This window comes from Arthrobacter pasteuri, assembly GCF_054510955.1.
On the sequence record NZ_JBTNDO010000001.1, the window covers coordinates 2,036,332 to 2,094,002 of the forward strand.

Below are 57,671 nucleotides of genomic sequence, written 5' to 3' on the forward strand. Positions count from 1 at the left end.
GCGGCAGCCTGGCGCTGGGCGTCCTCGAGCGATGCGTGCTCGCGGGCGGAGCGAGCAGCCTTGATCGAATCGACCTGCTTCTCGCCACCCTTGCTCCACATCAGGGCGAAACCGCGGGGCAGAAGGTAGTTACGTGCGTAACCGTTCTTCACCTCGACGACGTCGCCTGCGGCACCGAGTCCGGTGACTTCCTGGGTCAGAATGAGCTTCGACATAGTGTGTCCCTTTCCCTAGCCGCGGCCAGCGCCGGAGTACGGCAGGAGTGCAACTTCGCGGGCGTTCTTGATTGCCTGGGCGATCTTGCGCTGCTCCTGCACGGTCACACCGGTGACGCGACGGGCACGGATCTTTCCGCGATCGGAAATGAACTTACGCAGCAGGGCTACGTCCTTGTAGTCGATGACGGTGACGTCAGCGGCCTTCAAGGGGTTGGACTTTGGTTTGGGCTTACGGAGTTCAGCCTTAGCCATCGTGGTGCTCCTTTTTCTGTTGGAGCCCGCAGAACGATTCTGCGGGATGGGAAGTACCAGTTCCTTGCGGAACTGCGGCAGGGGTTCCGGGAACGGAACCCGCTACCTAGAAGGGAGGCTCGGAGTCGGCGCCGTTGCCCCAGCCCTGCGAGTTGCCACCCGAGGGAGCACCCCAGGGGTCTTCCGCAGGCTGCTGGGCCGGCTGTCCGCCGCCCCAGCCCGAACCGGAGTTCGAACCGCTGCCACCGGAGTTGCCACCCGAGTTGCCGCCGAAGCCGCCGCCGTTCCCGCCGCCTGAGCGCTGGGTACGCGTGACCTTTGCCGATGCATAGCGCAGGGATGGACCGATCTCGTCCACCTCGAGCTCCATGACGGTGCGCTTCTCGCCCTCTTTGGTGTCGTACGAACGTGACTTGAGTCGGCCCTGGGCAACCACGCGGGTTCCCTTGGTCAGAGTCTCGGCAACGTTCTCCGCGGCCTCACGCCACACCGACGCGCGGAGGAACAGCGTTTCGCCGTCCTTCCAGTCATTGGTTTGACGATCGAAGGTGCGAGGAGTGGACGCGATCGTGAAGTTGGCAACCGCCGATCCCGACGGCGTGAACCGCAATTCGGGGTCGTTGGTGAGGTTGCCGATCACCGTGATGACTGTTTCGCCTGCCATGGTGCCTCCTTGAGTTCCTACCCGCCGGAGCGGGGTGGATGGATGAGGGATCTACCGAAATTATTCGGCGGAAACCTTCTGCTCCTCGGGGCGGATGATCTTGGTGCGCATGATCGTCTCGTTGAGGCTCAGCTGGCGGTCGAGCTCGGAAGCCACGGCCGGGGTCGCGGTGAAGTTGACGACGGCGTAGATGCCCTCGGTCTTCTTCTGGATCTCGTACGCAAGGCGCCGGCGTCCCCAGATATCCACCTTGTCCACGGTGCCGCCGCCATTGCGGACGACATTCAGGAACTTCTCGAGTGTTGGGTCGATGGAGCGTTCCTCGACGTCGGGGTCGATGATTACCATCAATTCATATGCACGCATGTGTGAACCCACCTCCTCTGGGCTGAACGGTCGCGGTCTTTCCGCAACAGGAGGTTCTTTAGCGTTGGTCCGGCCGCCGTCCGCGGTATTTACCGCCGACCGGCTCTGGCACAGACGTATCAATGTTACCGGACGATTGACCGTCAGCGAACTCGTATGGACGAGGCCGGTGGACGAAGCCGGTTCGCCTACTGCCCGCCGCGGAAGAAGGCGGTCGTGGCCGTAGCGAGATGCCCGGGGTCCTCGACGCCGCACAGTTCACGCGCCGAATGCATCGACAGCAGTGGTGTCCCGACGTCGACCGTACGGATGCCGAGGCGCGTGGCCGTCAGCGGACCGATGGTGGAACCGCACGGCATCCCGTTGTTGGAGACGAACTCCTGGTAGGGCACGCCGCTGCTGCGGCACAGCGCAGCCCAGAAGGCGGCACCCGGCGCATCGGTGGTGTAGCGCTGGTTGGCATTGATCTTGAGCAGCGGTCCGCCGTTGAGCACCGGCAGGTTCACCGGGTCGTGCCGCTCCGCGTAATTGGGGTGGACGGCATGGCCGGCATCGGCCGATATGCAGAACGACGACGCCAGGGCGCGCATGCGCTCCTCCGTCCCGGCCCCGAGGCCGAGCGAGATGCGCAGCAGCATGTCCTCGAGGAAGGGTCCGCTGGCGCCGGAGCGGGATCCGCTGCCCACCTCCTCGTGGTCGAAGGCCGCGAGGACCGCGATCGGCCCGTCCACAGGACCCCGGGCAGCGCCGATCAGCGCCGTGAGTCCGGCATGCACGGACGAGAGGTTGTCGAGCCGCCCGGACGCGAAGAACTCGTCCTGTGCGCCGAAGACGCGCGGTTCCTGGGTGTCGGCGACGACGACGTCGAACCCGCCGATCTCCCGCGGATCAACACCGGCACGCGCGGCGAGCAGTCCGAGGAGGTCCGCCTCCGCCGGGTTGCCGCGGCCCCAGACCGGATTCATGTGGCGCTGCTTGTCCAGCGCCAGGCCGTCGTTCACTGCGCGGTCCAGGTGGATGGCGAGCTGCGGGAAACGCAGCAGCGGTCCGGTGGACACCAGGTGCTCGCTGCCGTCGTGCAGCGTCAGGCGACCCGCGAGCGCGAGTTCCCGGTCGAGCCAGGAATTCAGCAGCGGGCCGCCGTAGACCTCGACGCCGGCCTGCAGCCAGCCGTACTTGCCCGTGGTGGGCTTGGGCTTGAGCTTGAACGACGGCGAATCGGTGTGGGCGCCGAGGATGTGGAACGCCGTGATGGGGCCGGCACTCTCGGGGACGGACCACGCAATCAGGGCGCCGTCACGGATGACGTAGAAGCGACCCGCGCCGCCCTCCCAGGCGTCCTGCTCCGCAAGTTCGCGAAATCCTGCGGCGGCAAGCCGCCGCGCGGCCTCCGCCACGGCATGGAAGCTCGACGGGGATGCTGCCACGTAGGCGCCGAGGTCCTGGATGTGCGCTGGAGTGCTCATCCCCCGATTCAATCAGACCCTGGCCACGGCGCCCCGTCGGATCGCTGTACCGGCTGAGGGGGGCGGCTGCCCCCCTTGCTCCTGATTTCAACAGCTTGTGCGGGAACAGGTAGTTAACGGGTAGGAAAACGAGTACCCGGTGAAAAGTAGGGGTAAGGAGTACTGTGTCTCCGCGCAACTAATCTCCGTACATTTCTGGACGTAACCCCCACGTTCCCTCAGGTCTCCAGGAGTAGCTGTGCGCGATATCAACGCGAAATCCGTCCTTGTTCGTCGCGTTGCCAGCGCTGTAATCCTGCCGGGAGTCCTGACCAGCATGCTGGTCCTCGCCCCGCAGGCGTCGGCCGAGACCGCCCCGGTGTCGGGCATCTGCAACGGGGTGGTCAACCAGTTGGCACACCGCGGCACGGTGCAGGAGAACCTCCTGAAAGCCGCCGCCCGCAAGAACGCGGAGATCATCACCAAGCTGCAGACCGAACGTGCGGTCCTGCAGTCGACCGCCGACAGCCTTAAGGCCCAGATCGAGACCGCGACGGATGCGATTGAGGCTCTGGACGCGGCGAATGCCGAGCTCGAGTCCCAGCTGCAGGCCGCCGAGGACACTCTCGCAGCCCTCGTAGCCGAGCAGACGAGAACAGCCAAGGCGGTCGCCGCGGCTGAGAAGGCCCTGACTGATCTCGAGGCGGAAAAGGCGGCCGTGTCGGCCGAACTGGAACCCCTTCAGGCCAAGAAGGCTGCCTTGGAGAGCGACTCCGCCGCCCTGCAGGCCCAGGCCACAGCCGTGGACGCCGAGCTGGTAGCCAAGAAGCAAGCACTGGCCACTGCCGCCCAGGAACTCGCTGAACTCCAGTTCATCGCCGCGCAGGCAGCCGGCGACCTGGCTGACCAGAACACCGCAATCACCACAGCCGAGGGCGAACTCATCATCCTGACTACCACTGCACAGGATGCTGCTGCAGCAGTGACCGCTGCAGCACGGAAGGTCACCGACGCCGAGGCAACGCTCGCGAACCTCGTCGCTGCCGGTACGACTGCCCAGGCGGACCTTGATGCGCAGAATGCTGCGATCGTCGAAGCGAAGAACGAACTGGCGACGCGCCAGACTGACGCCAAGACGGCCGCCGACGCGGTGGCCGCCAAGAACACCGAGATTGCCACAGCGAAGGACCAGCTTGCAGCGCTGCAGGCGAACGCAACCAAGGCAGCCAACACAGTCACCGCGAAGACCGCGGAGATCGCGACAGCGCAGAACCAGCTCGTCGCGCTCCAGGACGATGCTAAGAAGGCAGCCGACGCAGTCGCAGCGAACACGGCAAACCAGGATGCCGTCACCGCCGAAATCGCCACGCTGCAGAACAAGATCACCGCGGCGAATGCAGCGGTGACGGCGAAGCAGGCTGAACTGGCAAAGGCTCAGGGCGAGCTCACCACGCTCCAAAACAAAAAGGCAACGCTGGAGAGCGAGATCGCGTCCTTGAGCAGGCGGATCGAGACCGGCAACGGCGACGGCAACGGCAAGAAGGACCTCGAGGCACAGCGTGCCGCGAAGCAGAAGGAACTCGACGCGGTGAATGTCCAAATCACCGACAAAAACACGTCGATCTCAGGACTGCAGGGCGACCTCTCGACCCTGCAGAAGCAGGTCGACTCCCTCAACTCCCAGCTGCTGGCGAAGCAGAAAGAGAGCAGCGCCCTCCAGCTGCAAGCGGCCCCGCTGCAGGACGCACTGACCGCTGGCAACGTGGCCGTTACCACGAAGGAGACGGAGATCAGGACTCTCCAGGGCCAGCTTCCCGCCCTGAAGACGGCACTGACCGATGCCGACGCCGCGGTGGCCGCGAAGCAGACCGAACTCACCACCCTGCAGGGCCAGCTCCAGGGGCTCAAGGACACTGCGACGGCGGCTGCTGCCGCACTAACCGCACAGGAAAAGGTGGTTGCCGACCTCGAGGCCAAGCTTATGGGCCTGACCGACGGAGTCGACGCTGCCCAGAACGCCATTGCGGCACAGCGGACGGTGCTCGACGGCCTGCGCGGGGACCTGACCGAAGCCCAGGGCGCCCTTGCTGATGCATCGGCAGCCGTTGACGCCAAGAACGCCGAGCTCACCGGGCTGAAGGAGCGGCTACCCCTGCTGCAGGCCGCGGCCGACAGCACCGCCGCGGCGGTCACCACCAAGCAGGGCGACATCACGACGCTCAATGCCGACATCGACAAGCTCGTGACGACGCTTACCGGGCTCAACGCCCAGATTGCCACCAAGGAGGCCGAGATCTTGTCCCTCCAGGGCCGGGTGGCTCCGCTGCTTGACCAGCTGAACAGCCTCAACGGGGAGATCACCGCGGCGGAAGCCGCGCTCAAGACCCTGCAGGGCCAGCTCACCACCCTTGACACGCAGCTCACCGCGGCAAAGTCGACGCTCAGTGGCCTTGAAGCGCAGAAGAAGCTGAACAAGGACGCTATCGCAGCCCAGAAGCAGATTGTGATTGGGCTGCAGACCAAACTCGGTGCCGTCCAGAACCAGATCAAGGCCATCGACGGACAAATCGCCCTGGGCGGCTGCGTGGCCTGATCACCTGTTCCGACCGTAGAAAGAAACCCGGGGCCCGGGCGGACACCTCGCACAGGTGTCCGCCCGGGCCCCGGTCCGTTCGCAGGTTCTGAAGAATCAGTGCGCCGGCCCCGGCACCACGATCCCGTTCTCGTAGGCATACACCACGGCCTGCACGCGGTCGCGCAGGTCCAGCTTCGTGAGGATCCGCCGGACGTGCGTCTTGATGGTCGCCTCCGAGAGGAAGAACCGGGCGGCGAGTTCGGCATTGGAGAGACCCTCAGCGATGGCTTCGAGGACTTCGCGCTCCCTCGGGGTCAGCCCTGCCAGCCGACGGTCCGGGACCGTCGTCGCCGCGTGGGCTGATGGCAGGGACCGGACGTAGGTCTCCAGCAGCCGCTGCGTGACACGCGGGGCGACGACGGCATCTCCGCTAGCGACGACCCGCACCGCGTGCACCAGGTCCTCGGGCGCCACGTCCTTCAGCAGGAATGCCGAGGCGCCCGCCTGAAGCCCCGCGAACGCGTATTCATCGAGGTCGAAGGTGGTCAGGATGATGATGCGCGCAGGCGAACCCGACGCTGTGATCCGGCGTGTGGCCTCGATGCCGTCGCCCTGCGGCATCCGCACGTCCATCAGTACGACGTCGGGTGACAGCTCCGCGGCGAGGCGGACTGCCTCACTGCCCGTCGACGCCTCCCCGGCGATCACCAGATCCGGCTCGCCCTCGAGGATGAGCCGGAAGCCCATCCGCAGCAGTGGCTGGTCGTCAGCGAGCAGGACTTTGATGGGCGTGCCCGGCGTGCCCGGCATGCCCGGCGTGCCCGAGATGCTGTGCATGGTCATCTTTGTCTTTCCCCCGTTGGTTGCCCGCTCCGCCGTGGGCGTCGGGCACTGTCAGTTGCACGTCGACGATCCAGCCGCCCGAGGGACGGCTGCCGCATTCGACCGAGCCCGCGTAGATGGCGGCGCGCTCCCGCATGCCCGCGATGCCCTGCCCCGATCCGAGCGATACCACCGGTTCCATGGCGCCCCGGCCGTCGTCGGCGACGCGCAGGCACACGGAGTCACCCGTCCTGACGATCGAGATGTCGACCAGCGTAACCCCCTTGCCGTACCGCAGGACGTTCGTCAGTGACTCCTGCATGATCCGGTACACCGTGAGCTGGAAAGCGGGATCGTCGGGCAGCCGAGGCCCACTGGTGGTCACCCGCAACGGCAGGCCCGCGGCGCGGAAGCCGTCGAGGAGCTGCGCGAGCGAACTCGACGCCGGCAGGGGGTCGAGCGAGTCCGTGCCGGCCTCCGCGCGAAGCACCCCGAGGACGCGCCGCATGTCGGCGATGGCAGTCCGTCCAGCGCCGGACAGCTCCCGGAGCACCGCGACGGCGCGGTCCGGGTCCCGCTTCATCACGACGGCGGCGCCGTCCGAGAGGGCGACCATCACCGTGAGCGAGTGTGCGACGACGTCGTGCATCTCGCGCGCGATCCGGTTCCGCTCCCCCGCCGACGCCAGCTCGGCGTTCCGCGCCGCCCACTCGCGCAACTCGCTCTCGTGTTCGCGGTCGCGCCGCACCGTGACCCCGACGCCCACCGCCACGGCGAGGAACATGACGACGAAGCCGCTGAGGAGCCAGACCACCCCGGGGGCTTCGGCGAACATCGCGGGCGGGATGAGGAAGAGCGCTCCGACGGACAGCACCGTGGCTGCGGCGGCTGCGACCAGGGTCTTCTTCAGCGGGTAGGTCGCTGCAACCGTGTACAGGGCGATCGTAGTCCCGACCCCGACGCTGCCCGCGCCCTCCGTGAGGAAACTGGCCGGTGGATCCAGGAGCGCGAGAAAGGCCAGAACCAGCAGTGGCCGGTCCCGGCGGAACGCGAGTGCTCCGGCAGCCAGGGCCACTGCGGGCAGGGCCAGCCAGCTGCCGCTTCCGATGATCATCAACAGCGCGTTGGGAAAGGTCGCGATGAGGAACGCGAGGATGACGACGGCGTCCATGGCCCGCGGATACCTACGGAAGAACCGCCGGATGGGACCCAGCCGGCGTGCGTTGAGTTCACTGAAGGAGACCGCGGCCGTCCGTTCCGCGGTCTCCTTCACCAGGGGTTCGTCGCTCATCGCCGGTGATGGTTGTAAGGGTGTCCTAGACATCCCGCTTCTTCGCGGCGACCAGTGCCAGAACGAGGAGCACGAGTGCCCACGCTCCCATCACGAGGCCGCCTTCCCACTGGGTCAGGGCGTCGTCGGCGGTCGTGATCGCGACCATCTGGTTTCCGGCATCCGCGGGCAGGAAGCGGGCGGCCTTGGGGATCCAGTCGGCCAGGCCCGAGATCAGCTGGACGATGATCGGCAGCACGAAGAAGACGCCGACTGCGGTGACCACGCCACCGGCAGTGTTGCGCAGCAGGATCCCGATGGCCATGGAGATCACGGCGACGAGCGCGAGGAAGGTGCCGGTGTTGATGATGCTGGCCAGGACGCCGTCGTCGGTGAGCGCGAAGCCGAGGTCCTCACCCGCGAGGATGGGCTGGGCGACGAGGTAGGAGACCAGGGCGCTGCCGAATCCGACGAGGAAGGCGACGACGGCGATGATGACCGCCTTCGCCAGGAGGGCCGGGATGCGCTTGGGCACGGCGATCATGGTGGAGCGGATCATGCCGGTGGTCCACTCGCTGGCGATCAGGACCACCGCGAGCGACGCGATCAGCAGCTGCCCGAAGGCCAGGCCCGACGACGGCACCGTGAGCACCTGGCCTGCCACACTGTCCGGACCATCCGGCGGTGGCTGGAAGCCCGACGGGGCGTTCGCATCACCGACGGACTGTGCCATGATCGTCAGCGACCACGCGAAGAGCGCCGCGAGACCCACCATCACGACGACGGTGCAGGCGATCAGAATGACGGTCGAGGGGACCGTGGCGACCTTGATCCACTCGGACTTCAGGACCCGGCCGAAGGTGACGCCGGGTCCCGCGCCCCGATCCTGCCGTGGCCGTTGCCGGGCGGGCGCCGACGGGGCCGATGCAGGTGTTGACGTCGGTGTTGATGATGACGGTGCCATGGTCAGCGTCCTTCCACTGGTGCAGCGCCCTGGTTGCCGCCGGGCAGGCTGTGCGACTGGTACTCGACTTCGGTCTGGGTCAGTTCCATGTAGGCGTCCTCGAGGGACACCTGGAGCGGCGTCAGCTCGTACACGAGGACGCGCTCACGCAGGGCTACTTCGGCGATCCGGCGCGGTTCCACGCCGGTGATCTCGATGAGTTCCGGTTCAAGGATCTGAGAGGTGACGCCGTTCCCGGCGAGGCTCCCGAGGAGGTCGTGGGGCCGGTCTGCACGCACGCGGACCCGCGCCCTGCCCTGACCGTCGATGATGGACTGGATCGGGGCGTCCGCGATGATGCGTCCGCGTCCGATGACGATGAGGTGGTCGGCCGTCAGCGCCATCTCCGACATCAGGTGCGAGGACAGGAAGACGGTGCGGCCCTCGGCGGCGAGCCCCTTGGCGAGATGACGCACCCACTGGACGCCCTCGGGGTCCAGCCCGTTGACGGGCTCGTCCAGGATGACCGTGTGGGGGTCCCCGAGGAGGGCTGCGGCGATGCCGAGCCGCTGACCCATGCCGAGCGAGAAACCGCCCACACGCTTCCTCGCCACGGGTCCGAGGCCCGTCAGTTCGATGACGTCCCTGACCCTGCTGTTGGGGATGCCATGGGTCGCCGCCATCGCACGGAGGTGGTTGTAGGCGGAGCGCTTGGGGTGGACCGCTTTCGCATCCAGGAGTGCGCCCACCTCGCGCAGCGGCGCCCGATGCTGGGCGTAGGGCCGGCCATTGACGGTCACGTGCCCCGATGTCGGATTGTCGAGGCCCATGATCATGCGCATGGTGGTGGACTTGCCTGCGCCGTTCGGACCTAGGAAGCCCGTGACCTTGCCGGGCTGCACGGTGAATGAGACGGCGTCGACGGCGGCTTTCGCACCGTACCTCTTCGAGAGGGCCTGGGCCTCGATCATGGTGCGTCCTTCAGCTGTCTATGGCATGGGGCCCGCAGCTGCGGGCCCGCCACCAACACTAGGCCCGGGGCCGGTGAAGGTCACCGGCCCCAGGGATGATCACCGGCCGGGGCCAGTACGTCTTTCGGACGACGCCGCCCTAGCGGGTGCTGATCGATGCGAACTTCCGGATGCACAGCGGCACGAAGACCACCAGCATCAGGATGGCCCCGATCAGCACCGTCGGAACCGCGTTCTGCATGGGCCAGGCGTCCGGGAGTGGTTCCGAGCCCACATTGCCGAACAGTTCGCGGGCCGCCTGGACGAGCGCGGACACCGGATTCCAGTTCGCGAAGGTCTCGAGCGCGCTGGGCAGGGTCTGCGACTGCACGAAGGCGTTGGAGATGAACGTGAGCGGGAACAGGATCATGAAGGACGCGTTGTTGATCACCTCGGGAGACTTCACCGACATGCCCAGCAGTGCCATGACCCAGCTGAACGCGTAGGAGAACAGCAGCAGGAGCCCGAAGCCGGCGAAGAAACTGCCCATCGATGCGTTGACGCGCCAGCCCACCACGAAGCCGGTTGCCATCATGATGACCACCGACAGCGCATTGAGCACCAGGTCGCTGTTGGTGCGGCCGATCAACACGGCCCAGGAACTCATGGGCAGGGTGCGGAAGCGGTCGATGATGCCGTCCTTCAGGTCCTGTGCCATCGCGGAGCCCGAGAACGTGGACCCGAAGATGACCGTCTGCGCGAAGATGCCGGCCATGAGGTACTGGGTGTAGTCGGTTCCCGCCACCTGGATGGAGCCACCGTAGATCTGGCTGAACAGCAGCACGAACATGATGGGCTGCAGCACGGCGAAGACCAGCATGTCGGGCGAGCGCTTCAGCTTGGTCAGGTTCCGCTTGGTGACCGTCCACCCGTCGGAGAACCACATGGCAAGCTCCGACGGCGGTGCCGAGCGGGCATCGTCCGCGGGCAGGGACCGCTGGTTCTCCGGCTGCCTGCCTTCCGGTGCCAGGATGCTCATGCTGCTACCTCCTTGGTGGCTGCTTCTTCGGTCTGCTCGGCGTGGCGGCCCGTGAGCGTGAGGAAGACGTCGTCGAGGCTCGGACGCCGCATGCCGGCGTCGTGCAGTGCGATGCTGCGCTCGCCGAGCTCCGACAGGATGTACTGGAGTGCGCGCGGCCCGTTCGTGACAGCTACCTCCACGGTGCGCCCGTCGCCGCCGATCCCCGGCTCGCCGTCGCCGTGCCGCCCGAGGATCTCACGGGCTGCAGGGGCGTCGGCGGCGTCGACGAGGGACACCACCACACGGTGTCCGCCGATCTGCGCCTTCAGCTGGTCCGCTGTTCCCTCGGCGATCGTCCTGCCGCCGTCGATCACCGCGATGTCGTCGGAGAGCTGGTCCGCTTCCTCGAGGTACTGCGTCGTCAGGAGCAGCGTGGTGCCGGCGTGGACCAGGTCCTTGATGATGCCCCACAGGGCGAGGCGGCTCCGGGGGTCGAGGCCCGTGGTCGGCTCGTCCAGGAACAGGATCTTCGGATTGATCACCAGCGCCCCGGCGAGGTCGATGCGGCGCCGCATACCGCCGGAGAACCCCTTGACGGGGCGGTTGCCCGCCTCCGTCAGTTCGAACTGGTCGATGAGCTCCTGTGCCCGGCGCTTCGATTCCCGGGCGCCCAGGTGGTAGAGCCTCCCCACCATCTCGAGGTTCTCGAGGCCGGTGAGACCTTCATCGACCGCCGCGTACTGCCCGGAGACGCCGATGATGCGCCGGGCTGCCTTGGGGTTCCTCAGGACATCGATGCCGTCGATGTGCGCGGTACCCGCCGTCGGCTGGATGAGGGTGGTCAGGATCTTCACCACGGTGGTCTTGCCTGCACCATTCGGGCCCAGCAGGGCCTTGACTGTTCCCTGGGGAACGGAGAGATTCATGCCGTCGAGGGCCTGGACGGGCCCGCTCTTCGACGAATAGGTCTTCTTCAGACCTTCTGCCTCGATGATCGCCATGCAGAAAGGGTAGGACCGTCGGTCCGGGTCTCCTAGGCGCTTCGGTCAGAACCTGTCCGCAATGGTTCGGGGGTTTCCTTCGTCCGCTCGCGGGCGGCCGGAGCGACCAGGAAGGAGGCGAGGACGGCGACTCCGACGGCGAGCAGCGCTGTCCGGATACCCACGACGTCGCCGAGGAAACCGATGAGGGGCGGACCCGCGAGGAAGGCGGTGTACCCGATGGTGGAGACGACCGAGACGCGGGCGGCGGCACGATCGGGCTCGTCCGCGGCGGCGGACATCCCCATGGGGAATCCGAGGGCTGCGCCCGCTCCCCAGAGGATCGCGCCGACGGCGGCGAGCGGCACATTGGGCGCCACGACGAAGACCACGAGCCCCACGAGCGAGGACCCGAGGCTGGCCTGCAGGACACGGACACGACCGAACCTGTCGATGAGGCTGCCGCCCACGAAGCGCAGCGCCGTCATCGCGGCGACGAAGACCGCGAACATGACGGCCCCGGTACTCTCTGTGGTGCCCAGACCGTCGACACTGGCCTTCGCCACCCAGTCGTTCGCCGCCCCCTCGGTCAGGGCTGCGCCGAGCACCACGAGGCCGATCAGCAGTGTGCGGGGCTCACCCCATGCGCCGATGCCCTTGGTGCGGGTTCCGCCCGCCTGTGCCCCGACCAGGTGCTCCTCCCCCCGTGGGAGGAAGTAGCGAGGTATCCACAGCGAAACGACGAGGCTGAGCACTGCGACGGCGACCAGATGGACCGGCAGGCCCACGTCCATCGCCGACAGTCCCGCCCCGACGAGCGCACCCACAAAGGCCCCTCCGCTGAACGCGGCGTGGAAGCGCGGCATGATCGTCCGCCCCACCCGGTGTTCGACGTGGGCTCCCTCGATGTTCTGCGCCACATCCCACAGTGCGATCCCGCACCCGAAGAGGAACAGTCCGACGGCGACCACGGGTACCGAACCGTTCAGCAGGCCCAGCGCGACGGCGCTTGCCGCGATTGCCGCGGCAGTCCCGCCCAACCGGACCGTATTGGCGGTGCCGACGCGGGCGGCGACGATGCCGGCGAGGGGAAGGGACAGCATCGAGCCGATGGCGCCCACGAGCAGGAGGGTTCCCATCTGACCCGAGCCCAACCCCAGGGTGGCTGCCGCTGCGGGGATACGGGCCGCCCAGCTGGCGAAGACGAGGCCGTTGAGCGCGAAGATGGCATAGGCGGCGAACATGGCGGCTCGGACGGCGGGTTTCACTCTGCAACCGTAGGCGGAGGTCGCCGTGCGCCACAAACGGGCGCGGCGGGGCAGGGAGCTCCGCCGAACCCTGCCGGAGTGTCAGGTCCGCGCGCGGAACCGGACATGGACGGCAGCGAGCAGCGCGCGCTCGCAGGAGAGCTCCTCCTCGTCCGAACCGGGGACGAGCACCTGCAGCGGCTGCAGCGCTCCACCCCCGCCCAGCCGCACGGTCCCCGACAGCACGACCACGGCGGTGGGGCCGCCGGTCCCACCGACCCGCAATGTGCCGCTGGACCGCTGCACCTCGACGGCTCCCTCGCACACCGCACGCCGGGTCATCAGGTTGAGGTTCCGGGTGGGTCCCTCCAGTACCTCGACGCGGACGGCGGCCTCGCCCGGGAACACTGCGAGCGCGCCCAGCCCCAGGTCGCGGCTCTCCCCGTCGATGGCCATCCTCAGCAGTCCTCCGGACCCCATCACGAAGGTACGGTCCACTCCCGGCAGGGAGGAGAAAGGCCCGTCCTGCACGATCTCGGCAATGCTGAGGCGCCAGTCGAAGTCGGTGTAACCGGCGCCCGGGGGCACCTTGAGAACCTCGTAGGTCACGCCGCCACCGTTCGCCCACGGGCTGCCCTCGAGCAGGAGAGGGTCGATGATCCGGGCGTGCGGGCCGATCGGATGCTGCGGGGTGCCGTCCATCGACCCAGCATTCCACGGGCTGATGGGCACTCTTAACGCCCAGTACACACGGCTGTAACACGGTGCTGACTACTATCAGTCAACAGCGTTTCACCGCAGGCGACACTATCCCAGGCACCACGAATCGAACAGGACAGTTCCGATGACAAGTCTTGCGAACCCCGAGCCGGCAACCGTCCCCGCCACCGTCTCCGACACCGACCTCGGGGCCGGGCCGATCTCCCTGGCAGACATCGCGAGGGCGCACAACGTGCGGTTCCTGCTGGCCACCTTCGTCGACATGACGGGCAAGCCGTGCGCCAAACTCGTTCCCGTCGAGGCAGCCGGCGAGCTGGAGGCCGGGGCGATGGGATTCGCCGGCTACGCCGCGGGCCTCATCGGCCAACGACCGCAGGATTCCGACCTCATCGCCGTACCGGACCTCGCCTCGTTCACCCCGGTCCCCTTCATCAAGGAGGGCCTGGCGATCATCCACTGCGACCCCCACGTCGACGGCAAGCCCTGGCCCTATGCACCGCGTGTCATCCTCAAGAACATCCTGGCCCGTCTCGCCGACCAGGGGATGCAGGCGAAGATCGGCGCCGAGGTCGAGTACTTCCTCGTCACCAGGAATGCGGACGGCACCCTCAGCACCGCCGACGCCCTCGACGACTCGCCCCGTCCCTGCTACGACGCCCGCGGCGTCACCCGCATGTACGAGCACCTCACGTCGATCTCCACGGCCATGAACAGCCTGGGGTGGGGCAACTACGCCAATGATCACGAGGATGCAGCCGGGCAGTTCGAGCAGAATTTCACCTACGCCGATGCACTGACGACGGCGGACCGCGTGATCTCCCTGCGGTACATCCTGAACATCCTGGCCGAGCAGCGGGGCATGACCGCCACATTCATGCCCAAACCCTTCACGGACCGCACCGGCACCGGCCTGCACTTCCATCTCTCGCTGTGGTCGGGTGCCGAGTCACTGTTCCCGGGTGAGGACGGCGAGCGGGGACTCGGGCTGTCGGAGCTCGCCTACTCCTTCATCGGCGGGGTCCTGGAGCACGCGCCGGCCCTGCAGGCGTTCCTCGCACCGACCGTCAACTCCTACAAGCGCACCGGGGCCACCACCAGTTCCTCCGGTGCCACGTGGTCCCCCCGGAAGGCTTCCTTCGGCGGGAACGACCGGACGCACATGATCCGGGTCCCGGACGACAAGCGGATCGAGCTGCGCTCCGGGGACGGCTCCGCCAATCCGTACCTCGCCATCGCCACCGCCCTCGCGGCAGGCTTGGACGGCGTGCAGAGATCCCTCGACCCTGGCCACCCGTCCGGCCCGGGTGAGTCCCGGCCGGACGCCCACTCTCTTCCCGCCACCCTGCTGCACGCCGTCGAGGCACTCCGCAGGGATCCCGTGATCCTCGCCAGCCTGAGTGGTGACGCGGGAATCGGCGCCTACTACGCCGACGCCAAGGAGGAGGAATTCCTCCAGTGGCACAACCAGGTGAGTGACTGGGAGATCCGCACCTACCTGACCTCGATCTGACCCCACCCGGCTCTACCTACTCCCGTAAAGGACTCCCATGTGCGGAATCGCCGCGCTGCAGTTGCGTAACCCCCTCCTGCATCCCCAGCTGGGCAGCCTGCTGTCCTCGATGCTCTGTCAGATCGTGGACCGGGGACCGGACTCCGCCGGCCTGGCGGTCTACAACTCGCCGGACCTGGTGGAAGAGGGCGCCTCCACCCTCAGCCTGCTGGGCAAGGACCAGGGCCTCAGCCCTGCCGCGATCACCGATGGCATCAGCGACCTGCTCCCCGCCGACGCGGGGACCACGGTCCGGGTGGTGGGTGACACCACCCTGGTGAGCGCCGCCGTCGACACCGACCTGCTGGTGAAGGCTGTGGGTGAAACCCTGCCCGGCGCCACCATCATCGGGCGGGGACAACACGTAGCAGTGATGAAGAGCGTGGGGCATCCCATCGAGATTGCCGCAGATCACGGCCTGGCAGCGATGGCGGGCAGCCAGGGACTGTCGCACACCCGGATGGCCACGGAGTCCGCGGTCACCGCGGGTGGCTCGCACCCCTTCTCCGTCGCCGACGACCTCTGCCTGGTCCACAACGGCTCCTTCTCCAACCACGCGACCGTCCGCCGCAACCTCACGCGTGACGGGGTGGTCTTCGACTCCGAGAACGACACCGAAGTAGGCGCCCGCTACGTCGCGTCCCGGCTGCAGCAGGGCGACACCCTGGAGGAAGCCCTCGTCAACCTGGGCGGGGTCCTCGACGGCTTCTACACCCTCGTCGTCACCACGGCGGACAGCATGGCCGTGGTCCGGGACCCGATCGCCTGCAAGCCGGCGATCATCGCCGAGACCGACGACTACGTCGCCATGGCCTCCGAATACCGGGCGCTCGCGTCCCTGCCCGGCATCGATCACGCCCGCATCTTCGAACCGGAACCCGGAAAGGTCTACACATGGTCACTCTGACGATTCCCGAGGCCGACCTGCCCCCAGCCGCTGCAGGCATCGCAGTGGACCTGGACAACAGCCCGGTCCGCGAGCTGAACCAGGCCCTGCACGACGCCGTCGACGGCCAGTCGTGGACCGTCACCAGCCCCGGCGGGAAGCACAGTATCGCCGTCGGGATCGATGCGGATGTCGATGTCACCATCGAGGGCCACGCCGGTTACTACGCGGCGGGGATGCACCAGAAGGGCAGGGTGACGATCACGGGCAATGCCGGCGTCGGTCTCGCGGAGAACATCATGTCCGGCAGCGTCCATGTGAAGGGCGACGCCTCGCAGTCGGCGGCGGCCACGGGACACGGCGGCCTGGTCGTCATCGACGGCAATGCCGGGGCCCGCTGCGGGATCTCCATGAAGGGCGTGGACATCGTGGTGGGTGGGGACATCGGCCACATGTCCGCCTTCATGGCCCAGGCAGGCCGCCTGGTGGTCTGCGGCGATGCCGGCGACGCCCTCGGGGACTCCATCTACGAGGCACGGATCTACGTTCAAGGTTCTGTCGCTTCCCTCGGGGCCGACTGCATCGAGAAACCCATGCGGGCGGAGCACCTCGAAGAACTCGCGGAGCTGCTCGCGGCGGCCGGCCGGCCCGAGGACCCCGCCGGTTTCCGCCGCTACGGATCCGCCCGGAACCTGTACCACTTCCACGTCGACAACTCGACGTCGTACTAGCAAGGACGAACCCATGACCCTCACCCCGATCCAGCAGGACGTTCCCGCACAGGCTCCCGCCCAGGGGCTCCCTGCCCAGGACATCGCCGCGTTGGGCCTGCGCGAATCCGCCACCTTCGACCGCGCGACCATCGCCGACATCCAGCGTGCCGCCGCGACCGGGGTCTACGACATCCGAGGCTGGGGAGCGAAGCGCAAGGTCCCGCACTTCGACGACCTGCTCTTCCTCGGTGCGTCCATGTCGCGCTACCCCCTCGAGGGCTACCGCGAGAAGTGCGACACCGACGTCGTCCTCGGCGACCGTCACGCCAGCAGGCCGTTGCATCTGCAGATCCCGGTGACCATCGCCGGGATGAGCTTCGGGGCGCTGTCCGCCAACGCCAAGGAGGCGCTGGGCCGCGGCGCCTCCGAGGTGGGCACCTCGACCACAACGGGCGACGGCGGCATGACACCCGAGGAGCGCGGCCAGTCGAGGCACCTCGTGTACCAGTACCTCCCGTCCCGCTATGGCATGAACCCGGACGACCTGCGCAAGGCCGACGCCATCGAGATCGTGCTGGGCCAGGGCGCCAAGCCCGGCGGCGGCGGCATGCTGCTGGGCCAGAAGATCACCGAGCGCGTGGCCGGGATGCGGACGCTGCCCGTGGGCATCGACCAGCGCTCCGCCAGCCGCCACCCGGACTGGACCGGCCCGGACGACCTCGAGATCAAGATCGGCGAGCTGCGCGAGATCACCGACTGGAAGACCCCCATCTACGTCAAGATCGGTGCCTCCCGCCCGTACTACGACACCGCGCTCGCCGTGAAGTCGGGCGCCGACGTCGTGGTGGTCGACGGCATGCAGGGAGGGACCGCGGCGACGCAGCAGGTCTTCATCGAGAACGTGGGCATCCCGACCCTCGCCGCCATCCCCCAGGCGGTCCAGGCCCTCCAGGAACTCGGCGTCCACCGGAAGGTCCAGCTCATCGTCTCGGGCGGCATCCGCACGGGCGCGGACGTCGCCAAGGCGATGGCCCTGGGCGCCGACGCCGTCGCGATCGGCACCGCGGCACTCATCGCCCTGGGGGACAACGACCCCCGCTACGCCGCCGAGTACTCCGCGCTCGGGTCCGCCGCCGGCTTCTACGACGATTTCCAGGACGGCCGCGACCCTGCCGGCATCACCACCCAGGACCAGGACCTCGCTTCGCGACTCGACCCGGTCGCCGCGGGCCGCCGTCTGGCCAACTACCTCCGTGTCCTCACCATGGAGGCCCAGATTATCGCCCGGGCCTGCGGGAAGTCGCACCTGCACAATCTCGAACCGGAGGACCTGGTGGCCCTCACGATCGAGGCCTCGGCCATGGCTCGCGTTCCCCTGGCAGGGACCAGCTGGATTCCCGGTGCAGGCTAGGGTTCCTCCATGACCGAATCTTCCGACTTCGTCGTGGTCGGCGCGGGGCTGGCCGGTGCCGCAACCGCCTGGCAGCTCGCTGCGCGCGGCCACTCGGTGGCCATTCTGGAACGCGACGTTCCGGCAACCTCCAGTGGCAGCTCGCACGGCTCGGCGCGCATCTTCCGCTACGCCTACCCGGACGCCTTCTACACACGGGCCGTCGTGGAGTCGAAGACCCTGTGGGACGAGCTCGAGCGGAGCAGCGGGAAGCAGCTCATCACTCCGACCGGCGCCGTGGACTACGGCGCAGGGCGGCATCCCGAGCTGCTGGCAGGGATCCTCGCCGGGGCCGGCGTCGACCACGACATCCTCGGCGCGGACGAGGCGAGGTTCCGCTGGCCCTCCATCGCCTTCGACACCCCTGTGCTGTGGCACCCCGGAGCGGGGGTGATCGACGCCGAGACCTCGGTCCGGGCCATGGTGGATCTGGCCGTCGGGCTCGGCGCGGACCTGCGGACCGGCTGGACCGTGACCGGCGTGGAACGGGAGGGCGATTCCTACCGTGTCCTGTCCGACATCGGCACCTCGGTCGTCGCCGCGAACGTCGTCGTCGCTGCCGGCGGCTGGCTCCCGGACCTGCTGGGACGCCTCCCGCTGCCGGAAGGGTTCCTCGCGGGCGTCCCGGAGATCACCGTGCGGCAGGAACAGGCCTTCCATTTCCGGTACCGCGACGACGGCCCCTGGCCCACGTTCATCCACAAGGCCTCGGACATGCAGGTGTACGGGTTGCCCGGCGGGCGCGACGCGGACTTCTCCGGCCAGAAGGTCGCCGAATTCAACGGGGGCAAGGTCCTCCCGTCGGCAGCACGACAGGACGGCGTCATCGATCCTGCGAACCGGCGCCGGGTGGTCGACTACGTGCGGCGGTACCTGCCGGGCCTCGACCCCGAGCCCTACGCGGAGACGACCTGCCTCTTCACGAACACCCCCGACGAGGAGTTCTTCCTCGACCGGGCGGACGGACTGACGGTCATCTCCCCCTGCTCCGGCCACGGCGCGAAATTCGCACCCCTGATCGGCCGCTGGGCGGCCGACCTCGCAACCGGCTCGGCGGATCTCCCCCCGCGGTTCCGGCAGGCCACCAACCGGTTCAGCGCACGCTGAGCCCGGATCAGCGTGTCGATTCCTCCCGTCTCGATTCCTCCCATCCCGTTCCCGCCAGGAAGGTTCAGCCAGTGCACCCGTCGACCGACGACCCGGCCTCGACCACGGCGGCCAGCACGGCATCCGGTCCAGGGCCCGCTGGCGGCCGGCGCCCAGGGCTCCCCCGTGCACGCGCCTATGATGGCGGGATGATGAGGCGGGCCGGTGGGACGGGGGATGGAACGGCAGGCGTCAGGGTGGACGACACGGCAGACGACTCCGGCGACGGCGGAACCGGGAAGCTGGAGAGGGTCATCGCCGGCCAGGTCCGCCGGTACAGGCTGGCCCAGGGGATCTCCGCCTCGGAACTCGCCCTGCGTACCGGGATGTCGAAGGCCATGGTGTCGAAGATCGAGACGGCCAGCACGTCCTGTTCCCTGACGACGCTGCAGCGGCTGGCGGACGGCCTGGAGATCCCTGTCACGGCGCTGTTCCGCGGTGCCGACACGGACCGCGACGCTGCCTTCACGAAGAACGGGCAGGGCAGCGTGACCGTGCGCAGCGGAACGCAGCACGGCCACGAGTACCGCGTGCTGGGGGCGCTCAAGGGGCGCAGCGACGCCCTCGAACCGACGCTCGTGACCCTGACGGATGCGTCGGACATCTTTCCGCTGTTCCAGCACCCGGGCACGGAGTTCATCTACATGCTCTCGGGGCGGATGACGTACGGCCACGGAGCCTATGAATACACGATGGAGGCCGGCGACGCGCTCCTCCTGGACGGAGAGGGTCCCCACGGTCCCCTGGAACTGCTGGACCTGCCCATCACGTTCCTGGCCGTCGCAGCCCGATAACGACCGATAACGACCGATCGTCAGGGAGCCATCGTCAAAGACCGATCGTCGCCGGGCTACTGCCCCGGGACCGCCTGGTCCAGTTCCACCTCGATGCGCTCCCCGGTCACGGTCACGGTCGCACCGAGGGACAGCCGCTGGGTGTCCTCCTCGCGCGTCCAGCGCGGGAGCTTTCCGGCGTCGAACTCGGCGTTGCGCTCGTACGAGAAGGTGGCCCGGGCGTCGTCGGACCAGAGCCGGTACACCCCGGGCCGGTAGGACTGCTCGAGTGTGAAGCTGGGTTCTTCGACCAGTGTCCAGCGGGGACTGTGGACATCCTCGGGATCCCCGAACATGAAGGACCTGTTCGGGCAGCCGCTCGGAGCAGCCTCCGTGGAGGCGATGCACTGGTCCAGGGCCGCGGTGACCTCGGCGACGGCGTCGGCCATGACCGCAGGGGTCGCAGCCGGCTGCACCAGCACTCCGCGTGATGCCACTCCGTCCGCCGTGACCGTGACCGCCTGCTGGGTCCCGTAGGACAGGTACCGGGAAGGCGCCGGCGGCGGGACGACGTACTCCCCGGGAAGCGCCGGGAGGACCACGGAGCGCAGGCCCGGGTACGGACCGGCCCCTCCCGGAGGCAGTGCCACGTCGGCTCCGTTGACGGTGATGGTGTGCAGGTCCTCGGGGATCACCATGCTGATGTCCGTGACGGGTTCGGGCCCGTCCAGGCGCCACTCGCTGAAGAACACGCTGGCGGATCCCGTGCGGGTCAGGGTGAACTCGAGGGTGCTGGTACTTCTGTCCTGCGTCAGGTGAGCGGCCACCGTGGCGGTGTCGTCGTTGACCGAGACGTCGCGGAGCTCGTAACCCGTGATGCGGTGATCGGCCGCGCCGTACACGGCATTCGCGAGCAGGGCGTCCTGCCCGTCGGGAGTTCTTCCGAGAATGCTCCAGGACGCCTCGGCATCACCTGCAACGAGGGCGTCGAGGTAGGCCTCGACTGGCCTGCCGGGTCCGAAGACCGTCTGGTCGAGCAGCTTGATGGTCACCATGGCGGCAATCAGTACCACCGCGACGACGACGCCTCCCCAGATCGCCCTTCCCCTCGTGCGTGTACCCTTTCCAGTCCCCATGATTCCCCCGTGCACTGACCTGCGCTTTCCCCTCTTCACCTTACAAGGGGGCCGCGAGCCGGAATGGATGCCACAGAGTTATCCACGAATGTGGATAACTCTGTGGAGGACCTGTGGACGAAGGCCGTTCAACGGGCGCGGACGACCCGGCTCTCGTCCCACACGGGTTCCTTCGTCTCGTACACCTTGCCGTCGGAGCCGAAGACGAGGAAGCGGTCGAAGCTCCGAGCGAACCAGCGGTCGTGCGTCACGGCCATCACCGTGCCCTCGAAGGCATCAATGGCCCGTTCGAGCGCCTCCGCCGAGTGCAGGTCGAGGTTGTCCGTCGGCTCGTCGAGCAGCAGCAGCGTCGCGCCGGACAGCTCGAGCAGGAGGATCTGCAGGCGGGCCTGCTGCCCGCCCGACAGGGAGTCGTAGGGCTGCTCGGCCTGCGCCGCCAGTCCGTAGCGGTCCAGCACGGCGGACGCGGCCTCGCGGCCCAGGCCGGAGCGGTGCTCGTCGCCCCGGTGGAGGATGTCGACGAGCGTGCGCCCGAGGAGGTCGGGACGCGAGTGCGTCTGCGCGAAGAACCCCGGCCGGATGCGCGCGCCCAGCTTCACGGAGCCCTCGTGGGGAACCGGCGCTATGTCGACGTCGGACACCGGCAGGTGCTCCTTGTCCGGGTCCGACCCGCCACCGGCCAGCAGCCGCAGGAAGTGCGACTTGCCGGAGCCGTTGGACCCCAGCACTCCCACACGGTCGCCGAACCAGATCTCGGTGCTGAAAGGCTTCATGAGGCCCGTCAGTTCGAGCTTCTGTGCCACGACGGCGCGCTTGGCGGTCCGTCCGCCCTGCAGTCGCATGGACACGTTCTGCTCCAGCGGGATCGCTTCCGGCGGCCCCGCCTCCAGGAACTTCGCGAGGCGGGTCTGCGCGGCGTGGTACCGGTTGGCCATGTCCGAGCGGAATGCCGCCTTGTTCTTGTACATGTTGACGAGTTCCTTGAGCTTGACGTGCTCCTCGTCCCAGCGCTTGCGCAGCTCCTCGAACCGGGCGTTCCGGTCCTCGCGCGCCTTCAGGTAGGTCTCGAAGCCCCCGCCGTGGGTCCACGACGAGGCCCCCAGCGCGCCCGGTTCGAGTGTCACGATGCGCGTCGCGGCGTTGGCGAGCAACTCGCGGTCGTGGCTGACGAACAGCACGGATTTTTTCGACTCGCGCAGCTTCGCCTCGAGCCAGCGCTTGCCGGGGACGTCGAGGTAGTTGTCCGGCTCGTCGAGGAGCAGGAACTCGTCAGGACCGGAGAACAGCGCTTCGAGCACCAGCCGCTTCTGCTCGCCGCCCGAGAGCGACGACGCCGCCCGGTACTGCGCCCGGTCGAACGGGACGCCGAGGGCAGCCATCGTGACCTCGTCCCACGTGGTTTCCAGCTCGTAGCCGCCGGCATCGCCCCAGTCCGCGATCGCCTGCGCGTACCGCATCTGCGTCGGCTCGTCGTCGGCCTCCATCATGGCGAGTTCGGCGTCGTCGATCGTCTTGGCCGCGGCAGCCAGCACCGGTGGCGCGGCCGAGACGAGCAGGTCGCGGACAGTGGAGTCGTCGCGCACCTGGCCGACGAACTGCCGCATGATCCCCATGGTCCCCGAGCGGCTCACCGCCCCCTCGTCGGGTGCGAGGTCCCCGGCGATGATGCGCAGCAGGGTGGTCTTCCCTGTGCCGTTGGGTCCGATCAGCGCCGTCTTGTGGCCGTCGCCGACCTTGAAGGCAACGCCGTTGAGCAGCTGCCTGCCGTCGGAGAGGAAGTAATCGATGCCGGATACGTCGAGATGAGCCACGTCTCCAGTGTTTCATCCACGGACAAACCCGCCGACGGACCGGTGGGACCGGCCGCCGTCAGTCCTGCTGGTCGCCCGGCATCATGCGGTACCCCACGCCGCGCACCGTCCGGATGAAACGGGGGTTGCTGATGTCCTCCCCGAGCTTCTTGCGGAGGTTGCGGATGTGCACCTCGACGAGATGGTGGTCCTGGCTCCAGCCGTCCCCCCATACCCGGTTCAGCAGTGCCTCGCGCGTCCACACCCGTTGGGCTCCCGTCAGAAGTGTCTCCAGCAGGTCGAACTCGATGCGGGTCAGTGCGAGCTCCTCGCCGGCGAGCGTGACGACGCGACCCTCGATGTCCATGACCAGGCCGTTGTGGCGCAGCAGCGCGTTGCCGCCGGGTTCCGGCGGTTGGACAGCACCGGTGCCGGCACCGGTGCGGGGACGGCGGAACATCGCCGACACGCGCGCCGAGAGCTCCCTGGGGCTGAAGGGCTTGCCGATGAAGTCGTCGGCTCCGATCTCGAGGCCGATCAGGCGGTCGATCTCGTCCTGCCGTGCCGTCACCATCACGATGTACGCGTCGCTGACAGCGCGGCACTGCCGGCACACCTCGACGCCGTCGAGATCCGGCAGGTTGAGGTCGAGGGTGACCAGGTCGGGCCGGTGTTCCTTCAACGCCGCCAGGCCCTCGAGCCCCGACGAGGCCTCGACGATCGTGAAGCCGCTCATGCGCAGCGTGGTGGCGAGCAGTTCGCGTATATCCGGATCGTCCTCGACGATCAGCGCGGTGCGCTGGGACGGAGGAATGGACATGCAACAAGGGTTTCATACATCGGCGTCCGTTGACGCCCCGAGCACGGGCTTGTCTTGAACCGATCTTGAGAAACGGACGGATCGCCCCCGTAGACTGCCCGGATGCTACCGACCATCCTCAGCACCGTGCAGGTCGACGGCCTGACCGTCCGCGTGCTCACGACGCCGGGACCCGACACCTCCGCCCGGAGCCCGTACGTTCTCGTCCATGGACTGGGCATGACGCATCGCTACCTCGACCGCCTCCGTGCCGAACTCGCCGCGGATGCCGTCGTGCACTCGATCGACCTGCCCGGGTACGGGCCGGACCCGCACCCCCGGAGGGAGCTCGGCGTCGAGGACCACGCCGCACTCATCGGTGAGGCACTCACCGCACTGGGCATCTCCTCCTGCACACTCGTGGGCCATTCCATGGGCGTGCAATTCGTCACAGCGGTCGCCCTGCAGTTCCCGGCCCTCGCCGAACGGATCGTCCTCATCGGACCCGTCGTGGACAGGCACCGCCGGACCGTCCTGCAGCAGGCGGCCTCCCTCGGACACGACACGTTCCGCGAAAGCCCATCGGCGAATCTCACGGTCTGCACCGACTATCTCCGCACGGGCATGCGCTGGTACCTGCGCCAGTTGCTGCCCATGATGAAGTACCCGCTGGAGCGCGCCGTCGAGCGGGTCCAGTGCCCCGTCCTGGTGGTACGGGGCGCCCGGGATCCGGTGGCACGGCACCGCTGGTGCAGGGAGCTGGCGGAGCGGGCGCGGTCCGGTTCCTTCCTCGAGGTCGAGGGTCAGCCGCACGTCGTGCAGCACTCGGCGGCCCGCGCCGTCGCGGACGGGATCATCGCGTTCCGCGGGGCCCCCGTTCCCGCCGGCGTGCCCTCCTTGCCCGAAGCTTCGGCTTGGGCGACGGGAAAACTTGAAGATCGAAGCGCATAGTAGACATATTGCGGTTGGTCCCGTCCCCCCCTGTAGTTGCGACCGACCGCAAAGACACAGCACCCGGCCGGCGCTGCCAGCAGCACCGGCCGGGTGTTCCAGAACCCCTGAAGGAACATCGCATGCCTGACTTGGAAGAGTGGTCGACCAGCCGCCTGCTCACCACCGCCGCCCGTCTCGTGGACCACGCGTGGAACGAGAGGCTGCTCGACATCGGGATCACCCATGCCGGCTACACCACCCTCGGCGTCCTCTCCCGCCAGGGCACCATGACGGGAGCCAAGCTGGCCCTCGCGGTCCATGTGCAGGCGCAGACGATCGGCAAGACCATCGAGAAGCTCGAGCGGCAGGGGTTCATCTCCCGTATCCGTGACAGCGTCGACCGCCGCAGCCAACGCATCACGATCACCCCGGCCGGTGTCGAAGCGCTCGCTAAGGCGGAGGACATCGAGCGCACGCTGATGGTGGGAGAAGGCCTCGAATCCTTCGAGCTGCGCAGCCTGCTCCGCGGCATCGTCGGGGAACTCGCCCCCCAGCGCCAGAGGCCCGCGGCCGCCATCGTCTGAGCCCCCGGGTTCGCATGATCCTCCTGAGCGGCCCTCCTCCGGGCGGCCGTTCTCCGCTGTGCCGGCGCCGAGGAGCATTCCCTGCCGCGATTGCTAGACAATCTAACTACGCGTCGTAAGATGACCGGGTGAACGCCGAAAAACAGAATGCTGCAGCGGTGGCCGAACTGCAGGACCTCATGCTCACCAACGAGAACGTCGACCAGTTCCTGGAGGACTTGGCAGGCCTCTCCGCACGGGTCCTCGGTGGATCCGTGGAGGTGCAGTGCGGCGTCACGTACCGCCACCGGAGCCTCGCGACCACTGTCGCGTGCAGCAGCGACGAGGCGAGGGCCCTGGACGAACTCCAGTACGGCTTCGGCGACGGGCCGTGCCTCCATGCGATCAGCACGGGCTCCACCGTGATCGTCGACGACGTCCGCACGGACGGCCGGTGGCCCGAGTACTTCGAGGCCGTGGCTGGTCACGAGTACTTCGCCATGATGGGTATCCCCCTCGTGATCGGACCCGAGGGCGGCGCTGCGCTGAACTTCTACGCCGCGAGCCCCAGCACCTTCACCAGCAGCGCGCAGGCCCTCGCGGAAGGCTTCGCTGCGCAGGCGGCCAAGGCGCTGCAGATGGTCCTCCGCGTGTCGCAGCATGCCAACACCTCGTCGAACCTCCTGGCCGCGATGGAGTCGAGGACCACCATCGACATCGCGATCGGGATCATCATGGGCCAGAACCGCTGCACGCAGGCCGAGGCGTACAGGATGCTGAGCCGGGCCTCGAACGCCCAGAACGTGAAGGTCCGCGAGATCGCGCAGCGCATCGTCAGCGGGATCAACACCGCACCGGCCGAGACCCACTTCTCGAACTAGGAGGACACACCCCGCGTGTCGTTCCCGCGCATTGCGGTCAGGATCTGATGGCCCCGGCCAGGTCCGATGCGGCCAGCTCCGCGAGGTCGTTGAAGCTGTAGAGGTGCAGTCCCTGGTATCCGGCGCCGTGCAGCGCATCCACCAGCGGCGACGGATCGTAGGAGGCCGACGAGAGCAACTGCCTCACCACGGATCCGGTGTCTGCACCGCCGGCAGAACGCTTCAGGAATCCGAGGGACTGGCCCACGCCGATGCGGCCGGCGAGGCGGAGCAGCCGGGAGATCCTCACGGGGCCCGGGATCCCCGCCCAGACGGGCAGGGTGATGCCGTCGAGCCGCAGCCTCGAGGGGAAGGCCCGGAGGACGTCCGGGGAGAAGCAGAGCTGGGTGACGCACCAGGAAGCCAGGTCCTGCTTCGCCGCCAGCGTCCTCGCCAACTCCTCCTCCGCGGTCCCCGGGTGCCCCTCCGGGTACACGGCGATGCCCATGCGGAGCACTCCCCCGGACAGGTCCGCGATGTCCTCCATGAGTGCGCCACTCCACCCGTAGGGTCCCGCCGCGTCCGCTGCGTCGCCGCCGACCACGAACACGTCGGTGATACCCGCATCGGTGCACTGCGCGACGAACCCGGCCAGTTCCGCCCGGCCGGTCACCGACCGCGCTGCCAGGTGCGGAACGGCCGTGTACCCGGCGCGGGCCAGGTCCACCGCCACGCCCACGGCCTGGCGCGGACCGTGGTGCGGGAGGCAGGTGACGGTCACGACGGCGGGAGCGGGCACGTGCGCCCGGAGCCGCTCGACCAGGCCCTCCCCCGGGATGACTTCTATTCGGACCGGCAGGTCAGCCATGCGCTGTCAGCACTCCACCACGTTCAGCGCGAGCCCGCCGCGCGCGGTCTCCTTGTACTTGTCCATCATGTCCGCGCCGGTGTCCCGCATGGTCTTGATGGCGACGTCGAGCGAGACGTGGTGCTGGCCGTCACCGCGCACGGCCATACGTGCCGCGGTGATGGCCTTCATCGCGCCGACGGCGTTCCGCTCGATGCAGGGGATCTGGACGAGGCCACCCACGGGGTCGCAGGTCAGCCCGAGGTTGTGTTCGATCCCGATCTCCGCGGCGTTCTCGACCTGCTCCGGGGTCCCGCCCAGGACCTCGGCCAGCGCCCCGGCGGCCATGGCGCAGGCGGAGCCCACCTCACCCTGGCAACCCACCTCGGCCCCGGAGATCGACGCGTTCTTCTTGAAGAGCGAGCCGATCGCCGTGGCGGCGAGCAGGAACCGGACGACGCCGTCGTCGTCGGCCCCCCGGACGAAGTCCACGTAGTACTTCAGGACCGCGGGAATGATGCCCGCAGCCCCATTGGTCGGCGCCGTCACCACGCGCCCGCCCGCAGCATTCTCCTCGTTGACGGCCAGGGCGAAGAGGGTGACCCACTCCATGGTGCCGAGGCGATCGTCCGGGTCGTCGGCCTTCTCCAGCAGCTGCCGCTGCCGTTCCGCCCGGCGCCGGACCTTCAGTCCGCCGGGCAGGATCCCACCCGTCGTCGTGCCGCGCCGGATGGTGTCCTGCATGACGCCCCAGATCTCCAGCAGCCCCGCGCGCACCTCGTCCTCGGTGCGCCAGGCCAGTTCGTTGGCCAGGACGACGTCGGAGAAGGACGACCCGGTGGTCCGGCAAATGTCCAGCAACTGGTCGGCAGTGCCGAAGGGGTGGGACACCGGAACGGGCTTGAGCGCCACCGTCTCCGAGCCGATCTGGTCCTCGTCGAGCACGAAGCCACCACCGACCGAGAAGTATTCCCTCGTCCGAATAACTTCTCCCACGGCGGAATATGCCGAGAAGCGCATGCCATTGGTGTGGTAGTCGAGGCGCTGGCGGCGGTGCAGGACGACGTCCGTCTCGGGCTGGAACGGAATCGGGTGCCCACCCGCGAGGTTCAGCGACCCGACCTCGCCGATGCGGGTGATGCGGGCGTCCGCGGACGTCGGATCCACCAGGTGCGGCTGCTCTCCCTCGAGTCCGAGCAGCACGGCCTTGACCGTGCCGTGCCCGTGGCCGGTGGACCCGAGCGATCCGAAGAGGTCCACCTGCACGCGCTGCACGTCGGCCAGCAGGTTCCCGGTGCGCAGCACTTCGGTGAAGAGGTAGGCCGCCGTCATCGGTCCGCCCGTGTGGGAGCTCGAGGGCCCGATGCCGATCTTGAACAGGTCGAAGGCGCTGATCGTCACTGGGATGCCCCGGCGGGCTTCGCGCGCTTGTAGAACGGCGTGGTGATCACGGTGAACGGTTCGGGTCGCCCGCGGCGGTCCACCTGGACCTCGGTGCCGACGGCGGCGTACGCCGACTCGACGTAGGCGAGCGCCACCGGGTAGCCCAGGGTGGGGCTCGGCAGTCCCGACGTCACGGTACCGACGGTCCTGCCGTCGGCGACGACGTCGTACCCGGCGCGTGCCGACCGCCGTCCGACGGCCCGGAGGCCGACCAGGCGCCGCACCGGCTCGACGGCCTTCAGCGGCTCGAGCACGGAGCGTCCTACGAAGTCCTCGGCCTTCCTGGTGCTGACCACAGGCCCGAGGCCGGCCTCGAAGGGGTTGGTGTCGATGCCGAGCTCATGCCCGTACAAAGGCATCCCGGCCTCGAGCCGCAGCGAGTCGCGCGCCGCGAGACCACAGGGCAGCAGGCCGTGCGGGCCCCCGGCCTGCAGCGTGGCATCCCAGAGGCGCACTGCCAGATTGCTGCCGATGAAGATCTCGAAGCCGTCCTCACCGGTGTAGCCCGTCCGGGCGAGCAGCACGGGAAGACCGGCGAGCTCCAACTCCACTGCGGCGTAGTACTTCAGCTCGCGGATGATGCCGGCGTCCTCCGCGCGCGCGAGGCCGAGGAGGACGGCTTCAGCCGTCGGTCCCTGCACGGCGATGAGGGCGGTGGTCTCCGACTGGTCCTCCACCGCGACGTCAAAGCCCTTGGCACGGAGACGCAGTTCCTCTGCGACGACGGGCGCGTTGGAGGCGTTGGGCACTACGAGGAAGGAGTCCTCGGCGAGGCGGTACGTGATGAGATCGTCGATCACGCCGCCCTCGGCGGTGCAGATGAGTGAGTACTTGGCCTTGCCCACGGCAAGGACCGCGAGGTTGCTGACCAGGGCGTAGTTCAGGAACTGCGCTGCCTGCGGACCGCTCACGAGGACCTCGCCCATGTGGGACAGGTCGAAGAGGCCCGCGGCCTTCCGGACCGTGTGGTGTTCCTCCAGCTCGCTGCGGTACTTCAGGGGCATCTGCCAGCCGCCGAAGTCCGTGAAGGACGCGCCGTGCGCCTGGTGCTGGGTGTACAGGGCGGTGTGCTTGCTCTGCTCGCTCATGGACAGCGGGTTCCTAGTCTTCGAAGGCTTCGATGGGCGGGCAGGAGCAGATCAGGTTGCGGTCGCCGTGGGCGCCGTCGATCCTGCGCACCGGCGGGAAGTACTTGTCGTGCCGCAGCGAGCGGAGCGGATAGGCCGCGAGCTCGCGGGGATAGGCCTGCGTCCACTCGTCCTTGACGAGAACCTGCGCGGTGTGGGGGGCCTGGCGCAGAGGGCTCTCCTCGATGCTGAACTCACCGGCCGCCACGCGGTCGATCTCGCCCTTGATCGCGATCATCGCCGAGATGAAGCGGTCCAGTTCGGCGAGATCCTCGGACTCCGTGGGCTCGACCATCAGCGTGCCCGCCACGGGGAAGGACAGCGTGGGGGCGTGGAAGCCGTAGTCGATGAGGCGCTTGGCGACGTCCTCTGCGGTGACGCCGGTGGCGGCCGTCAGCGGGCGGAGGTCCAGGATGCACTCGTGCGCCACGAGACCCTGCACGCCCGTGTAGAGCACGGGGAAGTGCTCCGTCAGGCGTGCGGCGACGTAATTGGCGGCGAGCAGCGCATGCGCCGTCGCGCTGGTGAGCCCTTCCGAGCCCATGAGCGCGATGTAGGCCCAGGAGATCGGCAGGACACCCGCCGAACCGTACATGGACCCCGAGACGGGGGTGCCGCCCGCGGCATCCGGTCCGCCGTCGGTCGCGATGTCCCGGTTGGCGTCGCCGGGCAGGAACGGGGCGAGGTGCGCGGCCACGGCCACGGGACCGACGCCGGGTCCGCCGCCGCCGTGCGGGATGCAGAAGGTCTTGTGCAGGTTCAGGTGGGATACGTCGCCGCCGAACTCACCGGGCTGCGCGAGGCCCACGAGGGCGTTGAGGTTGGCGCCGTCGATGTAGACCTGGCCGCCGGCGCCGTGCACTTTCTCGCAGACCCAGCGGACGTCCTCCTCGAACACGCCGTGCGTCGAGGGGTAGGTGATCATGATGGCGGAGAGGTTCTCCGCGTGCTGCTCGATCTTGGCGAGCAGGTCGTCGTGGTCGATGTTGCCGTTCGCGGCGGTACCGACCACCACGACCTTCATCCCGGCGAGGACCGCGGAGGCGGCGTTCGTGCCGTGCGCGGAGGACGGGATGAGGCAGACGGTGCGGTTCTCGTCACCCCGTGAGCGGTGGTAGCCACGGATGGCGAGCAGGCCCGCCAGTTCGCCCTGCGAACCGGCGTTGGGCTGCAGGGATACACGGTCGTAGCCGGTGATCTCGGCGAGGCGCTCCTCGAGGTCCGTGATCAGCTCACGCCAGCCCTCGGTCTGGTGCTCGGGAGCGAAGGGGTGGATCGAGGCGAACTCCGGCCAGGAGATCGATTCCATCTCGACGGTCGCGTTGAGCTTCATGGTGCAGGAGCCCAGCGGGATCATGGTCCGATCCAGGGCCAGGTCCTTGTCCGAGAGCCTGCGCAGGTAACGGAGCATCGCTGTCTCCGAGCGGTGCAGCGAGAAGACCGGGTGCGTCAGGAAATCGGAGGTCCGGTGCAGGTCCGCGGGGATCCTGTCCCGGACGGCCGCCGATCCTTCGGTCGTGCCGCCGAAGACCGCCGCGACGGCGGCGATGTGCTCGGGAGTCGTCGTCTCGTCGCAGGAGATGCCGAGGTGGTCGGCGTCGACACGTCGGAGGTTGTAGCCCTGCGCCTCGGCCTTGTCGGCGTACTCGGCGGCCTTGCCGGGCACGCGGACCAGGAGGGTGTCGAAGAACGCGTCGTGCACGACGGCGGCGTCGGACCCTTCGAGGGCAGTGGCCAGGTCGACCGAGCGCTGGTGGGTGGTGCGCGCGATCGCCGTCAGCCCCTCGGGGCCGTGGTACACGGCGTACATGGAAGCGACGATCGCCAGCAGCGCCTGCGCGGTGCAGATGTTGCTCGTGGCCTTCTCGCGCCGGATGTGCTGCTCGCGGGTCTGAAGGGCCAGGCGGTAGGCGGGGGCGCCGTCGGCATCCTTCGAGACGCCCACGAGGCGGCCCGGCAGCATGCGCTCGAGGCCCTTGCGCACCGCCATGTACGCAGCGTGGGGGCCACCGAAGAAGAGGGGCACGCCGAAACGCTGGGCGGAACCGACGGCGATGTCCGCGCCCTGCTCGCCCGGAGCCGTGATGAGCGTCAGGGACAGGAGATCGGCGGCGACCGTGACGAGTGCACCGCGCTCCTTGGCCGCGCTGATGACGGCTGCGTGGTTGCGCAGCGCGCCCGACGCGCCGGGCTGCTGCAGGACGACACCGTTGATGTCGCCGTCGGGCAGGCCGGCCGAGAGATCGGCGATCTCGACGTCGAACCCGAGCGCCTCCGCCCGGCCGCGCACGACGGCGACGGTCTGCGGGAGGGCGTCGGCGTCGATGACCGTCCGGCCCTTGTTCTTGCCGGAGCGGCGCATGAGGAGGACGGCCTCGGCGACGGCGGAGGCTTCGTCGAGCAGCGAGGCGTTCGCGATGTCGAGGGCCGTGAGGTCCTGCACCATCGTCTGGAAGTTCAGGAGGGCCTCGAGCCGGCCCTGGGAGATCTCCGGCTGGTAGGGCGTGTAGGCCGTGTACCAGGCGGGCGACTCCAGCACGTTGCGGCGGATCACCGGGGGCGTGACGGTGTCGAAGTAGCCCTGGCCGATCATCTGGACGGCGGTCCGGTTGCGGCCCGCGATGCGCCGGAGCTGCGCCAGTACCTCGGTCTCGCTGAGGGCCGCCGGCAGGTTCAGCGCCCGGTCGAGGCGGATGCTGGCGGGAACCGCCATGTCCACGAGCTTCTCCAGGCTCGGGTAGCCGAGGACCTCGAGCATGCGGGCGGCGTCGGGGCTGCGCGGGCCGATGTGGCGGTCGGCGAAGGTGGTTGCGGCGCCGGATGCGGCACCCTGTGCGGTGCCGGGTCGGGAGTCGAGCGAGGCGGTCATGGGGAACTCCGTACGTCAGAAGGAAGCGCGGTGGCGCATGCCTGGTCGGGTTCCTCCCCGCTCTGTGTGGGACCTGAGAGTTTCCGCAGGGCTCCGCGCCTGCTTGCACCGTCGGTGAGCGCCGGGCGTGCCCGATGCTGCTTTCCAGAGTTGCCTATCCGCAGCGGTACTGGGCCTGAGAGATTCCTGGGGAGGATTTGCTCCTACGGCGCCTGCCGGTTTTGTGTCGACGGCAGGACTCTCCCGCTGCAGATCAGTGGCATATTCAGTTGGGATGTGCGGCCTGTGAGCCGCCACACAGCTTACCGCGCCGGGCGGATCGGAGGCAAAGACCGGACGAGGTGAGGGGCCCGCCTGCACAGTGCTCCGGGGCGGCGGAAACCGCGGCTGCCCGGCAGGGTTAACGTTGGCTGACCGGTCCTGCCCCGCCCCCGTCCTGGAGTACTCATGCCGATCCGCCGTCTCCGCCTGGTCGTCGTCGCCCTCGTCGTGGCCATGGCGGCGTCCGTTCCAGGGGCACCCGTGAGCCCGGGCATCGTCTACGTCGCCCTCGGAGACTCCTACGCGTCCGGCACCGGGACGCGCGCCTATCTCGCTGACGGCACGGAATGCCAGCGATCCGTGTACGCCTACCCGTCCCTCATCGCCAGCGCGCGAGGTTACACGCTTGTTCTGCGCGCCTGTTCCGGGGCATCGGTGGCCGACGTCGCCGCGACCCAGCTCGATGCCCTGTCGCCCACGACGTCGTACGTCTCGCTGAGCGCCGGCGGGAACGATGCGTCGTTCGTCGCCGTCCTGAACGAGTGCGCGAAGCCGGCCTGGATGAGCAACTGCAACGCCGCCGTCGACCGCGCTCAGGCCGTCGTCGCCCTGCAGCTGCCCGGCAGCTTAGCCTCCCTGTACGACGAGATCCGCGCCCGCGCCCCGCGGGCTTCCGTGACGATCGCGGGCTACCCGCGGCTCTTCAACGGCGAGGACTGCAACGCGGCCACCTGGTTCTCGCCTGCGGAACAGGCGCGCCTGAACGCCACCGCGGATCTGCTCAACAGAGCGACGGCGGCAGCGGCGGCGGACGCCGGATTCGCCTTTCGCGACCCCACGGCGACCTTCGCCGGTCACGCCGTGTGCGACGACGTGGAGTGGGTCAACGGACTCTCGAGTCCCTTGTCGGACTCCTACCATCCCAACCGGGCGGGCCACAGCTCCGGGTACGTGCCGCTGCTCGGCGCAGCACTGGCCGGGGTGCCCGTCGGCATCACGGAGCAGACGCTGCAGTCGGCCGAGCTCTCGGCCCCGCAACTCACCCGGCAGCAGGAAGCGAACGCGGCGCGGGACGCCGCGATCACGCCGGAAGAGTTCGTGCTTCCGGACCTCGGAAGCCCTGCGGCGCGGGCCGCCGCCGCTCGTGCCGGCGTCGACCTCGCGGACCCCGCCAGCATCGATCGCGCCGACCGCGCGGCGGAGGTCCGGCAACAGGATGGCCGCCAGAGGTGAGGGGTGCCGGCACCGAATGCCAACTAGATAGCTTTGCATGGAATAACCCCGACTGTGGACCGGTTCTCCTAGCAGGCCCGACGCGGGCCGGAACACCAAGCACGGGAGCGACACCATGGCACGCGAACTGGAACTCGGACTCGACACCTTCGGTGATGTCACGCGCGGGCAGGACGGCAACCCCGTCCCCTACCCGCAGGTCATCCGCAATGTGATCGCCGAGGCCGTCCTCGCCGACGAGGTCGGCGTCGACTTCATCGGGGTCGGTGAGCACCACCGGGACGATTTCGCCGTCTCAGCACCCGAGACCGTCCTCGCCGCCATCGCGGGGCAGACGAAGCGCATCCGCCTCGGCTCGGCCGTGACGGTCCTCAGTTCGGACGACCCGGTGCGCGTGTACCAGCGGTTCGCCACGCTCGACGCCGCCTCCAACGGCCGCGCCGAGGTCATCCTGGGCCGTGGATCCTTCACGGAATCCTTCCCGCTCTTCGGCTACGACCTCTCCGACTACGAGCGCCTCTTCGAGGAGAAGCTCGACCTCTTCTCGGAGCTGATCAAGGAGGGCCCGGTCACCTGGTCCGGCACCACCCGCCCCGGCCTGGACAACCACGAGGTGTACCCCAAGACCGAGGGCGGCCGCCTGAAGACCTGGATCGGCGTCGGCGGCAGCCCCGAATCCGTGGTGCGGGCCGCCCGCTACGGCATGCCCCTCATGCTCGCGATCATCGGCGGCGACCCTGCGCGCTTCGCCCCCTACGTGGACCTGTACCACCGGGCGCTGACGCAGCTGGGCCGGCCCACGCTGCCCATCGGCGTCCACTCTCCCGGCTACATCGCCGACTCGGACGAGCAGGCCCGCGAGGAACTGTGGCCGGACAACCGGATCATGCGCGACCGTATCGGCCGCGAGCGCGGCTGGGGCCCGACGACGCGCGCGGAGTTCGACCAGGAGGCGGACTTCGGCTCCCTGTACGTCGGATCCCCGGAGACGGTCGCACGGAAGATCGCGGCGACGGCGCAGACCCTCGGGATCGACCGCTTCGACATGAAGTACAGCGCCGGCCCCCTGCCGCACGAGAAGCTCATGCACAGCATCGAGCTCTACGGCACAAAGGTCATCCCGATGGTCCGGGAGATGCTCGCCTAGGGTCTTCCCATGACTACTTCATCACCTCTTCTCGAGCAGGGCTCTGCGCTCCAGCGGGTCGCCACCGGCGCCGTCTGGGCGGAAGGACCGGTGTGGCTGCCTCAGCGCCGCTGCGTCCGCTTCAGCGACATCCACACCAACCGGATCCTGGAATTCAGTGAGGAAACGGATGACCTGACGGTCTTCGACGACGATGCGGAGTTCACCAACGGACGCACCCTCGACCTCGACGGGAACGTCGTCGAGTGCTCCCACGGCCGCCGCGCCCTCCAGCGCGACACCGCCGTACGGCCGGGCGAGGGCCCGGTGCCGCACACGCTGGTCGACCGGTTCGGCGATGTACGGCTGAACTCACCGAACGACGTCGTCGTGAAGTCCGACGGCACCATCTGGTTCAGCGACCCGTCCTACGGGATCATGCGACCCGAAGAGGGGCACACCGGCGAGGAGGAATACGGGGACCGGTACGTGTTCCGTTTCGACCCGAGCAACGGCTCGATCGTGCCCGCCGTGACAGATGTCGAAGTCCCCAACGGGCTCGCGTTCTCCCCGGATGAAAGCATTCTCTACGTCACGGACTCATCAGCCTCCCCACCGCGCGGCGAGGTGGACCCGGACCGGCCGGGGGGGCACGCGATCCACGCCTACGACGTCCATGGAGGCCGGCACGCGAAGAACGGCAGGGTCTTCACCGAGGTCTCGCCCGGGTTGCCGGACGGGATCCGCGTCGACGAGCACGGCAACGTGTGGAGCTCGAGCCAGGATGCCGTCCAGGTCTTCGCGCCCTCCGGTGAGCGGATACTGCGGATCGCGGTGCCGGAGAAGATCGGCAACCTGTGCTTCGGGGGCGACGACGGCCGCACCCTCTACATCGCAGCCAGTTCCAGCCTCTACCGCATCCGCACCACGACCAGGGACGCCAGCCATGTGGCGCGCGGGGCAGCCGCTGCGTAGGAACCGGCGTCCGCTCATCGCGATGCCGGGTGGGCCGGGCAGCCTTCGCTCTTTCTTCGGTTTTCTTTCGCCCTTCGGCTACGGCACCATTGAGCGGCGTCGGACAGAGTGGAGGTCAGGAGCAAGCACTCCGTGATCTTCCTGCCGGCTCCGGGCCGTCCACCGGAGCCGGTCGGCAGCCTCCACCGCGGCATTCCGCCGGACGGGACGGGATCAGCAGCAACTAGCGGCAGCACAAGGAGCAGGCGTGACGACGATCGGCCTTCCCTCCGTTCCCTCCGGATCCCGGAGGGGCGTACATCAGCCGGGCCGGACCGCAACCGACAGGACCGATGTGCAGCTTCCCGTGCTCGACCCGCGGATCCTCGACGGCCTGGGGACGGAGCTCTCCAGCCAGGCGTGCGCGGTCCGGTTCGCCGAGCTGTTCGGAGAGATGCTTCCGCAGCGAATCCACGCGGTCGAGACCGCCTTCGCCGCGCACGACGCCGATGCTGCCGTCGTCGCACTCCTCAGCCTCAAGGCGAGCGCCTCGATGGTGGGAGCACTCCGGCTCGTGGAGGCCTCATCCTCGGCCCTGGAACTCCTCGACGAGCCCTCGGCGCACCCCGCGCTCGCCCTGCGGCTGCAGCGCCTCGGAACTGAATTTCAGTCCGCGCTGGGCGGCATCATCCGATAGCCGACACCGCGCACCGTGCGGATGAACCGCGGCGCCTTCGTGTCCTCGTTCAGCTTCTTCCGGAGGTTCCGGATGTGCACCTCGACGAGATGCTGGTCGTTGACCCAGCCGTCACCCCAGATACGGGCGAGCAGGGTTTCCCGCTGCCACACCCGGCGCGGCCCGGACACGAGCGTGGCCAGGAGGTCGAACTCGATGCGGGTCAGCGGGAGCTCGACGCCGTCGAGCATCGCGATCCGGCCCTCGGTATCGATGCTGATCGGCCCATGGACCAGCAGCCCCTCCACCTGTTCCGGCGCTGCAACCGCCGTCGTTGCCACCTGCGGCGCTTCCACCGCCTCACCTCCGGCTACCAGCAGGGGCTGCGACACGCTGCGGACGGTACTCCGCGGTCGGCGGAACATCGCGTTCACACGCGCGCCGACCTCGCGCGGGCTGAAGGGCTTGACCACGAAGTCGTCCGCGCCGATCTCGAGGCCGATCAGCCGGTCGATCTCGTCCTGCCGGGCCGTGATCATGATGACGTAGGCATCGGTCAGCGGCCGGATCTGACGGCACACCTCCACGCCGTCGATGTCCGGGAGGTTGAGATCGAGGGTCACGAGGTCCGGCTGGCGTTCGCGCACGAGTGCGACCCCCTGCCGTCCGTTCTCGGCCTCGAGGGTGGTGAAGCCGTTCATGCCCAGTGTCATGACCAGCAACTGCCGCACATCGGCGTCATCTTCGATGACGAGTGCAACACGCGAATCGGGGTCGGATGTCATGGCTCCCACATTGCCAGATGATGGAGCAACCACCCGGGAGCGTCGCGGCCGTTCTCCCGATTTTCTGCCGAGGCGTACCGCCCGCCGCGCCGCCACCATGGCTCGGCGTGGGCACACGCCGAGGAAGGACATGCCACGGCAGCGCACTCGACGTGACTGCGTGGCAGGACAATCACTCCGGGCGGTTTCCTAGCCCAGGTGGACCGCCTCGTCCGTCGTCGTGAATTCGTCCCTCGCCACATCGACCAGGAACCACGAGACCGGTGATGCGAGTGCGAGGGCCGCCGCGGCGGCCACGAACACCACAGAATACCCGTCCACCAGGGACTGCAGTCCGCCTGCCGCGCCCTCGGGCGTCCCCGTTGCCGAGGCTGCGGCATAGAGTGCGGTGAAGACCGCCGTCCCGATGGATCCGCCGATCTGCTGGGTCGCGGAGACGGCAGCGCTGGCAACACCGGAATCGCGGGGGGCGATGCCGAGAAGCGCGACGTTCTGCAGCGGCACGAAGATGAACGCAAGACCCATGCCCAGCAGGATCTGCGCGGGCAGCACCTCGAGGGCGTAGGAACCGCCGGTGATGCGGCTGAGCAGCAGCAGGCCCGCCGCGGCGACCAGGGGACCGACCGTCATGAGGATGCGCGGACCCACGGTCGGGAGGAGGCGCGTGACGACGCCGGCGGACACCATGATGGCCGCCGTCATGGGCAGGGACGCGAGACCGGAGACCAGCGGACTCATGCCGAGGACGATCTGGAAGTACAGCGTCAGGTAGAGCAGGGCGCCGAGCAGTGCGGCACCCACCGCGATGGAGGTGAGGTATGCACCTGCCCGCACGCGGTCGGTGATGATGCGCAGCGGCAGCAGGGGGTGCGCCGAGCGCGCCTCGACGAGGAGGAACAGGACCAGCAGCACGACGCCGAGGGCCAGGAAGCCCAGGGTGTCGGCCCGTCCCCAGCCGGCTTCGGCACGCGAGAACCCGTACACCACGGAGGCGAGGCCGAGACTCACGAGCAGGGCGCCGGGGATGTCGTAGCGCGTGTTTCCCTCGGCACGGCTCTCGCGGAGCACGGGGAGCCCGACGGCGATCGCGACGACGGCGATGGGCACGTTCACGAGGAGGCACCAGTGCCAGCTGAAGTACTCGGTCAGGACGCCCCCCAGCAGGAGGCCGATGGCCGCACCGCCGCCGGCGATCGTGCCGTACACCGCGAAGGCCCGCACGCGGTCCTTGCCGCCGGGGAAGGTCACGGAGAGGATGGCGAGCGCGGCCGGCGCCAGCAGTGCGGCGAACACGCCCTGGAGTCCGCGGGCCAGCAGGAGCACCTCCCCCGACGCCGCGAGGCCGCCGATGCCCGACGCGAGGGCGAAGCCGCCCATGCCGACGAGGAAGGAGCGCTTCCGGCCCCAGAAGTCGGCGATGCGCCCACCGAGGAGGAGGAGCGCACCGAACGTCAGGGCGTAGAGCGTGACGACCCAGCTCCGGTCACTGTCGGACATGCCGAGCTCGGCCTGGGCCTGGGGAAGGGCGATGTTCACGATGGTCCCGTCGAGCACGACGGTGAGCTGTGCCAGCGCGACGATGGCCAGCACGAGCCAGCGGTTCGCGGGGGCCTTCGCCGGGGTGTCGTCCACGATAGGCGCGGCGGAAGGACCCGAAGGGTGGGTGGTCATGGTGCTCCTCAGAAAGTACGTCGTTCCGAGGGTAGGGCCGCCTGGAGGGCAAAGTCAAACGAACTAGTTCGTTTGGGTATACTCGTGGAATGCCCTCGACGACGGACGTACGCTCCCGCATCCTCCTGGCCGCCCGGGGCGAGTTCGCCACCTACGGGCTCGCCGGAGCGCGCATCGACCGGATAGCGAAGGCGGCCAGGGCCAGCAAGGAGCGCCTCTACGCGCACTTCACCGACAAGGCCGCCCTGTTCCAGGCCGTGCTCGACGTGAACGCGGCCGAGTTCCACGCCGCGGTGGCCCTCGATCCCGTCGACGTACCGGCCTTCGTGGGCCGCCTCTTCGACCACACGCACGAGCACCCCGACATCCTTCGGATGCTCACGTGGGCCCGGCTCGAGGGTGTCGACTACGACCTGCCCGGCATGGGAGCCAGGCCCGACGTCAAGCTGGACGCCCTCCGGAAGGCGCAGGACCTGGGCCACGTCGACCGGTCGTGGGCGCCGGAGGAACTCCTACCGATCCTCTTCAGCATCGCGCAGGCATGGGTCCAGGCACCCCTGGTCGCGCACGAGAACGCGGCGGACACGCCGCTGTCCGCGCACCGTGCCTCGGCCGTCGAGGCCGCCCGGCGCGTCCTGCAGCCGAAGGGCTGAGGCGGCGTCATTCCCTGCGGAAGACCGTCAGCCCCTGCAATCGGTGTCGACAGTGAATCCCGTGTCCGGGTCGAAGTGGGTCAACAGCACCTGGTTCGGCGCGGATCCCTTGCTGATCAGCTGGATCCGATCGTCGGATGAGGAGCCGTCGACCGTCTCCCGAAACGTGAATGAGTGGTTCAGGACATACTCATTGCCTCGGTCACCGACGCCTTGGCCATGAATGGTGACGTGCTCGACCAGTACGCCCTTCTGACGTTTGCTGACGATGTGGGTGGTTCCTTCCATCGGGACGCTCTCCCCGTTGCAACCATTGATCGCAAAGAGGAAACCCTCGACGCGGATGGACTCCGTGGGGGCAGCCGTCGCTCCGCCGGCGGGAAGCAGCAGCGCCAGCAGGAGAATCAAGGGGGTCAGGACCCGGGTAGGTGTACGCATGATGACCTCTCTGTCATCGGGGAGGAGGACCCGCACGACGGGGCCCGTAGATAGAGGATGTGCACCCGGAACATGCACCGACATTCAAAGGGCGGCGGATAGTACTACAGTCACCCGCAGATGTAGTCAGTATCCCATGACGTATGTCACGACAGGGTTGCAAAAAGCATTGCTGGTGCCCTGCCCCGGGTCGGCACCCCTGCGCAGCAGGCCCTGGCAGAACACCGGCGGGGTGCTTTCGCGGTATGCCTGCTCAGAGCCCGAGGGCTGGCACGGGCAGGCCGAATTCCCGCTTCAGCGCTAGCCTGGCCGCGTTCAGCCCGGCCATGCCGTGCACGCCCGGGCCAGGCGGCGTCGACTGGGAGCAGAGGTAGACACCCTTGATCGGCGTCGTCCACGGCTGCAGGGACGGTACGGGGCGGGCAATGATCTGGCGCATGTTCACGGCTCCGCTGCTGAAGTCGCCGCCCACGTAGTTCGCGTTGTACACCTCGAGCTCGCTCGCCGTCGTCGTGTGGTGCCGGACCACGACGTCGCGGAAGCCGGGAGCGAACCGCTCGATCTGGGCCGTCACCGCCTCGGCCATGTCCCGCGTCGAGCCGCGCGGTACGTGGCAGTAGGTCCAGAGAGTGTGCCGCCCCTCCGGCGCGCGGGTCGGATCGAACGACGACGGCTGCGACACCAGCACGTACGGGCTGTCAGGGTGCCTGCCCTGGTTCACCTGCTTCTCGCCCGCGGCGATCTCCTCCCGCGTCCCGCCCAGATGGGCGGTGCCCGCCCTGTGCAGTTCGGGGTGCGTCCACGGCACGGGCGCGGAGAGGATGAAGTCCACCTTGCAGGAGGCGTTCCCGTAGGTGAAGGCGGAGAGCGCCAGCTCGTAGGCTGCCGGCAGCCGACCCCTCGACATGGCGCGGAACGTCTTGGGTGCGACGTCGAGGAGCACCACCCGCGCATCGGAGACCTCGGCCAGGGTTTCGATCCGGCTGTCGGTCACCACCTCACCACCGTGCTGACGGAGGTCGAGGGCCAGGGCGTCCGCGATCGATTGGGATCCCCCGACGGGAATGGGCCACCCGACGGTGTGCGCGAGGAGGTTCAGGGTCAGGCCGGCTCCCGCCCCGGCGAGCGACGGCAGGGTCCCCACCGGGTGTGCCATGACCCCCGTGGTGAGGGCACGCGCCTCGTCCGTCCGGAAGCGGCGGTTCCACAGAGGCAGTCCCTGGTCGAGGACCGCGAGGGCGAAGCGCAGGGCGGCCTCCGGCTTCTTCGGGAATCGCAGCACCGAGTTCAGCGTGAACGCGAGGATCGCCTGCTCGCGGTCGCTGAGCGGCTGCAGCAGCCTGCGGTACGCCTCGCCGTCGACCCCGAGTGCGGCCACCGTCTTCTCCATGCTGCGGTAGGCCACACCCGCCCTGCCGCCGTCCAGCGGATGCGCGAAGGACACCTCGGGGACCGCGAAGCCGATGCGGCGGCTCAGTTCGAAGGCGCGGAAGAACGGCGAGGCGAGGGCCATCGGGTGGACCGCGGAGCAGAAGTCGTGGAGGTGGCCCTTCTCCATGAGTTCGAGGGAGCGGGATCCGCCCCCGACCGTGGATGCTGCCTCGTGGACGCGCACGGAGAGGCCCGCACGGGCCATGACGACGGCGGCCGCGAGTCCGTTCGGACCGGCTCCGACGACTTCGACATCTGGCATGGCTTCCTCTCCTGCCGGGCGGCACCCGCCCGGCGTCAGGTCTCCGGGGTGCTGTCGGGTTCCCGCCTGCTCCTGCGCCCCGGGACGGCAGCGCGACGCAGGGCGGCACGCGCTGCCGATGGCGCTGTGCGGCGCGCCGTGAGCAGCGACGCGACGGCGGCATACCGGACAGGGCGCAGCGGGATGTCGTAGGTGGTGGGCACCACGACGACGTTCTTCGAGAAGTTCTTCTTGAAGGTCGTGACGTTCGCGAGGCCCGGATAGTTCTCGCTCACGATGCCCGTCAGGCCGCACGCCGTGTTGCCGGCAGCCTTGAGCACCCTGAACGCCTCCCACAGGAGCAGGTACGGAGCGAAGGTGCTGCGCGCCTCGTGCGTGCTGCCCGCGAAGTAGTACACGGAGTAGCCGCGGTACTCCGTGGTGATCAGCCAGCTCAGCGGCACCCCGTCGCGGTAGGCGACCAGGAGCCGGAGGTGGTCGCCCAGCACCGTCAACAGTGTCTCGTAGTAGGACGAGTCGAAGGACTGAAAACCGTCGCGCTCGGCTGTCTCCTGCATGATCGGGAACAACTCGGTCGCGAAGACATTCTTCCATTCCGTTCGCGGAATGTGTCTGATCTCGACACCGTTGCGCTGCGCGCGGCGAATACTGTTGCGCGCGTTCGGCCGGAAGCTCTTGAGCAGCTCCGCCTCGGTCGGGGTCAGATCGACCACGATCTCCCGCTCGTACCAGCCATGCTCGATCGGACCGGTCGCGGGAGCCTGGAGGGTGGCCACCTGCATACGGACGTAGAGCGGATCGACCGAGTGGCCCTCCCGGAACTGGTGGCGTACGGTTTCCATGAGCGCGCGCTCGGCCGCGGGTGTCCGTTCGGCGAACCAGACGGGCCCGTTCACCACCACTACTGACTCCCGGAAGCGCCGCACCACGTGGACGTAGCTGGCGGTCGCGACCAGCCGACCGGCGGCATCCGTATACGACCAGATACCGAGGGGCCTGCGCCCGAGGGCCTGCTCGAACTCGACCCAGGAGGGCGTCTGCTCGAGGGGAATCACCACATCGGGGTGCCCGTCGGCAAGGGCGTCGAAACCGCTCTTGTCCAGCCTGCTGTAGGTCAGGGGTGCTGCGCTCACTGATGGTCTTCCACTGGTCGGGTCGATGAACCGTCGCGTACCGGCCCGTTGTGCTCCGCTCCGGAGCCCTGGGCTGCCGGAACGGGGGCGGTATCCCCGCGGTCCTGCCAGCCTATCGGAGCAGACCGGGCTGGAAGCCCACGTGGAAGGACAGTCCGTCGGCTGCCTGCCCGCAGAGGATGCCGATCGGGCGCCCTGTCGAACGGGCCGCCTTGGGGATCGTCGATGCCGATACGCCGCACCACATCGTGCTGTGGTGCAAGGATCTCCCCCACGACGGCGGCCATAACGTATGCAGTAACAAGAATATGAGCGAGAACAGCCCACGCATAGGGGCCGAGGCCAAGGTTGTGCTCGGCCGCGCCGCCACTCGTCCGGCCTCCGAGGTACAGCCAGATGGCCACCCAGTGAAGAGCTTCGACGAGCTGCCAGATGAGCACCATGCGCCATCGCGGGATGGCGAGCGCAACCAGCGGTACGAGCCAGAGCGCGTACTGGGGCGAGTAGACCTTGTTGCAGAGGACGAAGGCGCCCACGACCAGCAGCGCGATCTGCGCGAAGCGGGGACGCCGCCCGGCCAGCAGGGTGAGGGCTGCGACGCCGACGCAGGAGAGCGCGAAGAGGGCTGTGGCAGCCACAGTGATGACCATGGGAGGAAGTGTCGCGGCGCCGAGCTGGCGGGCGACGGCGTTGTAGACGTACCACCCCGACGAGAAGCCTGCGTCGCGCGACTCAGAGAAGGTGAGGAAGTATGTCCAACCCGCCATATCTCGGAGCATAAAGGGGAGATCCACCACGAGCCAGGCTCCCGCGGTGCCCGCCAGCGCAAGGAGGAAGGGCCGGAACCGGCCTGTCCGGAGGGCCAGGACCAGGACCACACCGAGCAGCAGGACGGGGTAGAGCTTCACGGCCGTGCCGAGTCCCCACAGGACCCCTGCGAGGACCGGCCGGTTCCGGGCGAAGGCCAGCATCCCCGACGTCGCGAACAGCACCGCCCACAGGTCCCAGTTGATGGTGCCGGACAGGATGATGACCGGGGCCGTCGCCACGATGGCGGCATCCCAGGGACGGCGGCTCGCGAGCCGGAGCGTGGCCAGCACCGTCAGGACCCAGACTCCGGCGATCAGCACTGCATTCACGTCGAAGTACAGGAGAGCCTTGGTGTCGGCAGGTGCGCTGCCGGCGGTGAGGTCCACGAGGACTGCCGTGGCGGAGGCCAGCAGTCCGAGCAGCACGGGATATTCGAAGAGCACTCCGGGCGTGATGAAGGGCAGGACCCCCTCGCCGAGTCCGCGGCTCTGGTAGAGCTCCGCCCAGTCGGAGTAGCACGCACGGTAGAAGTAGTCGGGAGAGGACCATCCCTCCACCCGGCAGGGATTCTTGAGGAGGACGGCCAGGACGGCGGCGCATACCGTGAGGAGGATCAGCACCCTCTCCACGGTGAACCATCGTGGGGCGATCCGTCCGGGATCCGCGTGCCGGCCCACCGGTCCTCCGACCCGCTCTGTTCCGAACCGGAGGACGGGGTCCGAGCGGCTCGGGATGCTGATCCGGTACGGTCCGCGTGTCCCCGTACCCGACGTCATTCCCCGAGCCTAGCCGGGGATGGCACCGTTGATACCGTCACCGGCCCCGGACGCCCACCCGCTTGACCACGGAGAGCGCACGGGCATGGAATGGCACCGCATCCATGAGCGTTGGAAACTGAACGTAGACTGGCATTTCCTGCCGACTGCGCCCGGGCGACGACGGCCGGGCACATCCAACTGGCTTTCGAGGAGAACTGTGGGACAGAACCCCATTCGCGTGGCAATTATTGGAGTCGGCAACTGCGCCGCATCGCTGGTGCAGGGCGTGCACTACTACCGGGATGCCGACCCGTCCGGCACCGTCCCCGGCCTGATGCACGTCGAGTTCGGCAAGTACCACGTGGGCGACGTGCAGTTCGTGGCCGCATTCGACGTCGACGGCAAGAAGGTCGGTCACGACCTCGCCGAGGCCATCGGAGCCAGCGAGAACAACACCATCAAGATCGCCGACGTGCCGCCCACCGGCGTCATCGTCCAGCGCGGCCACACCCTCGACGGCCTGGGCAAGTACTACCGCGAGACCATCGTGGAGTCCGACGAGGAGCCCGTCGACATCGTCGGCCAGCTCAAGGACACCAAGGCCGACGTCCTGGTCTGCTACCTGCCCGTGGGCTCCGAGCACGCCGCGAAGTACTACGCCCAGTGCGCCATCGACGCCGGCGTCGCCTTCGTCAACGCGCTCCCGGTCTTCATCGCCGGCACCAAGGAGTGGGCGGACAAGTTCACCGAGGCCGGTGTCCCCATCGTCGGCGACGACATCAAGAGCCAAATCGGTGCAACGATCACGCACCGCGTCATGGCCAAGCTGTTCGAGGATCGCGGAGTCACGCTCGACCGGACGTACCAGCTGAACGTCGGGGGCAACATGGACTTCAAGAACATGCTCGAGCGCGACCGCCTGGAGTCCAAGAAGATCTCCAAGACCCAGGCCGTCACCTCCAACGTGAAGGCCGACCTGCACGCCGACGACGTGCACATCGGCCCCTCCGACTACGTGGCCTGGCTCGACGACCGCAAGTGGGCGTTCGTGCGCCTCGAGGGCCGCAACTTCGGCGACGCCCCCGTCTCCCTCGAGTACAAGCTCGAGGTCTGGGACTCACCGAACTCCGCAGGCGTGATCATCGATGCCATCCGCGCCGCGAAGATCGCCCTCGACCGCGGTATCGGCGGCCCCATCCTCTCCGCCTCCAGCTACTTCATGAAGTCCCCGCCGGAGCAGTACGCCGACGACATCGCCTACGAGAAGGTCGAAGCCTTCATCCGCGGCGACCTCGACAGCTAGGCGTCATCGCGAGGGGCCGGACGGCAGTGCCGTCCGGCCCCTTTCGCGTCTGCCCGACCCGCGCCTTCCTGGAGGGCCTTCCTGAAGGCCCGTCCGGGAACGGGCCTAGAACAGCCCGACGGCGTTCCCGTCGCTGTCCACGTCCATCCGCAGGGCGGCGGGCTCCCGCGGCAGTCCCGGCATCGTCATGACCGAACCGGTGAGTGCGACGATGAAGCCGGCTCCCGTCTTCGGGATGAGGTCGCGGACGTGGACGGTGAAACCCTTCGGAGCACCGAGCAGGGTCGGGTCGTCGGAGAAGGAATACTGGGTCTTGGCCATGCACACGGGCAGTCCGGACCACCCGTTGGCGTCGATCTCCTTCAGCCGCCGCAGCGCGCGGACCGAGAAGTCGACGCCATCGGCCCCGTAGATCTCCTGCACGATGGTGCGGATCTTGTCCTCGATCGGGAGGTCGAGGGAGTAGAGGGGCGAGAAGCTGACTGGTCGGTCCAGGGCCGCGAGCACCTTCGCCGCGAGGTCGTCGCCGCCCGGTCCCCCACCGCCCTGGCCCCAGACATCGGCAACGGCTGCCTCGATGCCCTCGGCGGCGCACCATCCCAGTAGCCAGTAGAGTTCCTCCTGCGAATCCGTGCGGAACCTGTTGATGGCGACGACCGGCGTGATGCCGAACTTCTCGATGTTGCGGACGTGCCGCAGGAGGTTGGCCGTTCCGTCCCGCAGGGCGTCCAGGGCGGGGGCCGCGAGGTCGGCCTTTGCGACGCCACCGTGCATCTTGAGGGCGCGGATCGTGGCGACGATGACGACGGCGTCGGGCGCGAGGCCCGCGGCCCGCGCCTTGATGTCCAGGAACTTCTCCGCGCCGAGGTCCGCCCCGAAGCCCGCCTCGGTCACCACGATGTCCGCCAGGCGCCGGGCGGTCCGGGTCGCGATCACGGAGTTGCAGCCGTGGGCGATATTGGCGAAGGGCCCGCCGTGGACGAGCGCCGGCGTGCCCGCGATGGTCTGCACCAGGTTCGGCTTGATGGCGTCCCTGAGCAGCAGGGCCAGCGCTCCCTCGACCCGCAGCTCGCGGACGGTGAGGGGTGTGCGGTCGTACGTGTAGCCGAAGGTGATGTCCCCGAGGCGTTCCTTCAGGTCGTCGAGGTCCCGGGCCAGGCAGAAGACGGCCATGATCTCGGAGGCCACCGTGATGTCGAATCCGTCCTGCCTCGGGGTTCCCTGGGCCGGGCCGCCGAGGCCGATGATCACCTCGCGGAGGGCCCTGTCATTGACGTCGAGGACCCGCTTAAGGGTGATGCGCCGCGGATCGATGCCGAGCTCGTTGCCCTGGTGGATGTGGTTGTCGATCAATGCGGCGAGCGCGTTGTTGGCCGACGTGATCGCGTGGAAGTCGCCGGTGAAGTGCAGGTTGATCTCGTCCATGGGCAGCACCTGCGAGTACCCGCCACCCGTCGCACCGCCCTTCATGCCGAGCACCGGGCCGAGGGACGGCTCGCGGAGCGCGATCATCACCCGCTGCCCCGCGCGGGCGAGGGAGTCGGCGAGCCCCACCGTGCAGGTCGATTTCCCCTCTCCGGCAGGGGTGGGGCTCATGGCGCTGACCAGGACCACCTTCCCCGGCGTTCCGCCGTCGGGCAGGAGGCGGGGATCGATCTTCGCCTTGAAGCGGCCGTAGGGTTCGAGCGCCTCCCGGGGAATACCTGCGGCGTCGGCGATGTCCTCGATGGGCCGGATGGCCGCGGCGCGTGCGATATCCAGGTCGCTCATGACGCGGACCTGTCAGCGGCCGGGGCCTCGACCGGGGGCAGGCCGGCCCGCTCCAGGACGTAGTCGATGAGCGGTCCGTACAGCCCGGGACAGACGTTGTCGTCCAGGGGAACGGCGACCTCGACCTGTCCCTGCGCTTCGGAGACGAACAGCCCGGGATCGTTGCAGTCGGCGAAGCCGATGGTCGGGAAACCGGAGCTCGCGGCCTGCCCCGCCCAGCCGTGATCCGCCACGACGAGATCCGGCAGGGCGCGCCCCTCACGGTCGAGCGTGTCGAGGCTGAGCCGCATCGGTTCGGGCAGGTGCGTGTGCATGAGCCCGCCGTGCTGGTGCCAGACGAGCACGCCGAAGATCTGGCGGATGTCACCGGCTCCGAAGCGCCGCCCCTCGGGCACCTGCACCACGGTCGCGCCCGCGGCCGCTGCGGACCGCGCGAAGGCCGCGTGGACGGGGAGGAGGCCGGCGGGGTGACCCGTCGCGAAGAGGATCCGTTCGCCGCGGAGAGCCGAGGCGCCCAGCCGGTCCGCGAAGCGATCGAGTGCCGCGACGCACTTCCCGGCGTCGATCGTGTCCTGGCCCTGCGTGTGGCTACGGTCGGCACTCGTCCCGGTGCGCTGGTGCATGAGGTCGAAGACGTCGTCGAACGTCCACTCGCGCGTGCGCGTGACGCCGAATTCGAGGTTCTCATCGCCCTCGAGGAAGAGGCGCATGTGTCTGAGGTTGTCCTGCCGGGGCGTGGCCACGCGGCCGGTGATGCGAACGGAGTCGAGGTATTCGGCGAGCTCGGTGGGATTCACGCTTCCATCCTAGGCGGCGCGCGCAGCCCGCTTCAGTGCGCCGTGGCTGCGGGAAAACGCTCGACGGCGGTGCGGTAGCTCTGCGCCGTCAGCAGCGCCGTGCGCTGCCAGCCGAATGCGAGCGCGTGGACGGCGGCCCCGCGGCCGAGTGTCTCCCGCAGCTGTGCGTCGTCGTACAGGCGCTCGAGGGCGTCAGCCCAGGCGGCACCGGTGTGCCCGTTCACCAGCATCCCGCTCCGCCCGTCGCTCACGGCCTGCGGGAGGCCGCCGACGTTGGCTGCGACGACCGGCGTCCCGCACGCCTGCGCCTCGAGTGCCACGAGCCCGAAGGACTCGCTGTAGGACGGCATGACCACGGCGTCTGCCGACCGGAACCACTGGGCGAGGTGTGCCGCCGTGACGGGTGGGTAGAGGCGGACCTCGTCCGTGAGGCCGAAGTGGTCGATGAGGGGCTGGAGTGCGAGCGCCTCCGAACCACTCCCTGAACCGAGGATGCTCACGGCGAGTGGGATGTCCGGGCGACGGCGGCGGAGTTCGGCGGCCGCCGCGACCAGTACCTGGGGTCCTTTCAGTTTCTGGATCCTGCCGGCGAACACCACGTGGAACTGGTCCGGGGAGAAGGCGAGGGCGGCACGGGCTGCACCGCGGTCGCCCGGGTGGAAGGTCAATAGGTCCACCCCGGGGGCCACCACGTCGACCCGGTCGCGGGATGCTCCGTACAGGGTGACGAGCTCGGCGGCCTCGGTGCGCGTGTTGGCGATGACACGGGCCGCACCGTCGACGATGTCCTGTTCGCCGGCGATCCGGTCGGCCGGTTCCGGCGCGGCGAGAGCCTTCATGCGCAGGTTCTTGACCTTGGCCATGGTGTGCATGGAGTGGACGAGGGGCAGGTTCATCTCCCTGCTGAGGGTCAGACCGACGATGCCGGAGACCCAGTAGTGGGAGTGCAGGACGTCGAAGTGGCCGTCCGCGAGCAGGTCCGCGACGTCGGTGATCGCATCGGCGAAGGTCCCGGCCAGCCCGGGGAGGGCTTCCTTCGGGAGGGGACGGGGCGGACCGGCGTCGAGATGATGCACCACGACGCCGTCACCGAGTACCTCCCGGGGAGGCCTGCCTTCGCCGGACTCCCGCGTGAAGATCTCGACCTCGATGCCGACGCCGGCCAGCTCGAGCGCGGTGCTCCGGACGTAGACGTTCATGCCGCCGGCGTCACCCCTCCCGGGCTGCTCGAGCGGGGAGGTGTGCAGGGACAGCATGGCTACACGCCCAACGGCGGACACACCAGCTCCCTTCCGACCGGTTCCAGGGAAGGGCCGGTCCAGCCCTTACGACCGTATAACGCCCTGTTCGCGTGCCTCATTCCGGCTGTGGCCCCCGGCCCGGCTAGAGGTTCCAGCGCACGAGGGCGGGTGTGCGCTTGTCCCAGCCGAGCGCGCAGACCGCGGCCGTGCCGAGGACGAAGTGCCGGCCCTCGATACCGCCGAACTGCAGCCATCGGGCGGCGACGATCCGCAGGAAATGGCCGTGTGCCACGAGCAGGGCGTTCTCGATGGGCCTGGCGTCCGGATCACGGTCGGCGGGGGTGCCGCAGCCTGCCTGCACGCGGGCGATGATGCGGTCCGCCCGCTCGGAGACCTGGTCCAGCGTCTCCCCGTTGGGGGCGCCGTCGTTCCAGATCAGGTACCCCGGGTTCTCCTTGCGGACCGTGGCACTGTTCAGGCCCTCGTTGTCGCCGTAGTCCCATTCATACGCGTGCGGTAATACTTCTGCGTCGGGAAATCCCGCCAGTTCGGCCGTGCGGACAGCCCGCTGCAGGGGTGACGTCATCACGAGGTCGAAGTCGATGCCCTCGAGGTGCTCGCGGGCGGCCTGCACCTGCTTCTCGCCGTGGGGCGTGAGCGGGAGGTCGGTCAGGCCCGTGTAGCGCCCGTCGCGGGACCATTCCGTCTCGCCGTGCCGCAGGAGCCACAACCTGGGCAGCGGCGTCCCGGCCGGGGTGAGGTCCGGTGCTGCTGCGCCTGTCATGGGCTTCATGGGTTCTCCTGCGATTCGGGCTGCTCGCTCCACCAGTGGCGGAGCTTGGTCTCGGCGTCGGCGGGCTCGTGCGGGCCGTGGTCCATCCGCTCCTCCAAAAGGAACCGGTAGGCGCGTCCTACCACGGGGCCGGGCCGGATGCCGAGGAGCGCCATGATCTGCTCCCCGTCGAGGTCGGGCCGGATGGACGCCAGCTCCTCCTGCTCGGCGAGCGCGGCGATTCTCTCCTCGAGGTCGTCGTAGGCGAAGGCGAGGCGCTCGGCCTTGCGCCGGTTCCGCGTGGTGACGTCGGAGCGGGTGAGGCGGTGCAGCCGCTCCAGCAGGGGCCCGGCGTCGTTCACGTACCGCCGCACCGCCGAGTCGCTCCAGCCCGCTTCGCCGTACCCGTAGAAACGCATGTGCAGTTCCACGAGCCGCGCGATGGACTTGATGGTGTCGTTGTCGAACCTCAGGGCCCGCAGCCTCCTGGTCACGAGCTTCGCGCCGACGGCGTCGTGGTGGCGGAAGCTCACCGCGCCTCCGGGTTCGAACTTCCGTGTCGCGGGTTTGCCGATGTCGTGCAGGAGCGCAGCGAACCGGAGGACGACGTCGGGCGCCGGCACGGGACCGTCATCGTCCGTCTCGAGGGCACAGGCCTGCCGCAGGACGGTCAGCGAGTGCTGGTAGACGTCCTTGTGCCGGTGGTGTTCGTCCGTCTCGAGGCGCAGCGCTGCGACCTCCGGCAGCACGTGGTCGGCGAGCCCGCTGTCCACCATCAGGTCGATACCGGCATCGGGCGCCGCACCCCGGATGAGTTTGGTCAGCTCGTCGCGGATGCGTTCGGCCGAGATGATCGAGATCCTCTCGGCCATGGACGCCATTGCCTCCGACACCTCGGGGGCGACGGTCACGCCCAGCTGGGACACGAAGCGCGCGGCGCGCATCATGCGCAGCGGGTCGTCGGAGAAGGACGACGACGGCGTGCCGGGCGTGCGCAGCAGGCCCGCATGCAGGTCCCGGACTCCGCCGAACGGATCGACGAGTTCGAGGGACGGCAGCCTCAGGGCCATCGCGTTGATGGTGAAGTCACGCCGCAGGAGGTCATCCTCGAGGCTCGTCCCGAAGGCGACCGTCGGATTCCTGGAGGCGGGGTCGTAGGCCTCGGCGCGGTACGTCGTGATCTCGATCTGGAAGCCGTCCTTGCGCAGCCCGATGGTGCCGAAAGCGCGCCCGATCTCCCAGTAGGCGTCCGCCCAGCGCTTGATCACGGCGAGCGTCTGGTCGGGGTCGGCACTCGTGGTGAAGTCCAGGTCCGGAGATACCCTGCCGAGGAACAGGTCACGCACCGGTCCGCCGACCAGGGAGAGCTCATGGCCCGCGGCATCGAAGAGTTCGCCGACCTCGAGGACCACGGGAGGGAGGGGTGCGGTAAGGGTCGAGGTGTCCAGCAGGTGCGCCATAGTCCCTTAAGGGTGCCAGATCCGCCCCCGTTTCCCACACCGGGCACCGGCCTGAACCGATGCTGTATGGGCGGGTGGGCGGCCGGTCGCGGCGTCATCGCCGCTCCTTAAAGATCGTTAGAGTGGTCTGCATGGACCGACCCGTTCCAAGTGCTCCGAAGCGCACCCCGTTGACAGTGTCAATGGGAACCACGGGTATGCCTGCCGTGCAGCACCAGCTGCCGACGGTGGAGGAGGTGTCCGCCGGCGGGATCGTCGTCGACACCACCAGGGAGACGCTCGACGTCGCCATCATCGCCCGGCTGAACCGCGGCGGCCGCCTCGAGTGGTGCCTGCCGAAGGGCCACCCGGAGGGCTCGGAGAACAGCGAGGAAGCCGCTGTCCGCGAGATCGCCGAGGAGACGGGGATCGAGGGCAGGATCGTCTCCGCCCTCGGGAGCATCGACTACTGGTTCACCGTCAGCGGCCACCGCGTGCACAAGACGGTCCACCACTTCCTGCTCATCGCCACGGGCGGGTACCTGACGATCGAGAACGATCCGGACCACGAGGCCGTCGACGTCGCCTGGGTGCCGCTGCAGGAGCTGGGCCGGCGCCTGTCTTTCCCCAATGAACGCCGCATCGCGGACCTCGCGCGTGAGGTCCTCCCGGAGCACCTCTGACGTCGCCGCACCTCGTGCACCGCATGCTGCTGACGTCCCATGGGACGATGGAGAGCGATGTCTGAAACGAACACAACCTCCGTCCCCCAGCAGGGCGGGTCCGCCCGCGACCCTTCGGCCCCACGAAGCGGCTCCACCGCCCGCTCGAGCGCGATCATGGCTGCAGGAACCCTGGTCTCGCGGATCCTCGGCCTGGTCCGCGTGGCGCTGCTCGCCACCGCGATCGGGGCGACGGGGCAGGTCTCGGATCTCTTCACCTCCGCGAACAACCTGCCTAACTTCCTCTACCTCATGCTCGCGGGCGGCGTCTTCAACGCCGTCCTGGTGCCGCAGATCATCCGCGCCAGCAGGCAGCCCGACCGGGGAGCTGACTACGTCAGCCGGTTGCTCACCCTGGCTGCCGCTGGCCTGCTCGTGCTGACGGTGCTCGTCACGCTCGCAGCGCCTGTCATCGTCGGCCTGACGACGAGTGTCACGGGCGCGAGCCTCGCCCTCACCACGGCCTTCGCGTACTGGTGCCTGCCGCAGATCTTCTTCTACGGCATGTACGCCGTGACCGGCCAGATCCTGAACGCCAACGGCTCCTTCGGTCCGTACATGTGGGCGCCGGTCGTCAACAACGTCGTGTCCATCGCCTTCCTCACGACCTTCATCGTGCTCATGGGGAGTGAGCAGGCAGAACGGCACAGCCCCGAGACGTGGACGTCGGGGCAGACGATGCTGCTGGCCGGCGGGACCACCCTGGGCATCGTCATCCAGGCCCTCGTGCTGTTCCTCCCCCTCAAGCGCCTTCAGCTCGGACTGCGGCCCAAGTTCGGTGTGCGCGGAACAGGACTGGGACGTACGGGCAAGCTCGCGTCCGTCACCATCGTCACGATGCTCATCGGCAACGGCCTGTACCTCCTGAACCAGCGCGTCGCGACCATCGCCTCGGAAGCCCGCCCCCGGCTCCTCGCGCAGGATCCGCCCGTGCAGATCGCGGGCCTGACGAACCTGGAGTTCGGCGCGATGGTGTACCAGTTGCCGCACTCGGTCATCGCGCTGTCCCTGGCGACGGTCATGTTCAACCAGTTGTCCTCCGCGCATGCGGACAACAACCTCGCTGCGGTCCGGGCGACCCTCTCCCAGGGCCTGCGGATCATCGGTGTCGCAACCGTCTTCGGCGCCGCCGCCCTGCTCACGTTCGCCGGCCCGTTGGGCATGCTGTTCAGTGAATCCGCGGAGAGCGCCGCGATCAACGGCGTCATCATCGCGATCCTCGCCGTCGGAGCACCCTTCCTCAGCGCGAGCTTCTTCCTGAACCGCGTCTTCTACGCGAGCGAGGACGTTCGCTCACCCCTGCGGATCCAGTTGATCCTGTCCGTCGTCGGCGTGGTGCTCGCACTCACCGCCGGAATGTTCGAACCGCGGCTCATCGTGCCGATGCTGGCCGTCTCGTACTCGCTCGGCAACGTGATCGCCGTCGTGGTCAGCCACATCGTCCTGACCCGCAAGATCGGTCCGTACGGTGCAGGGCACGTCTTCGACGTCCACGTACGGCTCACCATCGCCGGCATCGTCGCAGCGATCGCCGGAACGGCACTGTGCTGGGCGTTCGGCGGTTACGACGCCGACGGCTTCCTGTGGCAGTCCAAGCTCGACGCCGTCCTCGTGCTCGCGATCGGTGGAATCACCATGTCCGCCGTGTACCTGGGCATGCTGAAACTGCTCAAAATCACCGAACTCGACGAGTTCCTGAAGCCGCTGCTCGCGAGATTCCGACGGAGCGGCGCCTGACCTGCCAGCCGGGTTATGGGCTGACCGACCGGTAGCATGGATAGAAATCAGCCAGGGTTCGCCGGGAGGAACACGTGCCAGAAGCAGTAGACGTCGGTTCAGTGCTGGGCGGCCGCTACAAAGTGACCGCCTACGTACTGGCATCTGCTGAGAAGGACCTCGTGCTCGACGGCGTCGACCAGGTGCTCAACCGGCCGGTCAGCATCCTGGTCGCATCGGCCGGCAATGCCTCCCAGGTCGCCGCGAGCGCACGCGACCTCGCGACGGGTGACAGGACCGGGAACATCCAGGTCCTCGATCTCGGCATCAGCGAATCCGATACCTACCTCGTGACCAACCGCGCCGCGGCCGCCGACATGCTCGACCTGATCGTGCAGCAGGATGCTCCGGCACCCGAGGCTCCGTACATCGAGCCTTTCTTCACCGATACCCTCGGTTCCGAGATCTTCGGCGGGCCGCGCTCGACGGAACCGGAGACCTACGACGACCAGTACGAGGAGTACGAGGAGTACGACGACGGACGGCAGCATCGGGCATCCCGCTTCGCCGGACTGGCGCGACGATTCGGGCGGCGGCGCTCCGGGGACGACCAGTGGGACGACACGTCGGATGTTCCTGACGACACAGCGGATGTTCCTCCGGCCGCTGCCGAGCCGGCCCCCGTACGCCAGCACTCCCACCTCGTTCCGCCGCCTCCCAGCCAGCGCCCCTCGGGTGCTTCGGCTGCATCGCTCGAAGGGTCGCCTGACGAGTCGAATGACGAGTCGAATGACGAGTCGTATGCCCAGCCGCGTGACGAGTCCCGCGACCCGCGGCGCGACGAGGCGCATGCCCAGCCCCGTGACGAGTCCCGCGACCCGCGGCGCGACGAGGTGCATGTCCAGTCGCGTGACGACTCCCGTGACCAGCCACGTGACGAGTCGCGCGAGCACGACGGTGCCCAGGGAGGACCGGCGGCCGCAACAGGGGCCGTCCTGGTCGGAGCAGCAGGTGCCGGAGCGGCGGCTGCCTCCGCGGCAGCGTCCCCTCACCCCGAACGGGCGGCATCGCGTTTCCCGGTGTCCGACTACGGCGACGACGATTCCGACGCGGTCGACGGCCCTGACGGCTACGAGCAGGACGACGACAGCAGGGGCCGCAAGTTCACCCGCATCCTCGTCGGCGCGGTTCTCTCCGTCGTGCTGGTGGTCGCCGTCGTTCTCGCGGCCACACAGCTCGGTTCCCTCTTCGGCGGAACCCCTGTAGCCGACCGCGACACCCAGCAGGCCACCGGTGACCCCGCGGCAGAGAACGCAACCACGGCACCGACGACAGCAGCAGCCGAGCCGACAGCCGAGGCCGTAGCCCCTGTGATCACTGGAATCACGCGTGTGGTCCCGGACAACCAGGCGCTCGATGCAGCGAATGACGTGAACCTGCCCCTGATCATCGACGGGAACACGGCGTCGTTCTGGGGCAACCAGGTCTATGCCAGTGACACCTTCGGTGGTCTTGCCACGAGCCTCGCCCTCGTCGTCGAGCTCGAACAGGAATCGACCATCTCGGAGGTCTCGATCGCCCAGCTCAATGGCGCCGGCGGCAGTTTCTCGGTGCTCGTCAATGACGAGCCGACGGTGGAGGGCGCGGAGCAGATCGCGCAGGGGGGATTCACGGCCCCCACGATGACCCTTCCGATCCCGGATGGCGCCGACGGCCCGCGCACGGCGCGTTACGTCATCGTCGACTTCACGCAGCTCCCCAGGCTCTCGAACATCGAGGCACAGTACCCGTTCGGTCTTCGCATCGCGGAGATCAGCGTCACCTAGCCGCGGAGCACCAGCTCAGCGGCGGCCAGGGCCACGGAGGCGGGGCGCGGCCTTGCAGGGACGGAATAACTCCACGTGCGGTTCCGTTGTGGAAGTGTCCGCGGATAAGCCCGACTCGGCCGTATCAGCGTATGAGAAGACAGAAAGGTCTTTCGAGAACGTGACAACCCAAACCGATGTCCAACTGGACACCCCCACCGCAGATACCTCCGGCAGCGAGCCGAAGATCCACGACGTGATCATCGTCGGATCAGGACCCTCCGGCTACACGGCCGCGGTCTACACCGCACGGGCGAACCTCAAACCCGTGATGATTGCGAGCTCGGTGAAGGCCGGCGGTGAGCTGATGAACACCACTGACGTCGAGAACTTCCCCGGATTCCCGGAGGGCGTCATGGGCCCCGACCTCATGGAGCAGTTCGAGAAGCAGGCACGGCGCTTCGGTACCGAGATCCTCTTCGAGGATGTCGTGTCCGCCGAGCTGTCCGGCGAGATCAAGAAGCTCACCATCGCGACGGGTGAGGAATTCCTCGCCCGCGCCGTCATCATCTCGACAGGATCCGAATATCGGGAGATCGGGCTCGAGGACGAGAAGCGGCTCTCAGGCCACGGTGTCAGCTGGTGTGCAACCTGTGACGGTTTCTTCTTCCGGAACCAGGACATCGCAGTCGTCGGTGGCGGGGACTCGGCAATGGAGGAAGCCCTCTTCCTCACCAAGTTCGCCCGATCCGTCACTGTCATCCACCGTCGGGATACCCTGCGCGCTTCCAAGATCATGCAGGACCGTGCTTTCGCTCACGAGAAGATCCGCTTCCTCTGGAACTCGGAAGTGGTCGGCATCCACGGCACCGACAAGGTGACCGGGGTGAAGCTCGCGAGCACCGTCGACGGCAGCACGAGCGATCTCGACGTCACCGGCATCTTCGTCGCCATCGGTAATGATCCTCGCGTCGATCTGGTCAAGGACCAGCTCGAGCTCACCAGCGAGGGAACCATCGCGGTCCTGGGTCGAACGTCCAAGACCTCACTCCCCGGCGTCTTCGCTGCCGGCGATGTCATCGACCCCACCTACCGACAGGCGATCACCGCTTCGGGTAGCGGCTGCGTCGCGGCGCTGGACGTCGAGCACTACCTTGCCGACACCGTCAGCGCCTCCCAGACTGCGGCCCGCGTTCCTACGCCTCCGGCCGAGGCTGTTTCCGAGACCGCGTCCCTCTGATTCACCAACCACAAGGAGTACTGCAATGAGCAACGCAAAGGATGTGACGGACGCGTCGTTCGACGCCGACGTCCTGAAGGCCAGCAAGCCTGTCATCGTCGATTTCTGGGCTGAGTGGTGTGGTCCCTGCCGCATGCTGTCGCCGATCCTGGACGACATCGCGGCCGAGCACGCCGAGAAGGTCGATGTCGTCAAGGTGAACGTCGATGACAACCCCGCTATCGCAGCCAAGTACGGCATCACGTCGATTCCCGCGGTGTATGTCTTCCAGGGCGGAGAAGTAGCAGCAACCTCCATCGGTGCCAAGCCGAAGCAAGT

52 protein-coding genes and 1 riboswitch (2 of these 53 only partly in view) are annotated in these 57,671 nt (G+C 68.3%); of the genes, 21 read left to right on the forward strand and 31 right to left on the reverse strand.

Annotated elements, in window-relative coordinates:
• The 5 genes from rplI to ACX80H_RS09765 form a co-directional block, all read right to left on the reverse strand.
• Positions 1-215, reverse strand: partial view of a 50S ribosomal protein L9 gene (rplI, locus tag ACX80H_RS09745; RefSeq protein ID WP_087071874.1) — the 5' portion only. It extends 235 nt beyond the left edge of the window; the window shows 215 of its 450 coding nt (coding positions 1-215); it begins with the start codon at positions 213-215; the stop codon falls past the left edge of the window.
• A 15-nt stretch (positions 216-230) separates the two neighbouring features.
• A complete protein-coding gene (rpsR, locus tag ACX80H_RS09750; protein ID WP_005273147.1) occupies positions 231-470 on the reverse strand; it encodes a 30S ribosomal protein S18 in 240 nt (79 codons plus the stop codon).
• A 106-nt stretch (positions 471-576) separates the two neighbouring features.
• Positions 577-1,134: a single-stranded DNA-binding protein gene (locus tag ACX80H_RS09755; RefSeq protein ID WP_459312910.1), complete on the reverse strand. Its 558-nt coding sequence runs from the start codon at positions 1,132-1,134 to the stop codon at positions 577-579.
• A gap of 60 nt (positions 1,135-1,194) precedes the next feature.
• On the reverse strand, positions 1,195-1,500 hold the full coding sequence (gene rpsF, locus ACX80H_RS09760; protein WP_043442549.1) for a 30S ribosomal protein S6: 306 nt from the start codon (positions 1,498-1,500) through the stop codon (positions 1,195-1,197).
• A gap of 188 nt (positions 1,501-1,688) precedes the next feature.
• Positions 1,689-2,966 (reverse strand): M18 family aminopeptidase, encoded by a 1,278-nt coding sequence (locus tag ACX80H_RS09765; protein WP_459312911.1) that lies wholly within the window; start codon positions 2,964-2,966, stop codon positions 1,689-1,691.
• Positions 2,967-3,204: 238 nt separating this feature from the next.
• Between ACX80H_RS09765 and ACX80H_RS09770 the strand changes: the two genes are divergently transcribed.
• Positions 3,205-5,538, forward strand: a complete 2,334-nt coding sequence (locus ACX80H_RS09770; RefSeq protein ID WP_459312913.1) for a coiled-coil domain-containing protein — start codon at positions 3,205-3,207, stop codon at positions 5,536-5,538.
• Positions 5,539-5,634: 96 nt separating this feature from the next.
• Here the strand turns inward: ACX80H_RS09770 and ACX80H_RS09775 are convergent, their stop codons facing one another.
• The 8 genes from ACX80H_RS09775 to ACX80H_RS09810 form a co-directional block, all read right to left on the reverse strand.
• On the reverse strand, positions 5,635-6,363 hold the full coding sequence (locus tag ACX80H_RS09775; protein WP_459312915.1) for a response regulator: 729 nt from the start codon (positions 6,361-6,363) through the stop codon (positions 5,635-5,637).
• On the reverse strand, positions 6,287-7,666 hold the full coding sequence (locus ACX80H_RS09780) for a sensor histidine kinase (protein WP_459312917.1): 1,380 nt from the start codon (positions 7,664-7,666) through the stop codon (positions 6,287-6,289). Before ACX80H_RS09780 ends, ACX80H_RS09775 begins: the two co-directional genes overlap by 77 nt.
• A complete protein-coding gene (locus tag ACX80H_RS09785; protein WP_459312918.1) occupies positions 7,659-8,576 on the reverse strand; it encodes an ABC transporter permease in 918 nt (305 codons plus the stop codon). The genes ACX80H_RS09780 and ACX80H_RS09785 overlap by 8 nt, the downstream gene beginning before the upstream one ends.
• 2 nt (positions 8,577-8,578) lie before the next feature.
• Positions 8,579-9,526 (reverse strand): ABC transporter ATP-binding protein, encoded by a 948-nt coding sequence (locus ACX80H_RS09790; RefSeq protein ID WP_459312920.1) that lies wholly within the window; start codon positions 9,524-9,526, stop codon positions 8,579-8,581.
• Between the two features lie 139 nt (positions 9,527-9,665).
• Positions 9,666-10,451 (reverse strand): ABC transporter permease, encoded by a 786-nt coding sequence (locus ACX80H_RS09795; RefSeq protein ID WP_459313400.1) that lies wholly within the window; start codon positions 10,449-10,451, stop codon positions 9,666-9,668.
• Between the two features lie 89 nt (positions 10,452-10,540).
• A complete protein-coding gene (locus ACX80H_RS09800; RefSeq protein WP_459312922.1) occupies positions 10,541-11,527 on the reverse strand; it encodes an efflux ABC transporter ATPase subunit, DrrA-related in 987 nt (328 codons plus the stop codon).
• A 32-nt stretch (positions 11,528-11,559) separates the two neighbouring features.
• A complete protein-coding gene (locus ACX80H_RS09805) occupies positions 11,560-12,750 on the reverse strand; it encodes an MFS transporter (protein ID WP_459313401.1) in 1,191 nt (396 codons plus the stop codon).
• Positions 12,751-12,855: 105 nt separating this feature from the next.
• Positions 12,856-13,455 (reverse strand): HutD/Ves family protein, encoded by a 600-nt coding sequence (locus ACX80H_RS09810; protein ID WP_459312924.1) that lies wholly within the window; start codon positions 13,453-13,455, stop codon positions 12,856-12,858.
• A gap of 142 nt (positions 13,456-13,597) precedes the next feature.
• On the opposite strand from ACX80H_RS09810, the gene glnT reads away from it, so the two are divergent.
• The 6 genes from glnT (at position 13,598) to ACX80H_RS09840 (ending at position 20,011) form a co-directional block, all read left to right on the forward strand.
• The gene (gene glnT, locus ACX80H_RS09815; protein ID WP_459312926.1) at positions 13,598-14,983 is read left to right on the forward strand and encodes a type III glutamate--ammonia ligase; all 1,386 of its coding nucleotides are present in this window, start codon (positions 13,598-13,600) and stop codon (positions 14,981-14,983) included.
• Between the two features lie 37 nt (positions 14,984-15,020).
• Positions 15,021-15,929 (forward strand): class II glutamine amidotransferase domain-containing protein, encoded by a 909-nt coding sequence (locus ACX80H_RS09820; RefSeq protein ID WP_459312928.1) that lies wholly within the window; start codon positions 15,021-15,023, stop codon positions 15,927-15,929.
• On the forward strand, positions 15,917-16,639 hold the full coding sequence (locus ACX80H_RS09825; RefSeq protein ID WP_459312930.1) for a GltB/FmdC/FwdC-like GXGXG domain-containing protein: 723 nt from the start codon (positions 15,917-15,919) through the stop codon (positions 16,637-16,639). The genes ACX80H_RS09820 and ACX80H_RS09825 overlap by 13 nt, the downstream gene beginning before the upstream one ends.
• A 13-nt stretch (positions 16,640-16,652) precedes the next feature.
• A complete protein-coding gene (locus ACX80H_RS09830) occupies positions 16,653-18,032 on the forward strand; it encodes an FMN-binding glutamate synthase family protein (protein ID WP_459312932.1) in 1,380 nt (459 codons plus the stop codon).
• A gap of 9 nt (positions 18,033-18,041) precedes the next feature.
• A complete protein-coding gene (locus tag ACX80H_RS09835) occupies positions 18,042-19,178 on the forward strand; it encodes an FAD-dependent oxidoreductase (RefSeq protein ID WP_459312934.1) in 1,137 nt (378 codons plus the stop codon).
• 236 nt (positions 19,179-19,414) lie between these two features.
• Entirely contained in the window at positions 19,415-20,011 is a 597-nt protein-coding gene (locus ACX80H_RS09840; RefSeq protein ID WP_459312936.1) for a helix-turn-helix domain-containing protein, read from the forward strand.
• Between the two features lie 56 nt (positions 20,012-20,067).
• On the opposite strand, the gene ACX80H_RS09845 is transcribed toward ACX80H_RS09840, so the two are convergent.
• The 3 genes from ACX80H_RS09845 to ACX80H_RS09855 form a co-directional block, all read right to left on the reverse strand.
• Positions 20,068-21,126: a hypothetical protein gene (locus tag ACX80H_RS09845; protein WP_459312938.1), complete on the reverse strand. Its 1,059-nt coding sequence runs from the start codon at positions 21,124-21,126 to the stop codon at positions 20,068-20,070.
• Between the two features lie 128 nt (positions 21,127-21,254).
• Complete coding sequence (locus ACX80H_RS09850; RefSeq protein WP_459312940.1) at positions 21,255-22,937, reverse strand: ABC-F family ATP-binding cassette domain-containing protein; 1,683 nt, start codon at positions 22,935-22,937, stop codon at positions 21,255-21,257.
• Positions 22,938-22,995: 58 nt separating this feature from the next.
• Complete coding sequence (locus ACX80H_RS09855; protein ID WP_459312943.1) at positions 22,996-23,736, reverse strand: response regulator; 741 nt, start codon at positions 23,734-23,736, stop codon at positions 22,996-22,998.
• Between the two features lie 102 nt (positions 23,737-23,838).
• Here ACX80H_RS09855 and ACX80H_RS09860 point away from each other — a divergent pair, with 102 nt between their 5' ends.
• From ACX80H_RS09860 to ACX80H_RS09870, 3 genes are all read left to right on the forward strand, one after another.
• Positions 23,839-24,666, forward strand: a complete 828-nt coding sequence (locus ACX80H_RS09860) for an alpha/beta fold hydrolase (RefSeq protein ID WP_459312945.1) — start codon at positions 23,839-23,841, stop codon at positions 24,664-24,666.
• A gap of 122 nt (positions 24,667-24,788) precedes the next feature.
• Positions 24,789-25,232: a MarR family winged helix-turn-helix transcriptional regulator gene (locus tag ACX80H_RS09865; protein ID WP_459312947.1), complete on the forward strand. Its 444-nt coding sequence runs from the start codon at positions 24,789-24,791 to the stop codon at positions 25,230-25,232.
• Between the two features lie 128 nt (positions 25,233-25,360).
• Entirely contained in the window at positions 25,361-26,092 is a 732-nt protein-coding gene (locus ACX80H_RS09870; RefSeq protein ID WP_459312949.1) for a GAF and ANTAR domain-containing protein, read from the forward strand.
• Between the two features lie 37 nt (positions 26,093-26,129).
• Here ACX80H_RS09870 and ACX80H_RS09875 read toward each other — a convergent pair whose 3' ends face one another.
• From ACX80H_RS09875 to gcvP, 4 genes are read right to left on the reverse strand one after another with little or no spacing between them, the layout of a single operon-like run.
• Positions 26,130-26,939, reverse strand: a complete 810-nt coding sequence (locus tag ACX80H_RS09875; RefSeq protein WP_459312951.1) for a methylenetetrahydrofolate reductase — start codon at positions 26,937-26,939, stop codon at positions 26,130-26,132.
• Positions 26,940-26,945: 6 nt separating this feature from the next.
• Positions 26,946-28,319: an L-serine ammonia-lyase gene (locus ACX80H_RS09880; protein WP_459312953.1), complete on the reverse strand. Its 1,374-nt coding sequence runs from the start codon at positions 28,317-28,319 to the stop codon at positions 26,946-26,948.
• The gene (gcvT, locus tag ACX80H_RS09885; RefSeq protein WP_459312955.1) at positions 28,316-29,449 is read right to left on the reverse strand and encodes a glycine cleavage system aminomethyltransferase GcvT; all 1,134 of its coding nucleotides are present in this window, start codon (positions 29,447-29,449) and stop codon (positions 28,316-28,318) included. The genes ACX80H_RS09880 and gcvT overlap by 4 nt, the downstream gene beginning before the upstream one ends.
• Positions 29,450-29,462: 13 nt before the next feature.
• Positions 29,463-32,357, reverse strand: coding sequence for an aminomethyl-transferring glycine dehydrogenase (gene gcvP, locus ACX80H_RS09890; protein ID WP_459312957.1), 2,895 nt, complete (start codon positions 32,355-32,357; stop codon positions 29,463-29,465).
• A gap of 154 nt (positions 32,358-32,511) precedes the next feature.
• Positions 32,512-32,613: riboswitch (glycine riboswitch) on the reverse strand.
• A gap of 191 nt (positions 32,614-32,804) precedes the next feature.
• On the opposite strand from gcvP, the gene ACX80H_RS09895 reads away from it, so the two are divergent.
• From ACX80H_RS09895 to ACX80H_RS09910, 4 genes are all read left to right on the forward strand, one after another.
• On the forward strand, positions 32,805-33,851 hold the full coding sequence (locus ACX80H_RS09895; protein WP_459312959.1) for an SGNH/GDSL hydrolase family protein: 1,047 nt from the start codon (positions 32,805-32,807) through the stop codon (positions 33,849-33,851).
• A 115-nt stretch (positions 33,852-33,966) separates the two neighbouring features.
• Positions 33,967-34,998: an LLM class flavin-dependent oxidoreductase gene (locus ACX80H_RS09900; protein WP_459312960.1), complete on the forward strand. Its 1,032-nt coding sequence runs from the start codon at positions 33,967-33,969 to the stop codon at positions 34,996-34,998.
• 9 nt (positions 34,999-35,007) lie between these two features.
• Positions 35,008-35,952: an SMP-30/gluconolactonase/LRE family protein gene (locus ACX80H_RS09905; RefSeq protein ID WP_459312962.1), complete on the forward strand. Its 945-nt coding sequence runs from the start codon at positions 35,008-35,010 to the stop codon at positions 35,950-35,952.
• A gap of 247 nt (positions 35,953-36,199) precedes the next feature.
• Entirely contained in the window at positions 36,200-36,628 is a 429-nt protein-coding gene (locus ACX80H_RS09910) for a hypothetical protein (protein WP_459312966.1), read from the forward strand.
• On the opposite strand, the gene ACX80H_RS09915 is transcribed toward ACX80H_RS09910, so the two are convergent.
• Positions 36,598-37,392 carry a response regulator transcription factor gene (locus tag ACX80H_RS09915; protein ID WP_459312968.1) on the reverse strand — a complete coding sequence of 265 codons (795 nt, stop codon included), beginning with the start codon at positions 37,390-37,392 and terminating at the stop codon, positions 36,598-36,600. The two genes, ACX80H_RS09910 and ACX80H_RS09915, sit on opposite strands and share 31 nt — an antisense overlap.
• 189 nt (positions 37,393-37,581) lie before the next feature.
• The gene (locus tag ACX80H_RS09920) at positions 37,582-39,063 is read right to left on the reverse strand and encodes an MFS transporter (RefSeq protein ID WP_459312970.1); all 1,482 of its coding nucleotides are present in this window, start codon (positions 39,061-39,063) and stop codon (positions 37,582-37,584) included.
• Positions 39,064-39,152: 89 nt separating this feature from the next.
• Between ACX80H_RS09920 and ACX80H_RS09925 the strand changes: the two genes are divergently transcribed.
• On the forward strand, positions 39,153-39,716 hold the full coding sequence (locus ACX80H_RS09925; RefSeq protein ID WP_459312972.1) for a TetR/AcrR family transcriptional regulator: 564 nt from the start codon (positions 39,153-39,155) through the stop codon (positions 39,714-39,716).
• A 27-nt stretch (positions 39,717-39,743) separates the two neighbouring features.
• On the opposite strand, the gene ACX80H_RS09930 is transcribed toward ACX80H_RS09925, so the two are convergent.
• The 4 genes from ACX80H_RS09930 to ACX80H_RS09945 form a co-directional block, all read right to left on the reverse strand.
• A complete protein-coding gene (locus ACX80H_RS09930) occupies positions 39,744-40,154 on the reverse strand; it encodes a hypothetical protein (protein WP_459312974.1) in 411 nt (136 codons plus the stop codon).
• A gap of 253 nt (positions 40,155-40,407) precedes the next feature.
• Positions 40,408-41,847 carry a phytoene desaturase family protein gene (locus tag ACX80H_RS09935; RefSeq protein WP_459312975.1) on the reverse strand — a complete coding sequence of 480 codons (1,440 nt, stop codon included), beginning with the start codon at positions 41,845-41,847 and terminating at the stop codon, positions 40,408-40,410.
• Positions 41,848-41,882: 35 nt separating this feature from the next.
• Entirely contained in the window at positions 41,883-42,980 is a 1,098-nt protein-coding gene (locus ACX80H_RS09940; protein WP_459312977.1) for a lipid II:glycine glycyltransferase FemX, read from the reverse strand.
• The gene (locus tag ACX80H_RS09945) at positions 42,977-44,566 is read right to left on the reverse strand and encodes a glycosyltransferase family 87 protein (protein WP_459312979.1); all 1,590 of its coding nucleotides are present in this window, start codon (positions 44,564-44,566) and stop codon (positions 42,977-42,979) included. Before ACX80H_RS09945 ends, ACX80H_RS09940 begins: the two co-directional genes overlap by 4 nt.
• 199 nt (positions 44,567-44,765) lie before the next feature.
• On the opposite strand from ACX80H_RS09945, the gene ACX80H_RS09950 reads away from it, so the two are divergent.
• Positions 44,766-45,851, forward strand: coding sequence for an inositol-3-phosphate synthase (locus ACX80H_RS09950; RefSeq protein WP_459312981.1), 1,086 nt, complete (start codon positions 44,766-44,768; stop codon positions 45,849-45,851).
• 105 nt (positions 45,852-45,956) lie between these two features.
• Here the strand turns inward: ACX80H_RS09950 and ACX80H_RS09955 are convergent, their stop codons facing one another.
• From ACX80H_RS09955 to ACX80H_RS09975, 5 genes are all read right to left on the reverse strand, one after another.
• Positions 45,957-47,621, reverse strand: coding sequence for a formate--tetrahydrofolate ligase (locus tag ACX80H_RS09955; RefSeq protein WP_459312983.1), 1,665 nt, complete (start codon positions 47,619-47,621; stop codon positions 45,957-45,959).
• On the reverse strand, positions 47,618-48,418 hold the full coding sequence (locus ACX80H_RS09960) for a phosphatase (RefSeq protein ID WP_459312985.1): 801 nt from the start codon (positions 48,416-48,418) through the stop codon (positions 47,618-47,620). The genes ACX80H_RS09955 and ACX80H_RS09960 overlap by 4 nt, the downstream gene beginning before the upstream one ends.
• A 32-nt stretch (positions 48,419-48,450) precedes the next feature.
• The gene (gene mshA, locus ACX80H_RS09965; protein WP_459312987.1) at positions 48,451-49,698 is read right to left on the reverse strand and encodes a D-inositol-3-phosphate glycosyltransferase; all 1,248 of its coding nucleotides are present in this window, start codon (positions 49,696-49,698) and stop codon (positions 48,451-48,453) included.
• 103 nt (positions 49,699-49,801) lie between these two features.
• Positions 49,802-50,452 carry a histidine phosphatase family protein gene (locus ACX80H_RS09970; RefSeq protein ID WP_459312989.1) on the reverse strand — a complete coding sequence of 217 codons (651 nt, stop codon included), beginning with the start codon at positions 50,450-50,452 and terminating at the stop codon, positions 49,802-49,804.
• Positions 50,449-51,891: a CCA tRNA nucleotidyltransferase gene (locus ACX80H_RS09975; protein WP_459312991.1), complete on the reverse strand. Its 1,443-nt coding sequence runs from the start codon at positions 51,889-51,891 to the stop codon at positions 50,449-50,451. Before ACX80H_RS09975 ends, ACX80H_RS09970 begins: the two co-directional genes overlap by 4 nt.
• Positions 51,892-52,073: 182 nt before the next feature.
• On the opposite strand from ACX80H_RS09975, the gene ACX80H_RS09980 reads away from it, so the two are divergent.
• From ACX80H_RS09980 to trxA, 5 genes are all read left to right on the forward strand, one after another.
• Complete coding sequence (locus ACX80H_RS09980) at positions 52,074-52,553, forward strand: NUDIX hydrolase (RefSeq protein ID WP_459312992.1); 480 nt, start codon at positions 52,074-52,076, stop codon at positions 52,551-52,553.
• A gap of 57 nt (positions 52,554-52,610) precedes the next feature.
• The gene (murJ, locus tag ACX80H_RS09985; RefSeq protein WP_459312994.1) at positions 52,611-54,329 is read left to right on the forward strand and encodes a murein biosynthesis integral membrane protein MurJ; all 1,719 of its coding nucleotides are present in this window, start codon (positions 52,611-52,613) and stop codon (positions 54,327-54,329) included.
• Positions 54,330-54,403: 74 nt separating this feature from the next.
• Complete coding sequence (locus ACX80H_RS09990; protein WP_459312995.1) at positions 54,404-56,134, forward strand: ABC transporter substrate-binding protein; 1,731 nt, start codon at positions 54,404-54,406, stop codon at positions 56,132-56,134.
• A gap of 184 nt (positions 56,135-56,318) precedes the next feature.
• Entirely contained in the window at positions 56,319-57,353 is a 1,035-nt protein-coding gene (trxB, locus tag ACX80H_RS09995; protein WP_459313402.1) for a thioredoxin-disulfide reductase, read from the forward strand.
• A 25-nt stretch (positions 57,354-57,378) separates the two neighbouring features.
• Positions 57,379-57,671, forward strand: partial view of a thioredoxin gene (gene trxA / locus ACX80H_RS10000; RefSeq protein WP_301224501.1) — the 5' portion only. It continues 34 nt past the right edge of the window; only the first 293 of its 327 coding nucleotides appear in the window; it begins with the start codon at positions 57,379-57,381; its stop codon lies off the right edge, out of view.

Coding starts and splice junctions, on each gene's coding strand:
- ACX80H_RS09920 (WP_459312970.1), bottom strand. CDS start 39,063: ATGACCACCCACCCTTCGGGTCCTTCCGCCGCGCCTATCGTGGACGAC.
- ACX80H_RS09800 (WP_459312922.1), bottom strand. CDS start 11,527: ATGGCGATCATCGAGGCAGAAGGTCTGAAGAAGACCTATTCGTCGAAG.
- ACX80H_RS09785 (WP_459312918.1), bottom strand. CDS start 8,576: ATGGCACCGTCATCATCAACACCGACGTCAACACCTGCATCGGCCCCG.
- ACX80H_RS09765 (WP_459312911.1), bottom strand. CDS start 2,966: ATGAGCACTCCAGCGCACATCCAGGACCTCGGCGCCTACGTGGCAGCA.
- ACX80H_RS09970 (WP_459312989.1), bottom strand. CDS start 50,452: ATGAAGCCCATGACAGGCGCAGCAGCACCGGACCTCACCCCGGCCGGG.
- ACX80H_RS09980 (WP_459312992.1), top strand. CDS start 52,074: ATGGGAACCACGGGTATGCCTGCCGTGCAGCACCAGCTGCCGACGGTG.
- ACX80H_RS09835 (WP_459312934.1), top strand. CDS start 18,042: ATGACCGAATCTTCCGACTTCGTCGTGGTCGGCGCGGGGCTGGCCGGT.
- ACX80H_RS09795 (WP_459313400.1), bottom strand. CDS start 10,451: ATGTGGTTCTCCGACGGGTGGACGGTCACCAAGCGGAACCTGACCAAG.
- ACX80H_RS09935 (WP_459312975.1), bottom strand. CDS start 41,847: ATGCCAGATGTCGAAGTCGTCGGAGCCGGTCCGAACGGACTCGCGGCC.
- rpsR (WP_005273147.1), bottom strand. CDS start 470: ATGGCTAAGGCTGAACTCCGTAAGCCCAAACCAAAGTCCAACCCCTTG.
- ACX80H_RS09930 (WP_459312974.1), bottom strand. CDS start 40,154: ATGCGTACACCTACCCGGGTCCTGACCCCCTTGATTCTCCTGCTGGCG.
- ACX80H_RS09975 (WP_459312991.1), bottom strand. CDS start 51,891: ATGGCGCACCTGCTGGACACCTCGACCCTTACCGCACCCCTCCCTCCC.
- ACX80H_RS09790 (WP_459312920.1), bottom strand. CDS start 9,526: ATGATCGAGGCCCAGGCCCTCTCGAAGAGGTACGGTGCGAAAGCCGCC.
- ACX80H_RS09805 (WP_459313401.1), bottom strand. CDS start 12,750: ATGTTCGCCGCCTATGCCATCTTCGCGCTCAACGGCCTCGTCTTCGCC.
- ACX80H_RS09900 (WP_459312960.1), top strand. CDS start 33,967: ATGGCACGCGAACTGGAACTCGGACTCGACACCTTCGGTGATGTCACG.
- ACX80H_RS09845 (WP_459312938.1), bottom strand. CDS start 21,126: ATGGGGACTGGAAAGGGTACACGCACGAGGGGAAGGGCGATCTGGGGA.
- ACX80H_RS09860 (WP_459312945.1), top strand. CDS start 23,839: ATGCTACCGACCATCCTCAGCACCGTGCAGGTCGACGGCCTGACCGTC.
- ACX80H_RS09780 (WP_459312917.1), bottom strand. CDS start 7,666: ATGTCTAGGACACCCTTACAACCATCACCGGCGATGAGCGACGAACCC.
- murJ (WP_459312994.1), top strand. CDS start 52,611: ATGTCTGAAACGAACACAACCTCCGTCCCCCAGCAGGGCGGGTCCGCC.
- gcvP (WP_459312957.1), bottom strand. CDS start 32,357: ATGACCGCCTCGCTCGACTCCCGACCCGGCACCGCACAGGGTGCCGCA.
- ACX80H_RS09875 (WP_459312951.1), bottom strand. CDS start 26,939: ATGGCTGACCTGCCGGTCCGAATAGAAGTCATCCCGGGGGAGGGCCTG.
- ACX80H_RS09925 (WP_459312972.1), top strand. CDS start 39,153: ATGCCCTCGACGACGGACGTACGCTCCCGCATCCTCCTGGCCGCCCGG.
- ACX80H_RS09825 (WP_459312930.1), top strand. CDS start 15,917: ATGGTCACTCTGACGATTCCCGAGGCCGACCTGCCCCCAGCCGCTGCA.
- ACX80H_RS09945 (WP_459312979.1), bottom strand. CDS start 44,566: ATGACGTCGGGTACGGGGACACGCGGACCGTACCGGATCAGCATCCCG.
- gcvT (WP_459312955.1), bottom strand. CDS start 29,449: ATGAGCGAGCAGAGCAAGCACACCGCCCTGTACACCCAGCACCAGGCG.
- ACX80H_RS09855 (WP_459312943.1), bottom strand. CDS start 23,736: ATGTCCATTCCTCCGTCCCAGCGCACCGCGCTGATCGTCGAGGACGAT.
- ACX80H_RS09830 (WP_459312932.1), top strand. CDS start 16,653: ATGACCCTCACCCCGATCCAGCAGGACGTTCCCGCACAGGCTCCCGCC.
- ACX80H_RS09820 (WP_459312928.1), top strand. CDS start 15,021: ATGTGCGGAATCGCCGCGCTGCAGTTGCGTAACCCCCTCCTGCATCCC.
- ACX80H_RS09915 (WP_459312968.1), bottom strand. CDS start 37,392: ATGACATCCGACCCCGATTCGCGTGTTGCACTCGTCATCGAAGATGAC.
- ACX80H_RS09905 (WP_459312962.1), top strand. CDS start 35,008: ATGACTACTTCATCACCTCTTCTCGAGCAGGGCTCTGCGCTCCAGCGG.
- ACX80H_RS09895 (WP_459312959.1), top strand. CDS start 32,805: ATGCCGATCCGCCGTCTCCGCCTGGTCGTCGTCGCCCTCGTCGTGGCC.
- ACX80H_RS09775 (WP_459312915.1), bottom strand. CDS start 6,363: ATGACCATGCACAGCATCTCGGGCACGCCGGGCATGCCGGGCACGCCG.
- ACX80H_RS09755 (WP_459312910.1), bottom strand. CDS start 1,134: ATGGCAGGCGAAACAGTCATCACGGTGATCGGCAACCTCACCAACGAC.
- glnT (WP_459312926.1), top strand. CDS start 13,598: ATGACAAGTCTTGCGAACCCCGAGCCGGCAACCGTCCCCGCCACCGTC.
- rpsF (WP_043442549.1), bottom strand. CDS start 1,500: ATGCGTGCATATGAATTGATGGTAATCATCGACCCCGACGTCGAGGAA.
- ACX80H_RS09865 (WP_459312947.1), top strand. CDS start 24,789: ATGCCTGACTTGGAAGAGTGGTCGACCAGCCGCCTGCTCACCACCGCC.
- ACX80H_RS09955 (WP_459312983.1), bottom strand. CDS start 47,621: ATGAGCGACCTGGATATCGCACGCGCCGCGGCCATCCGGCCCATCGAG.
- ACX80H_RS09810 (WP_459312924.1), bottom strand. CDS start 13,455: ATGGACGGCACCCCGCAGCATCCGATCGGCCCGCACGCCCGGATCATC.